The sequence below is a fragment of the Mycolicibacterium novocastrense genome (assembly GCF_001499835.1).
In the GTDB taxonomy this organism is placed as follows: Bacteria; Actinomycetota; Actinomycetes; order Mycobacteriales; family Mycobacteriaceae; genus Mycobacterium; species Mycobacterium novocastrense.
In genome coordinates, this window is the sequence record NZ_LQIH01000005.1 from 112247 (window position 1) to 166693 (window position 54447).

The window sequence follows — 54447 nt, forward strand, 5'->3', positions numbered from 1 at the left end:
TCGGCCGCGACGACGAGATGATCGTCTCCGGCGGCGAGAACGTCTACCCGATCGAGGTCGAGAAGACGCTGCGCCAACACTCCGATGTCAAGGAGGCGGTGGTGCTGGGTGTCGACGACGAGCAGTACGGTCAGCGCCTCGTCGCGTTCGTCGTGCTGAACGACGGTGGAAGCGCCGGCCCCGACGACCTCAAGCAGCACGTCCGCGACAACCTCGCCAACTACAAGGTGCCGCGGCAGATCACCGTCCTCGACGAACTGCCGCGCGGCAGCACCGGCAAAGTGGCGCGGAAGGACCTTCTCGACCGCGTCGACTAGCGGGCCGCTCGCGCCGGGGCCATCGCCGTACCCACCACGGACAAGGCGGGAAGTCCTGCCGCAGCGCGGATCTCGTCGAGTCCGTGCACCATGGCGTCGGTGGCTTCGTGGATGTCATTGAAGGTTCGGTCGTCGGACAGGATCGAGATGTCCACCTGGTCGACGTAGCTCCACACCGTCATGTTGAACGCGCTACCGGCCGAGAGCACGCCGATCGAGTAGATCTCGCTCACCGGGGCGCCGCCGATGTGGCCGCGTCGGCGCGGTCCCGGCACGCTCGACACCGCGACGTTCATCAGCGGATTGTGCTTGGCGCGCTGGCTCTGCCAGCGCAGTAGCGCCGGTGTCAGCGGGGGAGGCAGGTACTCCATCAGCTGGCCCTGCAGTTTGGGGCCGAGCAGTTCATAGTTCTCTTTGGCCCGCCCCGTTGCCAGCGAGGTCAGCCGGACCCGTTCGAGCGGATCATCGATGTGAACGGGAAGAGATACCGACAGCCCACCGATTTCGTTGCCGGTGATCCGGTCGGGGGACAGGTCCGTGCTGACCGGGACCGACGCCATCAACGGACGGTCCGCGCGCCCGTCGTAACGCAACAACAGTTCTCGCAGCCCACCCGCCGCAGTGGCCAGCACAAGATCGTTGAACGTCACCTCGAGCTGCTTGGCCGTCTCCTTGGTCTCGGCCAGCGACAGCGACGCGGTGGCGAACGTGCGTCCCGGCGAGACCACGTGGTTGAGGAACGTCGGCGGCGTGCGGAACATCTTCGCCAGGTCCGGTTGATCGGCGCGCTCTTTGGCGCGGCGCCGCAACTTGGTGAACCCCCGGACGGCGTCACGGGCGAGAGTGGGCAGCGCGGCGACGTTCGTGGCGTGGTCGCGCATCGCGAACTTCATCAGCTCGGAGCGACCCGGGCTGTCACAGACGGCGTAGTCCTCGTGCTCGTGCTGCGTGCCGTCCGCGAGATCCATCAGCCGCGCAAGCAGATTCGCCGATGCCACACCATCGGCCAGTGTGTGGTGCACCTTGCCGATGAGCGCGAACCGGTCGTCGGCCATTCCCTCGGCGAAGTGGAACTCCCACAGCGGCCGGCTGCGGTCGAGCGGCGTGCTGGCGATCCGGCCGATGACCTCGTCGAGCTCGCGGCGACCACCCGGGCTCGGCACGTGCACACGGCGCAGGTGGTAGTCGAGATCCACCGGGCAGTCCTCGAGCCACATCGGATGGTGCAACTTCCAGGGGATGTCGACGAGCCGGTAGCGCAGCGGGTCGAGCAGGTGCAGTCGCCGGGCGATGGTTCGCCGGAAGTGATCGAAGGTGAATTCACCGTCGAACTCGGTGGCGTTGATGATCGCGACCTTCAAGGTGTGCGTGTGCAGGTTGGGGGTCTCGCTGTAGAGCAGCATGGCGTCCATGCCGTTGAGTCGCTTCATATGCCCACCCCTGCGGACCGTCGGTGTCCAAGGGCTTCATCGAACCACTCCGACGGTGATGATCGGGGGCTTTCAGTCAGCGGGAGCGCGGAACGCCTGCTCAGTTGACGGCGGGGATGACTTTGTCGGCGAAAAGCTGGGCGTACTCGACGAACCGTTCAGCGGGCAGTCCGGGGGGCCGCAGCATCATGAAATGCTCGACGGGTATCCGCTCGCGCATCGCGCGGAAGTGAGCGACGGCCTGATCCGGCGTGATGATCTGGAGGATTCCGCTGCGTTTGAAGGTATCGATATCCATCTGCTGCGTCGCGGCGTTGGCCATACCGATCGCGTTGTCCTCGTTCATCCATGCGCCGTAGCTGGAGAACACGTGGTGGTAGAAGGGGGCGAGCTCCTCGAGAGCTTCGTCGGGATCCTCGGCAACTGTGAAGAACAGCCCGGGAATACGGATGGCTGCGGTGGCCGGATCTCTCCCGCGGAGTCGCAGTTTGACGAGATAGGAGTCGCAGACCTCTTCATTTCCGAGGTAGCCGTCGGCGTGAACGGCGACCCGCTCGAGGGCCCGGTCCGTGAATCCGCCGATGTAGAGAGGAATTTGTCCGCGCGGTGGCGCGGGCATGATTCGCGCGTCCTTGACGGTGTAGTGCTTTCCGGCGAAGTCCACCGTCTCGCCGGCCCACAGCGCGCGAACGATGTGCAGGAACTCGTCGAAACGAGTTCCACGCCGGTTGAACGATTCTCCGTACATCTCGTATTCGCGGCGCCGGTAACCGATCGCGAGCGCTGTCTCGAGCCGGCCGTCGGAAAGGATGTCGAGAACAGCGCACTCTTCGGCGAAGCGCACGGGGTGATAGAGAGGCCCGATCGCGACGGCCGCGCCGATACGAAGCGTCGATGTTCGTGCCGCCATTGCTGCCAAAACCAGATTCGGCGTCGGGAGATAACCGTCGTCGGCACCGTGATGCTCGGGTAACCATGCGCCGCGAAACCCGACGGTCTCAGTCCAGGCAACTATGTCGAGCGTTTCCCGATACACGTCGACCGAGGGGCGCCGCCACTGCTCGGGATTCCGCATGTCGTACAGATAACCGAAGGTGAGCGCCACGGGTCTTACCTACCGCGCGTCATCCGACGCTACCGGCCAATGATCGAGCCATGTCGGCGGCGGTGGCGACCGACTGCAGCACCATGGACCCGAATGCGTCGGCGACCTCGCGGTCGCCGTCCGGAGACGTCGCGTTGCGCGCATAGGTTCGTTCCAACACGATGCCGATCTTGAAGTTGGCCAACACCAGGTAGTAGTCGAGGTTGTCGGTCGGCAGGCCGCTGATGTTCTCGTAGTGCTCCAAGAGTTCACTGCGCGGCGGCATGCCCTCCATCGGCAGGTAGAAATCGGTTTTCGGCTCGTCACCGTCGTAGCCGAGGACCGCCCAGGCGAGGTCCAGCAAGGGGTCGCCGATCGTGGTCATCTCCCAGTCCACCAACGCGGCCAATCGTGCCGGTGCACCGTGGGCGAACATCACGTTGGCGAACTGGTAGTCGCCGTGCATGATGCCTGGCGTGAAGTGTTCGGGCCGGTTGGCTCGGAGCCAATCGGCGGCGATGTCCAACCCCGGCAGCTCACGAACCTGAAAACCCGAGAGAAACGACAACCAACGGTCGACCTGACGTTCGTGGAAGCTCTCTGGCCGGCCGAAACCCTGGAGACCCTGCGCCCGCCAGTCCACCCGTGCCAATTTCGCGGCGCCTTCGACCAGCTGGAACGCGAGTCCGCGTCGAGCCTCCAGATCGGTGTCGAAGGGCGCCGCCCAGCCCCTGTCCATCGGGCTCCACCCGTCGATCTCGGCCATGACATAGAACGGCTTGCCCAGCACTTCACCCGTCTCGTCCGCAGCGATCAATTCTGCGTGGGGGACGTCGGTACCCGACAGGGCGCGCACCAGGCGGATCTCGCGCAGCAGGTCGGCCAGTCGCCGCTCATCAGCGCGATCACCCGGCATCCTCATGACCATCCGGCTCCCGCCGCGTTGGATCACGTACAGCGCGTTCTGGGACCCACCTGAAAGATGCTGCAGCACAGGCAGTTCACCGCTTCCGGTCACTTCCTGTTCGTCGAGCCATCGGCTCAGGCGGTGGACGTCGATGCTATTGTTCACGAAAGCGCTCCTGTTTATGTCCGGACTCGATTCAAGCAGTGGCTTTGGGACCGCGAGGATTCCAGAACGACAGACGCCAACTGGACATGTCCAGGCAGTCGGACATGACGATTCTTCCGGCCGCCACGCCCTCCTGGATCTTGTTCAGGATGGCATCGACATCGCCTTCCATCTCGTAGATGATCGCGTACCGATGCTCGGGTGCTGTTCCGCCCTCCATGTGATAAATGTCGGCGTCCTTGAGGTCGTAGCGTTGCGCCGACAGCATCCCGGGAATGGCGAGCAGGTCCGGAATGTGGACGTTGTCGTACCAGTCGTTGAACTCGTCGTCCCTGCCCTCCAACGGGTTTGAGAAGACGATCTGGATAAATCTGTCGGACATGTTGCTCCTGTTCTGATCTCAGGTGTTCTGTTCCATCGCGGCGATCCATTCTTCGTAGTCGGCTGCCTTCGCGGACAACAGTTCCTGGCCGAGGGTTGAGTCCAATATGAGGAAGCGCTCCGCGTCGATCGCATTGACCAAGCGGTCAGCCACCTGCGCAGGAGTCGCGGCATTCTGCACTATCGGGTGGTCGGCCGGTATTCCGTCACCCAGCAGCATCGGCGTCAGCATCGGGCCCGGGCAGAAGCATGAGACCTTGATCCCTTTCGGTCGGTACGTGGCGGCCAGCCACTCCGAAAATCCCAAAGCCGCTTTCTTGGTAACCGAGTAGGCCGGCTTGTCGGGGTGTAGCGCCAAAGCGACGATCGACGCAGTCTGAAGAAGATAACCCTCGCCGCGCGCGAGCATCGCCGGCAGCACTTCCCGAACGGCGTACACGTGCGACATCACATGCAGGCGCCAGCTCACGTCCCACAACTCGTCATCGGCGATGCGGCCGTGCTGAGCAGGACCGGTGTAACCGGCGTTGCTGAACCAGATGTCGACATCGCCGTGGGTTCGGCGAGCCAGGTCTGCAACGGCGCGGACGTTCTCCTCCACCGTGATGTCGCACGCCAGACCTACGGTGTCGACCGCTTTGCAAACACGCTCGACACCCTCCGGATTCTTGTCGGTGACAACAACTTTCGCGCCCTCATCGGCGAATCTGTGCGCGCACGCCTCACCGATTCCGCTACCGGCTCCGGTGATGACGACGACTTTGTCGCGCAGCTGCATCTATAAGGCCCGCTCCGAAGACGCCATGGCGGGGCGCAACTCGCTGACCGACTTGACGCTGATGTCCCAATCGCCGACCTGAGCACGCAGCGCGCCCACCGTCGCCTGTTCACGGGGGACGTGCGCGAACGGATCGTACCGGAAGTGCCGCATGGCGTTGAGGTGTGTGATCTTGTTTATCTCCTCGTCGGGGACGTCGACAAGTGACTTCATCAGCACCTCCGGCGCCTGCGGCCACGTGGTGTCCGAGTGCGGGTAATCGCACTCCCAGGTGATGTTGTCGATGTTCAGGTGATGGCGGTTTTCGATGCCCACGAAATCGTCGATGAAGCAGAAGATCACGTGCTCCTTGAAGATCTCGGATGGCAGGCGATCACCGAGGTCCATGCCGCTCCAGTGCTGTGTGTGCTTGTAGATGTAGTCCACCCGCTCGCAGAAGTACGGCAGCCACCCTGTGCCCCCTTCGGACAGGGCAATACGAAGCGAGGGGAATTTCCGGAAGACCGGGCTCCACAGCAGATCCGCTGCGGCGGAGAACAATCCGATCGGAGAGAGGGTATAGATGAGCTCGATGGGCGCATCCGGAGAAGTCATGGGTGGCGCAGAATTCGACCCGAGGTGGATGCACACGACGGTGCCCTCGTCGGCGCAGGCCTCCCAGAACGGATCCCAGTGCTCGTCGTAGATGCTCGGCAGGCCCAGGTCATAGGGGCTGGAAGAAAAGGTCACGGCGTGGCACCCACGTGCAGCGAGGCGCCGCACTTCGGCGGCAGTACCCTCCGGGTCCCACATCATGGGTAGTCCCAGAGGGATGATCCGGCCGGGGTGTGTGCCTGCCCAGTCTTCGACGTGCCAATCGTTGTAAGCGCGCACCATCGCCGCGGCCTGGTCCTTGTCCGCGGTCTCCATGAACAGCTGGCCGCAGAATCGGGGGAAGGATGGAAAGCACATCGAACCGAGAACGCCGTTGGCGTTCATGTCCTTTACCCGAGCGTCGATGTCGTAGCAGCCCAGCCGGATCTCTTCGATCGATGTGGGTTCCATGCCGAATTCGCTCGGTGGACGCCCCGCTACGGCGTTGAGCGCGGGGTTGAGAATCTCCTGGTTCTCATAGGTCCAGGCCATCGTACCGTCGTCACGACGGATGAACCGGGGTGCCTTGTCTTCATATTTCTTGGCGACCCGCCCCTCGAACATGTGGGCCGGTTCGATCACATGGTCGTCCACGCTCACCAGAATCAGATCATCGACGTTCATTTTCTTCCTTTTCTTCGGTGACGGTTCGCCGCGACGGTTGTGCACAACGGATCAACCCATCAGGTCGAGCATCAATCGCTCACTGAATTCCGACTCCTCGGCCCACGCCACATTGGCCGCCATGGCCCGCGTCCACACGGACACCGCACGGGCTGAGTCATGATCAGCAGCCGCGCTGACGAACTGTGAGAAAAGGCCCTGAGTCCGGCGATTGGATTTCGTGACCCAGGGAAGGCCCGTTACGTCGGCCGTGATGCTCGGTTCGACGGCAACGCGAACCCAGTGCAGAATCTCGGCGATCACGGTGAGTGCGGGATTCTTGACGGCAGAGAATGCGATCTTCTCTGCCTCTCGATAAGTGGTGACGAACCTTGCGGTGTCTTCGACGGATTCGGCGAGGTCGGTGTTGATGCCGTTGAGAACGGTGAGTTGTCTCGCTCCGATCCGCGATGCGACCAGACCCATGATGGAGGGTTCGATCAGCCGAAGTCCCCGGTGGAAGTCGGCCAGGGTGGTGCCGCGCGCTTCGAGCACGATCCCGGCCAATTTGGCGGCGACACGTGTGGTGGGAGTCCGGATGGCAGCCCCGGCCCGGTCGCCCGTGCGCAGATCCAGAAGGAACTCCATCTCCAGAATCCGTAAGGCCTCCCGCAGTGTGGGTCTGGATATGTCGAATTCGGCGGCCAACTCGGCCAACGGCGGCAGGCGGTCCCCCTCACCCAGCCGGCCCTCGGCGATACGCGCTCGGATCTCGGTGGCCACCACAGACGCCCGGCGGGGTGCCGATTCGCCACTGTCGTGCCCGGCCTGGGCCCGCCACAGCGGTGTGACATCGATCGGTTGCCGGCTGACGTTCCGGCTTACCAGCATCCGATTGGTGGTGTAAAGGTAGTCGCTCCAAGTATTTTGGGCGAGCGCCCCGTCCCTGCGCCTGGCCGCGTCCAGGAAGGCGCTGTGGCTGACCACCACGCGCCGAGCTATCTGCTCGGCCGAAGAGTTGTCGGTGCTGCCGATGGAGGAGTAGACCTGCCCGGCGTAGATGTCCCGGAAGACGCCGGCGATGACCGCAAGGGTGCGGTTTCCGGACAGCTCGATGACGGCCTGGTCGAAGGCCGACATCGCGGTGACGAAGGCGAGCGGACTGTCGGCCGCCCGTTCCGCATCGTGGAGTTCGACCAGCGTTTCGATGTCTTCGAATCCGGCTTGGGCAGCGAGTAATTCCGCTGCCGGCGGTTCGACGACCGTGCGCACCTCTTCCAGATGAGCGAGGGTGGTCTTGCGCAGTTGCAGAAGAAGCGCCACGTATCGGGCCACCGCGTCCAGGCCGGGCCGCCGGACCACCGCGCCACCGCCGCGGCCGCGCCTGATCTCGACGAGCTGCTGGGACTCCAGGATCCGCAGCGCCTCGCGCAGTGTCTCGCGGGAAATCTGCAGTTGCGCGGTCAGGTCTGCTTCGGGTGGGAGCTGCTGATCGGCGGCGAGCTGGCCGCTGAGGATCTGGCGCCGAAGGTCGTCGGCGAGCAGATGCGAAACCTTCCTGGTGTTGCGCCTCGGCAGGGCGCGCCACACCGGGTCGCCACCGTCCATGGGCACAGGTGTGACGGCTTCGCGGGTCTGCGTATCGCGGTTTTCGGTCATACCGCAGTCAATACCATCGCGCCGCATTGTGGATACAGGCCGCTTGCCACCAATGCGACCTGAGCCTCGGGAACCTGCCGGGCCCCGCCCTGACCTCGCAGTTGCAGCACCGCCTCATTCAAGAGGCCGATTCCGTGGAGTCGGCCTTCGGCAAGCTGGCCGCCCGCTGTGTTCAGGGGGAAGTCGCCACCTGGCGCCAGGCGTTTTCCATCGCCTACCCAGTCGCCGAATTCCCCTCGAGCGCAGGCGCCGAGCGTTTCGATCCACGCCACGGTCACCGGTGTGAAGCCATCGTAGAGTTGCGCGACGTCGACATCATCGATCGTCACCGATGACCTGCGCCATAGCCGCTGAGCGCAATCGGGCATACCTCCGTAGAGGAAGTCGACATCGAAGACCCAGTCCGCGCCGCGTCCGGTGGCGTAGCTCATCGCGTCGACCAGCACCGCGGGTTGGCGTAGATCCTTCGCACGCTCGGCGGTGGTGATGACGGTGGCCACCGCGCCGTTCACGGGGTAATCGCAGTCGAGTACGCGCAGCGGGTCGACGATCATCCGTGAGGACAGATAGTCGTCCAGGGTGACTTCGTCCCGCAGCACGGCACGGGGGTTGAGTGCAGACCACCTTCGTGCGTTGACCGCGATGCGGCCGAAATCTTCTTCCGGGCGTTCGTACTCATCCATCCAGCGGCGCTTCTTCAGCGCGAGATTCACCAGGATGCCGCCGAGGTAGCCGTAGGGGGTGAGGAACTGATCTCGCCCGGTGATCTCGGCCGGCCCGCTGACCACACCTCCCTGGTGGCCGGCGGCGCGGGTCAGGCACCGGAAGGTGAGTACGGTTTCACACACCCCGGAGGCCACGGCCATGACGCCCGCGAGGGCGCCAGCCATTCCCGACGGGTTCGATGCCATGATGTCGGCGAAAGCGGCCAGGTCTGGCACCCCGAGCAGTCGCGCCATATCCTGGGCGCCAGGCGATTCCGGCCCGAACTTGTACTCGAAGATGCCATCGATGTCTGTTGCGTTCAGCCCGGCATCCGCCAACGCATCGGCGGTCGCCGCGAGCGCGAGCGAGTTCGGGTGGGGCTCGCCCTTGCGGCTCAGTTCGGAGTAGCCGACGCCGACGATTGCGACGGGACGGGTCAATGAACTCATCAGGCGGCCTCGGAGAGTCGGAACTGCGGAAGCGTGAGCGAACCCCGGTTCGCGTACACGACCTCGACCCGCATGCCGCAGGAAAGCGCAGTGCCATCGGGAACACCGACCAGATTGGTCAGGATGCGCAGGCCGGGTTGTTCGTCGAGTTCGACGAGCACGACAACATACGGCAGAGCGTCGATGAAGCCGGCGTGCAGCGGCCGGTCGACCACCGCGTAGGAGTAAATGAAACCGCGGCCGGAAACTTCGGCTGGCTCGAAATCCTGTGCCTGGCAACGGGAGCAGCATACTTCAGGCGGATACTGCAATGTGCGGCACGAGCCGCAGCGCTGAAGTACCAGTCGATGCTCTGCGGCGGCGTTCCAGAAGAACCCGCTGACATCGTCGGGCGCCGGCACCGGCCGAGGATCGGCCGACGTTTGGGCGTCCTTCTCAGTCACCGATCTCCTCCGCTCGCGGTGTCGTAACTACTAAAGCTAAAAAATACGACAGAGTCAACTATTTAGCACGCTCCGCCACGGCGGCGGCTACAGCACCCGCACCTGGCCTTCAATGGCCGGAACCGTCTCAGGGAGTCGGTAGGTAGAGATCCCGTTGCGGTACATCACGTTTTCGCGGGCGTGCTCGGGTAAGTGCTTGACGAGCCAGCGGGGGTCGTCGAACGTCCAGTGCGGGTAGTCCGAACTGTAGAGAAGGATCTTGTCGCACTCCATCCACTCGAATGCGCGAAGCAACTCCGTCTTGTCCTCGGGATAGTCGAGCGGTTGGGTCGTGAACTTGATGTGATCCTTGACGTATTCGGACGGCCTGCGCTTGATGTCGACCCAGGGCTTGCGCGCCTCGTAGATGGCGTCCATCCGCCACATCAGCGGCAGGATCCAGGTGAAGGCGTGCTCGATGAAGACAACGCGCAATGCGGGAAATCGGTCGAACACTCCGTCGAAGATGAGGCTCATCACCTGGTTCGCAGCCAGTAATGAGTAGGTGACCATAAAGTCGTGGTTGTAGCTGGGTATCCCGACTGGTGGCATCGGAAGTTCCTCGTGATGGCTGCGGCCAAGGTGGCAGCTGACGGTGATGTCGTGTCGGGTTGCCGCTGCCCAGATCGGGTCGTATTTCGGATCGCCCCATGACGGCCGGGGTTCGGCATTGATGAGGACCTGGGCCATGTAAGGGTGAGGGGCCCACCGCTCGATCTCGCGGACACACGCCTCGGGTTCCTCGATTGCGAGGCAAATAGATCCACGCCATCGTTGGTGCCAGTTGTTGCGATCGTCGAGCCAGTGGTTGGCTTGCCAGCTGTTGTGGGCGGAGCAGATCGCGGCGGTCGCCTCCGGCAGTCGGCAACTGCCGTGTATCGGCTCCAATATCGCGATGTCGGCACCGGCCTCGAGGATCAATTGTTTGAAGGCCAGTTGAGGATCGCTGCCGGCAAACTCGCCATCTGCCGGAAAGGTGTCTACGCGCATAGCGCGGGCATGGGCGTAATCCGGTGCGTCGTAATAGATCTGTTCACCCACGGGTCGGCTGAGAAAGTACTTGCTGCGCCACGGCTCGGGGATGTACTGCGTCAGATCCCCGCTCCTGGGAACGGGATGCACGTCGGAGTCGACACAGCGAACAGCGATCCGCTCGGCGGGTGCCGTGCGTTCACCTGTGTGGATAGTGGGCATCATCTCTTCTTCGTCACTCGAAATACGCAGCAGTCAACAACTCGGAAGATCGTTGTTCTACTGGAGCGCCCGTTGTCGACCAAGCTTCGAATCTGGGTCGGCCGACATCTCATCGAGAACGATGGCCTGTTCCGGACACGACTGCGCTGCCTCGCGCACTCGTTCCTCCTGGTCGGCCGGTACGACTTCAGCGACCGCGGAAGAGCTACCGTCCACTTCGCTGAGTTCGAACATGTCGGGCGCGATCATCGCGCAGAGCGTATGCCCCTGGCAGCGGGTCGAATCGACGTGGACCTTCACGAAAATCTCCCTCCGAGAGCTCCGGGCCGTGATCGCGTCATACCCAGCGGGCAGCGATCACCGACGCACGGCCACTCGATCAGCTAACCGCAGACAGCCGACCTAGTCAACTATTTTTCATGTTAGGGTCGCATCGCTACTGGCGAGGGTTCGTTCCGCGCACCGTGCGGAGCCACGAAGGCGGGAGGGTTCGATGCCGACTGAGCACACGACGAGCACGGGGACGGTGGCCCCGCCGAGACCGACAGCCGATCGGCAGCTGCTCATCGACGGCCGATTGGTGGAAGCGGACAGTGGGCAGGTGTTCGCGTCCGTGAACCCGGCAAACGGCCAGGTCTTCGGCCACGCGCCTGACGCATCTGTCGCTGATGCGGAACGCGCCGTCGCAGCCGCGCGACGGGCATTCGACCACACTGAATGGTCTACCGACACCGCGCTGCGCACCCGTTGCCTCGAACAGCTGCACACCGCCTTGCTGGATCACGCTGGCGAGCTCAGGGAGCTGACCATGGCCGAGGTGGGCGCCACCCGGATGCTGACCGAGGGTCCGCAGCTCGACAACCCGATAGCTTTGGTCGCCTACTACGCCGATCTGCTCAAGAGCTACTCGTTCGTCCAAGACCTCGGCGTGGTCGAGAGCCGGGGACAGCAGCATCACCGCTGGGTCGAAAGGGAGGCAGTCGGCGTCGTCGCCGCGATCATCGCCTACAACTATCCCAACCAACTCGCGCTGGCCAAGTTGGCTCCGGCACTCGCGGCGGGTTGCACAGTGGTCCTCAAAGGTGCGCCGGACACGCCGCTGGTCACGTTGGCCATCGGTGAGTTGATCGCCGAGCACACCGAAATTCCGGCGGGAGTCGTGAACGTCCTCTCCGGTGCGGATCCGCATGTCGGCGCTTTGCTGACGACGAGTCCCCAGGTGGACGCGGTCACCTTCACCGGGTCCACCGCGACCGGCCGACGGATAATGGCGGCCTGCAGCGAGACCCTCAAGAATGTGTTCCTCGAACTCGGCGGAAAGTCGGCGATGATCGTCCTCGACGACGCCGATTTCGCGAGCGCTGCCATGATGGCCACGTTCATGATCACCTCGCACGCCGGCCAAGGGTGCGCACTGATGAGCCGAGTACTGGTGCCGCGCAAGGCCAAAGACGACTTCGTCGAACTTCTGGCCCAGAACTTCGCCGTGGTGACATACGGCGACCCGCTGGACCCGAACAACTACATGGGTCCGCTGATCAGCGAGCGTCAGCGTGACAAGGTCCATCACATGGTGCGCAGGGCGGTGTCTGCAGGCGCGAGGCTGGTCGTGGGAGGGAACAAGGTCGATCCCGGATTCTTCTACGAGCCGACACTTCTGACGGATGTGGACCCAGACAGCGAGATCGCCCAAGAGGAGGTCTTCGGGCCGGTCCTGGTGGTCATGGACTATGACGACGACGACGACGCGGTGCGGATCGCGAACAATTCCATCTACGGATTGTCCGGCGGTGTGTTCGGCAGCCACGACCGTGCCGTCGGTGTGGCGCGCCGGATCCGCACCGGAACGCTGAGCATCAACGGCGGGGACTACTCGGGGCCCGACTGCCCATTCGGCGGCTACAAACAGTCGGGCATCGGCCGCGAAATGGGGGTTGCAGGTCTCGAGGAGTTCTTGCAACGCAAGACTTTCGCGGCGGCAGTCCAGTGAAACCGCTCGACGGCATCCGAGTCCTCGAGGTGGCCATGTACGGGTTCGTCCCGACGGCTGGTGCGGTATTGGCCGAATGGGGCGCCGAAGTCACGAAAGTGGAGCACGCGGTGACGGGTGACCCTCAGCGCGGGTTACGCCAGATCGGTGCGTTGGTGGTCGAGGGGGAGCCCAACCCCAATGTCGACAACGCCAATCGCGGTAAGCGGAGCATCGGTTTGGACCTCTCGATACCTGAAGGGCGCGAGGTGCTTTTCGAGCTCACGCGACGGTCGGATGTGTTCCTGACGAGCTTCCTGCCCTGCGCTCGAACGAAGTTCGGCATCGACGTCGACGACGTCCGTGAGATCAATCCGACAATCATCTACGCTCGGGGGAGTGCTTTCGGTCCTCGTGGGCCCGAGGCCGACAAGGGCGGTTACGACATGACGGCGTTCTGGTGCCGCGCGGGTGCCGCTGCAACGGTCACGCCGCCGGAGATCGACGGCATGATCAGCCTGCCCGGTCCTGCCTACGGCGACACGATCTCGGGGACGAATTTGGCGGGCGGGGTCGCGGCGGCGTTACTGAAGCGCGAGCGTACGGGTGAGCCCTCGGTGGTCGACGTCTCCCTGTTGGGCAGCGGAGCATGGGCAATGGGGCACACGATAACGCTGACCAACCATCTGGGTCAGCGGCTCGTGGCCCAACCCGCGAACGCCAACAGGTCGCCCAACAATCCATTGGTAGGGCTGTATCCGACGGCCGACAATCGATTCATCTCGTTCGTGATGATGCAGCCGACGAAGTTCTGGTCCGACGTGTGCCGGCACATGGATCTGCCGGAGCTCGCCGACGACCCGCGATTCAGCGATGTCGAGTCGATCGCCGCCCATGCACCAGAGGCCGCGGAGATTCTGTCCAAGACCATGGCCAGCCGCACGCTGGCCGAGTGGTCCGAGCGGTTCTCGACCCTGGCCGGACCGTGGGCGCCCGTACAGGACACCCTCCAGGTCGCACGCGATGTCCAGATCCGGTCCAACGAATACCTGGTGCAGGCGGGCCAACTGGAGTTGGTGGCCAATCCGGTGCAGTTCGATGTGACTGCGCCTCAGGTCGAGCCCGCCCCGGGGTTCGCGGAGCAGACCGATGAGATCCTCGCCGAACTCGGGTTGGACTGGGAGCAGATCATCGATCTGAAGACGCTGGGTGCCGTGACCTGACGTCCAGAACGTCGAATTCGATCGGTACCTTCGCACGTCTGCCAAAATAGTTGACTCGGTCGTCTGTCTGAGGTTAGCTAGGCGCGGCACCGGTCGCCCGGTGGCCTACAGACCCTCAATGTTGCGGGAGGGAGAGCACCGATGCCGCATCCGATCGCGCGTCCCCTGGTAGGCGTGGCAACTATCGCTGCGGTGGCAGGAATTGCGGTGCTGGTCGCGCAGTTGTTCCGTGGCGGATTCACCGAAGCTGTACCGGTCACAGTGGTTTCGCCCCGGGCGGGGCTGATGATGTACCCCGACGCCAAAGTGCAGATGCGCGGAATCCAAGTCGGCAAGGTCGCATCCATCGAGTCCTTGCCATCCGGCAGGGCCGCAATACATCTCGCGATCGAGCCCGGACAACTGGAGATGATCCCCGCAGATGTAGAGGTCAACATTGCATCGACAACGGTGTTCGGCGCCAAGTTTGTCGAGCTCGTCCCGCCGGCCGGATCCTGGTCGCAGAGCCTCACCGCCGGCCAGACGCTGGAGGCCGGAGATGTCACAGTCGAAATCAACACGATCTTTCAACGGCTCTCATCGGTGCTGGCGAAGATCGACCCTGCCAAGCTCAATGAGACTCTCGGAGCGATCTCGTCGGCCGTGAACGGCCGGGGCGACCGCTTCGGTAGAACTCTTGAAGGCTTCGATTCGGTTCTCGCGGAGGTCAATCGGAGTCAGTCCAGTCTGGAGCACGACATAGCCGTCGCTCCGGAGGTCCTGGCCGCCTACGCCGACAGTGGGACCTTCATCACCGAAACCCTCGACAACGCGGCCCATGTGAGCGAGTCGATAGTGACAGAAGAGCACAACCTCGATGCCTTCCTGGTGAGTATGAGCGGTCTCGCGGATATCGGAAACGACGTCCTTGGTGGTAACCGTCAGGCACTCACCGACGTGATGCATCTGTTGATCCCCACAACCGATCTCACCAAGCAATACCACGAAGCATTGACGTGCTCATTGCAAGGGGTTCTGCCGCTTGCCAATTCCGCGCCAGAGTCCGTACCCGGTATCACGATATCGACCGCTTTCACCCTCGGTGTCGATCGCTATCGCTACCCGGCGGACCTGCCCAAGGTGGCGGCGAAGGGCGGACCGCGATGCGCTGATGTGGGTATGCCCAACCTGCCGTTCGAGTCCAGGCCGCCGTTCGTGGTGGCCGACGTCGGCAGTAACCCCTGGAAGTACGGGAACCAGGGCTTGCTGCTGAATGCCGACGGGCTCAAGCAGTTCCTCTTCGGTCCCCTCGACGGGCCGCCGCGCAACTCGGCGCAGATCGGGCAGCCGGGGTGAGGGGCCAGCGGCGCACTGGTGTCAAATTCGGCATCTTCGCATTGATCATGGCGCTGTTGACCGCGGGCCTGTTCGTCACCTTCAGTGAACACCGATCCGGCTCGGCAACAACCTTTTCCGCAGTATTCGTCGACGCCTCCGAGATCACCAGCGGTGACAGCGTGCGGGTGGCCGGCATCCGGGTCGGCACGGTGCGCGATGTAACTTTGCAGCCGGATAAGACGGTCGAGGTCACGTTCGATGTGGATCGTGGCGTGGTGTTGACGACCGGCACGAAGGTGGCGGTTCGGTACTTGAACCTCGTCGGAGACCGCTACTTGTCCCTCGTCGACGGGCCGGGGTCCACGCGGATCCTGCCGGCAGGGTCCCGGATACCGTCCGATCTCACCGTGCGGGCGCTTGACCTCGACGTGCTGCTTGGTGGATTGAAGCCTGTTGTACAAGGGCTCAATCCGCAGGACATCAACGCCTTGACGGGCTCGCTGCTTCGTATTCTGCAGGGCCAGCAAGGAACGCTCGAATCGATCTTCACCCATACGTCGTCGTTCACCACCGTCCTGGCCGACAACGGTCAGGTGGTTGAGCAGTTGATCGCCAACCTGCGGTCACTCCTGACCGTCCTGTCAAAGGAGGGCGGTAAGTTCTCCGCCACCATTGACCGCCTCGACGTGCTGGTCGGTGAATTGTCCGCCGAGCGCGACCTCATCGGTTCGGCGATCGACTCGGTTGCGAACGGAACGGCGTCGCTGGCCGGTCTGCTGGCCGACGCGCGTGCGCCGTTGAACGGAACCGTCGACGAACTCGGCCGAGTGGCACCCCTGCTCGAAAAGGACCTACCCCACCTGGAAGCGGCGCTGAAGAAGGCTCCCGGAAACTACCGCAAGTTGGTTCGCATTGCCTCGTATGGAAGCTTCATCCAGTTTTATATGTGCGGCATGACCATTCGGGTCAGCGACCTTCAGGGCCGCACGGCGGTCTTCCCCTGGTTCAAGCAGCAGACGGGGCGGTGTGCGGAGGAATAATGCTGAAATACCGAGGCTCCCACCTGCCTAGAGCGGGCTTCATCGGTGTCGTCGTCATCGTTTTGACGATTGCTGTCGGGTTGCAGCCAGAGCGGTTGGTGTCGTGGGCTACCGACGTCAGATATCAGGCGTTGTTTGCCGAGGCCGGTGGACTCGCAGTCGGCAACGACGTGACCGTTTCGGGCACCAAGGTGGGTTTGGTGCAGGAAATCGAACTTGACCGCGGTAAGGCGCGCGTCACCTTCACTGTCAATTCCGGGGTGTCTCTGGGATCACTCACCACGGCGCACATTCGCACCGGCTCCCTCTTGGGTGAGCGCAAACTGACCCTCGAGTCGGACGGTCCTGACGTCCTCGCGCCGTTGTCGACGATTCCGCTGACGAGGACGTCGTCGCCGTACTCGCTTACTGACGCGGTGGGTGACTTCACCACCAACTTCGCCCACACCGACACGCAGGCGTTGAACCAATCCCTGGACATGTTGTCGACCACGATCGATCACATCGCGCCACAGCTGGGCCCGACATTTGATGGGTTGAGCCGTCTTTCGCGGTCGCTGAACAATCGCAACGGGTTTCTCGTCGATCTTCTGAAGAATGCGAGCGACGTGAGTGGAATTCTTTCCGAACGAAGCGGCCAGATCAATGCGCTCATCCTCAATGCCAACGACCTCCTCGAGGTCTTCAACGATCGCAGACATATGATCGTCGAACTGCTCGCCAACATCTCAGCGGTCGCCAAACAGCTGACCGGCATGGTTGGAGACAATGAGCGGGAACTGGCCCCAGCCCTGGAGAAGCTCAACGCTGTCACCGCGATGCTGGAGAACAATCGCGATGACATCGCGGATGCCCTGGCGGGCTTGAAGAAATTCTCGATCACCCAGGGCGAGATCGTGGCAAGCGGAAGCATATACAACGCCTTCGTTCCCAACATTGCCATGCCGGCGATGCTTCAGCCGTTCCTGGATTACGCGTTCGGCTTCCGCAGAGGGGTTGATGCCGGCCAACCGCCGGACAATGTGGGACCACGCGCCGAATTCCCGTTCCCAGTCAACGGGATTCCCGAAATACCCCTTAGTGCGATTCCCGAGGGCCACCGGTGAACCGCCGGCGGCTGGCCGGGGTGACCGCGGTGACACTGATAGCAATAATGATCGCGGCTGGCCTGGTTGTGGTCCGGCAGGCGTTCCTCGGCCCCAAGCTGATCACAGCGATCTTCAGCACGGCAACCGGGATCTATCCGGGTGACGACGTGCGCGTGGTCGGTATCAAGGTCGGCCACGTCGATTCGATCCAGCCGAGCGGACAAACCACCAAGTTGACACTGTTCGTCGACCACGACGTTCCGGTGCCCGCGGACGCCCGCGCCGTCATCGTCGCCCCCAATCTCGTCGCCGCGCGCTACGTCCAGCTGACGCCGGCCTATGAGGATGCGGGACCCACGATGAGCGACGGGGCCCAGATCCCGCTTGAACGCACCGCAGTGCCCGTCGAGTGGAATGAAGTGAAGACGCAGCTGATGCGGCTGGCCACGGACTTGGGCCCTGCGGGGGATGTCTCGCGCACGTCGGTGGGCCGCTTCATCGAAAGTGCCGCGACGGCAATGGGCGGCAACGGTGACAAGCTTCGCCAGGCACTGGCTGAACTGGCTGGGGTCGGGCGCATCCTGGCGGAGGGCAGTGGCGACATCGTCTCCACGATCAAGAACCTTCAGATCTTCGTCAGTGCGCTGCGTGACAGCGGTGAGCAGATCGTGCTGTTCCAGGATCGGTTGGCCACGCTTTCGAGCCTGCTCGATAACAACAAATCAGCATTCGATGCGGCGCTGAGAGATCTGTCAGAGGCCATCGTCGATGTGCAGCGATTCGTCGCAGGCAGCCGCAACCAGGCCTCCGAGCAGGTCCAGCGGCTGGCAGGTGTCACGCAGAATCTCGTCGACAACCGTATGACCGTAGAGAACATCCTCCACATCGCACCCAACGGAATTGCCAACGGCTACAACATTTACAACCCAGATACCGGCGCTGTCTCGGGCGCGTTCGTGATCAACAACTTCTCGAATCCCGTTCACTTCATCTGCTCTGCGATCGGTGGCGTGGAAAACATCACCGCCCCCGAAACCGCGAAGCTGTGCGCACAATATCTCGGACCGGCACTGCGGCTGCTCAACTTCAACGGCGTGCCGATGCCGATCAACCCGTATCTGCGCAAGTCGGCAAACCCGGCGAATCTCATCTACACCGATCCCGTCTTGGCGCCGGGAGGTGCGGGGCCGAGTCCTGCTCCGCAGGAGCCACCGCCGGCAGTGTCGGCCTTCACCGGTGCCGGTGATGTCCCGCCTCCGCCCGGGTACGGGCTGGCTCCCGCGGTGGCCCCGGGTCCCGGGGCCCCCGACCATCTGCCGGCCGCTCCCTCACCCGCGTTGTTCCCCGGCGCACCGATCCCGCCGGCGCCCGGCCTGCCGCAAATGCTGCTTCCGGCAGAAGGAGGACCCCGATGAAGGGCTCCGGCTCCAAGGCGCTGCTCCGATCACTCGCCGGAATCGGCATCGCGGTCACCGTCGCGGGATGCGCCTTCCAGGGCTGGAATTCGATTCCGCTGCCGGGTGCGGTCGGTCGCGGCCCCGGCGCCGCTGTCTACCACGTGCAGGTCGCCGACGTCGGCACCATGGAGTCGAATTCGCCAGTGATGATCGACGATGTCATCGTGGGCAGCATCGGCAAGATGACGGTTCGTGACTGGCGCGCGGACGTGGAGATCTCAGTCAAGCCCGAGGTTGTCGTACCGGTGAATGCAGTCGCGACCGTCGGACAGACAAGCCTGCTCGGGTCCATGCACCTTTCGCTCAACCCGCCGATCGGTGAATCCCCCGTGGGCCGTCTCGAACCGGGGGCGACCATCCCGCTCGCAAGGTCGGCGACCTATCCCTCCACCGAGCAGACGCTGGCCGCCTTGTCGGCCGTCGTCAATGGAGGAGGGCTGGGGCAGATCGGCGACATCATCCACAACTTCAACGCGGCAATGGGCGGTCGCGAAGATGCCATCCGCGACCTGCTGTCCCAAGCCGACATCTTCGTCGCCACGTTGGACAGGCAGAGTGATGCGCTTGTCGCATCGATACGGGAACTGGATCGCCTGGCCGGACAGCTCGTTGGGCAACGTGACGTCATCAAGCATGCACTGCAGCGCATTCCGGAGGCGGTCGACGTCCTGATCCGCGAGCGGCCGAACTTCACGACGGCGCTGGACAGGCTGCGGGTGTTGAGCGACACGGCAACGACCCTCGTCGCCGACACCAAGGAAGAGATAGTCACCAACCTGCACAACCTCGAACCAACCATCAGGGCGATCGCCGACGTCGGGGGGGATCTGGCGCAAGCACTCGGATACGTGACGACCTTCCCTTACACCCAGAACCTCATCGATCGTGCCGTTCGGGGTGATTTCATGAACCTCTACGCCGTCATCGATCTCACCGTACCGCGGCTCAAGCGGACCCTGTTCCTCGGCACGCGGTGGGGAGAAGAAGGGGCGAAACTCATTCCCGCTCCTGGTGATCCGGAGTGGATGCAGTATTCGTATACACCGCTCCAACTGGGTGTGACGGAAACGCCCACCAACGCATCGAACCAGGTTCCAGCTAGTGAAAGAACGTCCCCGCCGGAGGGGGCTGCGGTCAGCGGGCCGGTGCTGCCGGTCGCGCCGCGTCGGGAATCCTCAACGCCAACGGCTGCCGGCCAACCGATCTTCGCCGGCCCGTATCCAGTCGAAGCTTCATCGATGCCAAACGGTGGTGGCTGATGCTGACCCGATTTGTCCGGAACCAGTTGATCATCTTCGTCATCGCATCGGTAGTCGGCGTCACGGTGATGGTCGTGCGGTACATGCAGGTTCCGACCCTGCTCGGCATCGGGCGGATCACCGTGACCTTGGAGTTGCCCGCCTCCGGCGGCCTCTACCGATTCGCCAATGTGACCTACCGGGGCTCCCAAATCGGGAAGGTCACCGAGCTCCGGCTTACTCGCTCCGGCGCAGAAGCCATGTTGTCCTTGGAAACCTCGCCGCGGGTTCCCGAGGATCTCGAGGCTGCGGTGCGCAACGTCTCCGCGGTCGGCGAACAGTATGTGGACCTGCGACCCAACACCGATGCCGGACCGTACCTTCGGGATGGTTCGGTGATTCCGGTGCAACGCACCAGCCTTCCACAGCCCGTCGGCCCGCTTCTCAACCGCGTCGAGAGCCTGGTGGACAGTATCCCCGAGGACAAACTCGGCGCGCTGCTCGATGAATCGTTCAAGGCCTTCAATGGCAGCGGCTATGACTTCGGCTCGCTAGTTGATTCGTTCTCGACTCTGGCCACAGACCTCAGAGGAGTTTCTGGCCAGACCCGTTCCTTGATCGACGACAGCGTTCCGCTGCTGGACGCGCAAGCCCAGTCGGCCGATTCTCTGCGCTCGTGGATTCGGAGCCTGGCCGGCGTCACGGGCCAGCTTCGTCGCAACGACCCACAGATCAGAACGTTGCTCGGCTCGGGACCCGAATTCGCCGAGGAGGTTTCGGCGCTGTTGACATCGCTGAAGCCGACCCTTCCCATACTGCTGGCGAATCTGACGACAATCGGCCAGATCCTAGTGACCTACAACCCGTCCCTCGAGCAGCTACTCGTCTTGCTTCCGCCGCACATCGCGGCCACGCAGTCGCAGAGCAGCGCGAACAATGCCACCGGAATCGCACAGGGGGACTTCGCGATGAGCATGGGTGATCCCACCCCGTGCACGGTCGGCTATCTTCCGCCGTCGGCTTGGCGTTCACCCGCTGATACCTCCGAGGCAGATACTCCGGACGGCTTGTACTGCAAGCTGCCTCAGGACTCGCCGATCGCCGTCCGTGGAGCCCGCAACTTCCCGTGTATGGGGCACCCGGGGAAGCGTGCCCCGACGGTGGAGATCTGCAACAGCGACAAGCCCTTTGAACCGCTCGCCATGCGGCAGCATCCCATTGGGCCGTACCCGATCGATCCCAATCTGGTATCCCAGGGCATTCCCGTCGACGACCGGGTGGATCTCGACGGCCGCATTCACGCCCCCGCGGGGGGAACACACATGCCGCCGCAGGCCTCGCTGCCGTCCGCCGACCCGGGCCGCAGCGCCACCCCCGCGGCGCCGAGCTCCTTTGGGGGCGGAGAATCCGCCCGTGGCCGCGTCGCCGTCACGACGTACGACCCGCGGACCGGCCGATACCTCGGCGCCGATCACCGGTTGTACGAACAAGCCGGCCTCACACCCGGTTCCTCGCCCACGTCGTGGAAGGACCTGATGCCGACATGAGTTCGGACCGCACATGTGAGCGGGAGCCGACGCGGATGTCGCCGGATTGGCATGCCGCTCGGAGTCCGGGAGCACCCGCCATTGTCATGGGCCACAGCGGCGAAACCGTCACCTATGGGCAGCTCGACGAGCGGTCGCGGCGGTTCGCCGCCGCGCTTCGTCAGTGGGGTTTGCACCCCGGTGATCACGTCGCGCTGTTGATGGGCAACGAGCGCGCGTTCCTCGAGGTCGCGTGGGCGGCGCAGCGCGCCGGCCTGTACTACACCGCCATCAACAGCCATTTGCGCCCCAACGAAGTGCAGTACGTGCTGGACGATTGTCACGCCACCGCGTTGGTGTCCAGCACCGATATGTCCGCGGTTGTGGAGCGCCTCGACGTTTCGAGGATTCCGGCGCGGGTCTCGGTCAATGGGCAATTACCCGGCTTCGTCCCCTACGACACCGTTCTCGCCGCGTCATCCGCCGGTCCGATCGAAAGCGAGTGCGAAGGGCGCGAGATGTTGTACTCGTCCGGAACGACAGGATTTCCGAAGGGTGTACGTAAACCGCTGCCAGGCACAGTGTTCGGGGACCCGGCAGCGGTGCCCGCCCAGATCGCCCTGGGCATGACCGAAGGCGGCGGAATCGGCTCGGTCTACCTGTGTCCTGCGCCGCTGTATCACTCCGCGCCGCTGGTGGGATCCATGTCCTGGCATCGTGTCGGCGGGACCGTGGTCTTGATGGAGAATTTCGATCCCCGTGAGTGCCTCGAGTTGATCGAGAGATACCGGGTCACCGAAGCGCAATTCGTTCCGACGATGTTCGTCCGCATGCTTCGACTGCCCGAGGAGGTTCGCATGCGGTATGACGTCTCGAGCCTGCGCCGCGTCCTGCACACCGGCGCGCCATGCCCGGTCAGGATCAAGCGGGAGATGCTCGAGTGGTGGGGTCCAATCATTGACGAGTATTACTCGGGCACCGAGGATCTGGGCGCAACGTACATCTCGGCACGGGAGTGGCTGAGCCATCCGGGTTCGGTTGGCCGACCCATCGACGAATGCCACATCCTCGGTCCGGACGGCCAGGAGTTGGGCCCCCGCGAAGTGGGTGTGGTGTACTTCGCGGGCGGCAGACCGTTCGAGTATCACAATGACAGCCGCAAGACCGAGTCAGTGGCCAACGACAAGGGCTGGCGGACCCTGGGTGATATCGGCTTCCTCGACGAAGAGGGCTATCTCTACCTGACCGACCGGCTGGCGCACATGATCATCTCCGGCGGTGTGAACATCTATCCGCAGGAAGCTGAGAATGTGCTGACCGCACACCCGGCCGTGGCCGACGTCGCGGTGATCGGCGTGCCCGACGACGAGATGGGCGAGGCTGTGAAAGCTGTTGTCCAGCTGGCCGACAGCTCGCGAAAGGGAACGACCTTGGAGGCGGAGCTCATCGATTACTGTCGCGCAGAGTTGGCGACTTACAAGTGTCCGCGGACCGTCGACTTCGTCGACGAACTGCCGCGTGACCCCAACGGCAAGCTCTACAAGAGGCGGCTGCGGGACCGGTATTGGGCCGGCCGCGAGTCGCGGGTGATCTGATCCAACTGTTCAAACGATGCGGGCTTCACCCTTGAATTCCGTTATGGGGCGTGCCAGCCCCTGCTCCTCGCAGATTCGCTGGAGCCGGTCGAGTGTCTCCTCCAAGCCCGCACCGCTCTTCTTGCCCGGCGTGAAGGTTGCGGGAAGATGGCGCATGCCCTGGATGGTGCCAATGGTGTCGTAGTGGACCGTCCGCTCAGGATCGCAGCGGTAATCGGGCATGCGATCCAGCACCGCGGTGAGCATCGATTTGAATACGACCCGCGCCAGGTTGGAGCCGATACACCGATGCACACCGAGTCCGAAGGCGAAGTGCCGGTTGTGCTTGCGATCGAGGAGTATTTGGTCCGGCTGCTCGAAGAGCAGGGGGTCACGGTTCGCGAACGCCCAGGATATGTAGACCCGGTCGCCCTCCTTGAAGTCGATCCCCAGCAACTCGGTATCGGTATCCATGGTGCGACCGTCCCCGGGTGCGGGTGTGTAATAGCGAAGAAACTCCTCGGTGGCCGAATCCAGCAGCGCATCCCGTTCGCTGATCAACCTCTCACGTTCGGCCGGGTTCTCCGAAAGCCACTCCAGCGAATGCGCAGTCAGCGCGGTCGTGGTGTCGAAGCCGCCGCCGATGAGCAGGTTCAACATCCCGAGCAACTCCATGTCGGGCGGTGCCCCGCCATCGATTCGCAATCGAGCCAGCGCGTCGATGATCCCGGGCCGAGGGTTGTCCCGGATCTCAGAAAGATTGTTCATCAGGTCCATGCCCATCGCCACGTACATCTCCATGACGCGTTGACGATCGGGGGAATCGGGCTTCGTGTAGACGAATGCGTGTGTGGGCTCGCTGTACATGGCCCACTTCTGGACCGGGATCCCCAGCATGGCGAGCGTCAGGACGGCCGGCACCACGTTGGCGAGGTCATCGACGAAGTCGATGCTGCCACTTTCGATCTTCTCGTCCAAACACGCGCGGACCGTCTCATCGATGAACGGCAGCCACCGCTTCACCGCAGCCGGCGACATATAGGGGTTCAGGACATTGCGGTAGGTTCGATGTTCTTGCCCGTCCATTTCGAGCATTCCACCCCGCACACCTGCCGCCTCGTCGGGCAATGGGATCGAGATGCCTTGGTATCCGCGCTTTGTGCCGTCGATGTCATGTTCGTTCGAGATATGCGGACACCGTGCGAGTTCGAAGACGGCGTCGCTGCCGCCGGCCACCCAGTAGCCGCCGTAGGTGTCATTCCACGCCACGGGGCACCTCTGGTGCATTTCCTGGGCAATGTCGTCGAATCGTTGCCGGAACTCAGGAGTGTGTCGGTCGAACTCGATACGCGGTTGTTTGCGGGTGTCCTCTCGGACAACATCTTCCAGTGTCATGGCGTGTCTCTTCTCGGTTCGTGGGTCTTCGTCGATGAACTGATCCGAATCAGGTGTTGCCGATCTCGAGTTCGAGATATTCGGCGAGCTTCTCACGAGCAGCCTCGAGCTTGGCCGGAATCCACTCGCGTGGCCACATACCCTCGCTAGGCGAATGGTCACGCAGAACTTGACGCGCCACCGTCGTCTTGTGCACCTCGGTTGGACCATCGACCAGACCCATCGCGGCGGCACCGTGGATCATTCTGAACAGCGGCATCTCGTTGCTGACGCCGAGCGCACCGTGGACCTGCATTGCCCGCCACGCGATATCGTGCAGCACACTCGGCATCGTCGCCTTCACGGCAGCGATATCCTTGCGAACTCGCTTGTAGTCGTTGTACTCATCGATCTCCCAAGCGGTGTAGAGCACGAACAATCTGAACTGCATGAGCTGAGCGTAAGAGTCGGCGATGAACCCTTGGACGAATTGCTTGTCCGACAACCGCGAGCCCGCAGTCTCACGGCTCAGTGCGCGTTCGCACATCATGTCGAGTGCCTGACGCGCCAGGCCGATCGTCCGCATGGCGTGGTGAATTCGTCCGCCGCCGAGTCTCGTCTGCGCGATTGCGAAGGCTTGACCCTCACCGCCGAGCAACGCCTCCGCCGGTACCCGGACGTTGTCGTAGTGGATCAGGGCATGAAAGCCCTCGTTGACGGGCTCGCCGTAGAGACCGACGTTGCGTTCGATCGTGACGCCCGGGGCGTCAGTGGGAATCAGGAACATCGACATCCCTTGGTAGGGACTGACATCCGGGTTCGTCACGACCATCACGATGAGAAACGATGCGGTCCTGGCGTTGGAGGAGAAGTATTTCCAGCCGTTGATCACCCAGCCGTCGCCCTCGTGGTGTCCGCGCGTTTGGAAGCGAGTGGGATCGGCTCCTGCTTGAGGCTCGGTCATCGAATAGCTCGAGAACATCTCGCCGTCCAGCAACGGCTGCAGATAGCGCTGTTTCTGCTCCTCGGTGCCGTAGTGTGCGATGATCTCGGCGTTTCCGGTGTCGGGCGCCTGGCACCCGAACACGATCGGCGCCCACAACGAGCGGCCCAGGATTTCGTTCAGTAGGGCCAGCTTGAGTTGCCCGTACCCCTGGCCACCCAGTTCAGGGCCGAGGTGAGTCGCCCACAACCCCTTGCTCCTCACCTGCGCCTTGAGCGGATCGATTGCCTTGCGCCGAGCGTCGGTGAGCGGTACGAACTCCTGACCCGGCCATACAAGGTCCAACGGCTCGACTTCCTCCCGCACGAAATCGTCGGCCCAGTCCAGCAAGCCCTGGTACTCAGGATCCGTTCTGAACTCCCACGCCATGCCGCCTCCTGTGTACGCGTACCGGTGTACGTCCCAGTCGATTGCGGTCAGCGTGATCGCCGCTCCATGCCTGTTGCCGCGAATCATGGTCGAGCGACAGATACCGACCTTTCGACAAGGTAGTAGTGTATAACAGACCGAGTCAACTATTTTTGTTGCGGGAGCGGTGGATGCCATCTCAGGCGGGGACCAAGCCCGCGGACGACAGGGGAGCGGGCTCCCCAGAGCATTCGGCCGGCCGGGTTGAGCGACACATGCTGATTGACGGCGTGCTGTCGGACGGTCGCAGCCGCCAAACATTTCCGTCGGTGAACCCGGCGACCGGTGCGATCATGGGCTTTGCGCCAGACTGCGACGTCGATGATGCACAGCGGGCCGTCGCGGCGGCCCGGCGTGCTTTCGACTCGACGAAGTGGTCCACCGACATCACGTTCCGGGTCAAATGTCTCACGCAGCTCCACGCGGCCCTGATCGGGCATCGCGAGGAACTGCGGCGGCTGACCGTTGCCGAGACGGGGGCCACCTGGCGGCTGACCGAAGGGCCATACCTCGATGCGCCGATCAACGCGGTAGGCCGTCATGCGGATACGTTGGCGGCGAATTCGAGCACCACTGCCGGCGACGGCGATGCGGGCCGGGGGACGCATTGGACCGAGAAGGGTCCGATCGGCGTGGTGTCGATCTGCACCGGCTCCAGTCACCCGATGCGCATGGCGATCGCCGCCTTGGGCCCGGCTCTGGCCGCAGGTTGCACGGTGGTGTTGAAAGGCGGCTCCGACGCTGCATTGACAACGCTTGCGCTCGGCGAGCTGATCGCGACGACGACCGAGATCCCCGCCGGGGTGGTGAATCTGCTGGCTTCCCTGAACCCAGCCGTGGACAGCACACTCGCCAGCCACCGAGATGTCGACTTGATCTCCTTCACCGGATCAGTAGCAGCGGGGCGCCGCCTCATGGTCGCAGCCAGTGGGGCTGTCAAGCGGGTGTGGATGAAGCCGGAGCGAAAGTCGACCGCGATCGTGCTCGACGATGCCGACGTCTCGACCTGTACTGAGCAGATAGCGCTGATGGCAACGTCGCATGCGGGACAAGGCTCGGCTCCGATCTCACGGGTCTTGGTGCCTGCCCACCGCTGTGACACAGCGGTGGGTGACCTGGCGAAATGCCTGGCCGCGGTGCGCTATGGCGACCCCGCCGATGTCTGCACCTGGATGGGACCGCTCATCAGTGATCGGCGTCGCGACGAGGTCGATGAGATGGTCAAGCGGGCCATCGCGTCCGGTGCAACGCTCGTCAGGGGCGGCGGAATGGTGCGGCCGGGTTACTTCTACGAACCCACGTTGCTCACCGGGGTCGACCCCGAGAGCGAAGTGCTGGCGGCGGAAGTCGGTGGTCCGGTTCTGGTTGTGGTCCCCTACGACGACGATCGAGACGCAATTCGGATCGCGAACCGTTCGATATGCGGACCGTCCGGCGTCGTCTTTGGGTCCCACGAGCGTGCGCTCGCGGTGGCGCGCCGGGTGCGGACCGGCCGGATGAGCATCAACGGCGGCAACTATCTCGGTCCCGACAGCCGCTTCGGTTACGCCGAGGAGCACGACATTCCGGCCGACGGATCCGTAGAGCTCGAGAAGTTCCTCGAGCACAAAACGTTCGCCGCTGCCGACCCAGAGGAGTATCGACGTGCCGTGGACTTTTGAGGACCGAGTTCAGCTTGCCCGCGAATTCCTCGACAGTATAGGAGATCTCGACTTCGACCGGGTCGCGCGTCATCTCGCCACCGATGCCGTGATGGTGCTGCCATTCGTCGAGGATCTTCCCGCGACGCGGGGAAGCGCCGCGATAGTCGACCAGTTGCGCACTTCGATGCCGGCGATGTTCGTGCGGATGGACTTCATCTACGACCGGTGGTACGAGGTGGCCGGCGAGCAGCTGGTGATCGCGGAGTACCACAGCGAAGCTTCACAGCGGGGGAACGGGGGCATCTACCGGAACACCTACATCACCCTATTCGGCTTTGAGACCGACAAGATCACCCTGTACAAGGAGTACCTGAATCCGCTCGGATTCGTCGGTCTCACGCCGCCGGGCCCGGCGGGCGAGGTGGCAGCGTCACGAGACGAGCGGCTCTTGCCTTGACGACGAGGACCTCGGTATCGTCTTCGATTAGGCGATCGACTAATCAGCCGGGTCAGGCGGCATCTGGCCAAGAGAAGGAGTCCGACTTGACGGTTGCGAGCCCGAGCGATGTCTATTACGACCCTTTCGACCCCGTCATCGACGCCGATCCGTATCCGGTCTATCGACGGCTGAGAGAGGAAGCGCCGTTGTACTACAACGCAGCACATGACTTCTTCGCCGTCAGCCGAGCCGACGATGTCGAGCGGGTGCTGTTGGACCACCGAACATTCATCTCGGGCCGGGGTGCGATTCTGGACTTCATACGGGCCGATATCGAGATGCCGCCGAGTATGTTCATCTTCCAAGATCCGCCGGTCCACACCAGATATCGCAAGGTGCTGCATGGTGTCTTCACCCCGCGCCGCGTAGCCGAGCTGGAGGACAAGGTTCGCGAGTATTGCGCGCGCAGCCTCGATGCGGTTATGGGCGCCAAGAAGTTCGACTTCATGGCGGACCTCGGCGCGCAGGTTCCAATGCGCACGATCGGCATGCTTCTCGGTATTCCGGAGTCTGCTCAGGAGGCGCATCGGCAGGACACCGACCGCAGCCTGCGTGCCGACCCGGGCGAACATCTCACGCCGCAGGAGGGTTTTGCCGACGGCTCAAGTTATGCCGAGTACATCGATTGGCGCGCCAAGAACCCGTCAGACGACCTGATGACCGATTTACTCAACGCCGAGCTCGAAGAAGAGGATGGCTCGACCCGCCGACTCACCCGTGACGAAGTGCTGACCTACACAACGCTTCTCGCCAGCGCCGGTGCCGAGACCACCGGGCATCTGATCAGTTGGACCGGCAAGACACTCGCTGACCATCCGGACCAACGGCGCCAATTGGTCGAGGACCGCACATTGATTCCCAGGGCCATCGAGGAAGTTCTGCGTCTCGAATCGCCCGCGCAGCAATTCGCCCGGTACGTCGCGACCGACACAGAGTTCCACGGTGGGACCGTGCCCGCTGGCAGTGTAATCCTGTTCCTGATCGGGTCTGCCAACCATGATGATCGACGGTTCCCCGACGGGGATCGCTTCGATATCCACCGCGAGTACATCAAGCACTTGTCGTTTGGCATCGGCGCGCACTATTGCCTGGGTTCGGCCCTGGCGCGGTTGGAAGGTCGCATCGCCCTCGAGGAGATCCTCGACCGCTTCCCGGAGTGGGAGATCGACGTCGACAATGCCCGTATGGCGAATTCACCCGCGCTGCGGGGCTGGGATTCGTTGCCCGCGTTCGTCTGACTCTCAAAGTGGTGAGGGTGGTGTCATGACCATTCGGGTGGTGCAGTGGACCACCGGTCAGGTGGCTCAAGCCGCGGTTCGAGCGGTACTGGCGCAACCGGGACTCGAGCTCGTCGGATGCTACGCATGGAGCGAAGGCAAGGTCGGCAAGGATGTCGGTCAACTGTGCGGTATCCCACCGCTCGGGATCTCGGCGACAAGCGATATCGACACGATCCTCGCACTGAAACCCGATGTCGTGCTTTATATGCCGATGGCCCCGAATCTCGATGAGATGGCCCTCCTGCTCGAGGCAGGTGTCAACGTGATCTCGACGGCGGGATTCATCACGGGTCATTCCTTCGGCGAGCATGAGCGGCAGCGCTTGCACGATGCGGCGGTGCGGGGTGGCGTGTCGCTGTACGGGTCAGGGATCAATCCCGGGCTGGCCAGCGTGATCGCGCTCGTCTCCGCGGCCGCGTGCCGCGAAGTGGACCGAATCACCATCCACGAAGCGGTCGACTGCACACCCTACGAGTCCCCGGAGACGTGGCTGGCGCTTGGATTCGGTTCGCCACCGGACACACCGGGGCTGATTGACATGATGCGACAGCGGATCTCGGCCTTCGAAGACGCCATCGAGATGATGGCCGGCGCGCTACATGTCGAGCTCGACGAGGTGCGGTTCACGCCGCAGCTCGGTGTCGCCACAAAGCATCTCGACCTCGGCTATATGGAGATCAGCGAGGGCACGGTGTGCGGTATGAAGGCGATGTTCCAGGGTATGAAGGCCGACCGGCCACTCCTCGAGATGGATTTACTGTGGCGTCTCGGCGATGCGATGGAACCCGATTGGCCGATCGAGCACGGCTACGTGATGGAGATCTCCGGCGTGCCCAATATCCGGGTTCGTTACGAGCCGGTCTTCGGCGGCGCCGAGGAGGAGTACGTCGCCGCCCCGACCGCCAATCCCGCGGTGAACGCAATCCCGGCCGTCGTGGCGGCGAACCCGGGCCTGGTCACTGCGGGTGAATTACCTTTGATCACCGCGAATTCGATTCGCAGAAGTGGGGGATGACCTTTCCCGCGAAGAGCTCCATGCTCGCGCGGATCTGGTGTACCGCCATGCCAGGTAGTGCCATCGCGGCAACTAGGTGCGTCAGCCGCGCTCCAGCTCGGTAGGTCTCGATCTTCTCGATCACGTCGTGCGGTGAGCCGACGAGCATGTCTTCACCGAAGAAATCCATCGACTGCCGTTTCACGATCTCCTCGGCGGAGGGCAACGCCGGCAAGTCGGCGTCCGCAATGCCCTTGGCCTCGGCTGTCCACTTGAGATAACTCGCCGCCATGTAGCGCAGAGGTTCAGCGGCGATCTCCCAGGCCTGTTCACGCGTGCGCGCGACATAGGTCGGCACGGTGGCGGCCACGTGGAAGTCACGTGGATTGCGGCCGTGGGCACGTAGCGCGTCGTCGTAGAGGGCGGCCGATCCGGGACCACCACTGAGGAAGTGCATTCCCATCGCCGCCGCCCGCTCGATCGCCTTCGGCGCAGTGCCCCCCACCCACATCGGCGGGTGCGGCTGTTGCAGTGCAGGCGGAGTGATCCGAATGTCGTTCAGATTGCTGTATTTGCCGTCGATGGTGACGTTCTCGCCGGACAGGAGCCGCCGCACTATGGGCAGGCTTTCTCGCATGCGACTTGCACGCTCGCGGGCCGGGATACCCTGGTCATCGAATTCGCCTGGCCGATAACCGAGGCCGACTCCGAGGTCGAAACGACCGCCGGAGATGATGTCGAGTGTTGCGGTGTCCTCGGCGACCTGAACCGGATTGTGCAGGGGGAGTAACAGTAGGAACGTCCCGATGCGGATCCGGTCGGTGCGCGCGGCGATGGCGGCGCCGATCGGAAAGAGTGACGGTGAGTAACCGTCGTCGACGAAGTGGTGCTCGGTGAGCCAGGCTTCGTCGAAGCCCATCCGCTCCGATTCCACCACGAGGTCGAGGTGCGAGCGGTAGAACTCGTCCCAGGGCACAGAATCTGGGTTCCTGAACGGCCACAGCAGGCCGAACTGCAAAGTCATCGGCGGCCTCGACGTCGCGCAGATCGCCGCTTCCCCTCGAATTCGCCGATCAGCCTCTCCATTACGCGTGCCGCCTGTTCGTGCCCGAGGCTGAGGCCATAGGACCGCTCCTCACCCATGAACCTGCCGACACCGTCCATGAACAACATCACCGCTTCGGGCGGCCAGGCCTGCGTGTCGATATCGTAGCGGGCCAGAACCTCCGACAGCCCCTCGAATTGGATCCGGCGGAACCGCACCGAGAACTCCTTCATCTCCGCCTTGACCGCCTGACGGTGGTTTCCGAGCGCGAGGAATTCGAGATTCAGCGTCGTGTTGGACTGCTCGCGGATCAGGTCCCAGAGCGCCCAGAGCGGCTGATCAGAAACGAGCGCCTCGGCTTGGCGGCCGAGCATCCGGGCCGCGCTGCGCCGGAAGACCTCGATGAAGAGGTTGTCCATCGGGCCGAAGTAGTAGTACACGAGGCCGGGATTGACGTCCGCTTCCGCTGCGACCCGGCGGGACGTCACCGCGGCATAACCCTCTGCGAGCATGAGTCGCTCTACGGCATCGAGTAGTGCCGTCCGGGAGTCGGGTTCCTGGGCATCGGTGGGTCTTTTCGGTGCCATTCGAGCAAGGTAACCCACCGTATGCCCGGTCATGTCATTCGCGCGCCGGGATCGCCCGGCGCGAGGCCCATCCCGAGCAGCCACCGGGCATGCCGGTCCATCATCACGTCGTATTCGCCGTGCACGGCGTGCGTGGATATCATCGCGATGTCCTGCGACATCCTGCGTAGATGGTTGTCGGCTCGGTAGCCGCTGGATCCGTTGCCGTCGACGAGTTCGCGTAGGGCTTCCCGGACCGTGCGCAGAATCGTCACCCCGTGCAGCCCATTCATCGCCTCCTCTTCGAGTGTCTGAGGGACCCCGCGCCGAGCGACCTCGAGGGCCTCGTTGATGGCAGCATCCCGGACCAGGTGCATCATCCGCGCTGTCTGGAACGCGTTCACCCATCGAATGCGTGCCATAGGGCGTTCGTTGCGGGGCGCGCTGTTGATCCCGGACGCCGTGTTCATGCGCTCCCGCGTCATCTCGACAGCAGCGTCGAGCGCGCCGACGTAGAGCGATGAAATGGCAGTTGTCATGACGGAGAAGGGAAGTCGCATGACCTCCTCCTCGTGGAAAGTGCCTTCATGGTCGGCCGCCGACATCATCTTGGCGAAGGGGAGCGCCCATGTGTCGGGGATGACGACATCCTTGGCGAGGATCGTGACGCTGCCGGTGGCCGCCATGGCTGCCACGTCCCAGTCGTCGACGAGTTCAAGCTCGTCTCGCGGCACGATCACCCACGACATGTCGTCGTCGACGATGACGGGAACAAGCGCATGGGAGGCGTGCAGGATTCCTGTCGCGTAACCCCAGCGACCATTCACTCGCAACTTGCCGTCGGCCCGCTCGGCAGTGCCGGGAGAGGAGAGGATTGCCGCACAACGCACTGAGGCACGGTCGGCGAACAATAGTTCCTGGACTTCACGCGGATACCGGCACAGGAACCAGTTGTGGAAGTTGTAGAAGCCCGTGACCCACGCCGTCGAGATGTCCGCGGTGGCAATGAGCTCGATCACCTTGTTGAGTTCGTGAGGTCCGAGGCCGCAGCCGCCCCAGAGTTTCGGCACCACCACCGAGAACAGGCCGGCCGCCTCCATGTCATCGACGAGCTGGTCATCCAGGCGCCGGTCGATCTCCATCTGACGGGCGAGGGCGCGGATCCGGGGGACGAATTCTCGTGCCGTGTCCACCACTACCGCCGTGCCCGAGCCACCGGGGGTAGAAACTCGATCCACGACCGTCATAACATCTCCTCATGTTAGTCGAATGCCTAATCTGGACAGTACCGAGACAACTGGACTCGGGGCAAGCGAACGTTGATCGGGGATGTGGATGGCAACGCTGACAGGCAAAGTCGCTGTCGTGACGGGCGCCAGCCGCGGCATCGGAAAGGGCATCGCCCTTGCGCTCGGAGAACAGGGTGCCACCGTCTACGTCACCGGACGTACTTGCGCCCCGCATATGCACGAGCTTCCCGGCACCGTCGGTGAAACCGCCGCCGAAATCGACCGACGGGGAGGACACGGGGTGGCGGTGGCAGTCGATCACGCCGACGACGCCCAGGTTTCCGCATTGTTCGACAGGGTGCAGCGCGAACACTCTCGGCTCGACATCCTCGTCAACAACGCCTTCGCACTGCCCGAGGACCTGACCGATGGGAAGCCGTTCTGGGAAAAGCCGCTCGATTACTGGGGCATGGTCGACGTGGGCGTCCGGTCGAACTACGTCGCAGCCCGGCACGCGGCCCAGATCATGGTGCCGACAGGGACTGGACTGATCGTGGCGATTTCGGGGTACACCGGCATCTCCTACACCTATGGCGTCGTGTTCGGAATGTGTAAGACGGCGGTCGACCGCATGGCACACGACATGGCCGTCGAGCTCGAACCGCACAATGTCGCATCTGTCTCGCTCTGGCAGGGCCTCACGTATACCGAGCGCGCACAACGGAATCTAGCGGCCAAACCCGCGATGAGGAATGCGGCGGCGACGAACCCCGCGGGGGGCTGCTCGCCCGAGTTCCCCGGCCGTGTGATCGCTGCAATGGCAACCGATCCGCAGGTGATGAGGCATTCCGGCGGAACGTTCATCACCGCGGAGCTCGCGGCGGCTTACGGCGTCACCGATGTGGACGGCAAGGCCATTCCATCGATGCGGTCCGAGCGGGGTTCACCCATCTGGCAACCGATTTCAACAGTGAGCCCTTGAGAATGCGGCATCGTGCGGCTGTCGGCTCTGGCCGCACCATCACCGAAGGACCGCGCCTCCGTCGACGTTGATGGTCTGGCCATTCAGCCAGGCGCCTTCATCGGACATCAAGAAGGCGACCAAAGCGGCGATGTCGTCGACCTCCCCGACCCGGGTGCTGCGCATACCCTTGAGCGCGGCCGCCTGAAGTTGTGGCCACTCGGGCAACGACCGGATCACCTCTGTTGCGGTCAGCCCGGGAGCAATTGCATTACAGCGTATTCCGTGCCTTCCCCACCGGGATGCGATGTGGCGGGTCAGCGCACACACGCCAGCCTTCGCGGTGGCATAGGCCGGCCGGGTCGGCTCGCCTTGGAACGCAGCCGCCGATGCCATGTTGACGATAGCCCCGCCACCGCGCGCCAGGAGATGGGGAATGCTGTGCTTGAGCGTCAGCAGGTAGCCGCGCAGGGTCACCGTCATTGTCCGTTCCCAGACGGCCAACTCGATATCGACGGCGTCGGTGTCGCCGGGCAGCAGGGTCATATCGGAGCCGACATTGAACAGCAAGTCCACACCGCTGAATTTAGTGACGCTGGTGTCGATGAGCTCGGCGACGGAGCCGGGCTCCGCCAGGTCGAACCAAACCGCCGTGGCCACCCCGCCATCGGCGGTGATCTCTTGAGCCGCAGTCGCCGCGCCGTCGAGGTTGACGTCACCGATTACGACCGAACAACCCTCCGTGGCCAGACGTCTGGCGGTTGCGGCGCCTATTCCGGTTGCGCCCCCGGCGACCAGGGCAACCTTGCCATCGAGTCCAGCGAGACTCATTGGGGCTCTCGCCGGTTCAACCGTTCCCGCACTCGCTCGACATCCTCGAGCACGTCGGCGATCGTCTGCTTCAATCGCTTGTTCTCCTCCTCGGTGGCTATCCGCTGATGGTCGCGTGGCAAAAGGCCATGAACGAACAACCGGACGCAATACCGGGTGTGCCGGTCGACGGCCTTCTTGTCCAGCACCACACCGCGAGCGCTCGCGTTGGCAGGACCGCCGGGGATGAGGTCGATGAAGGCTTCTGCGGCCAGACCGGCGTCCTGGACCGATATCCCGTCCGGGCCCAGCCGTCGCCGGAACAGTTCGGCGAGATAGGCGAGCGTCGGCTCGGTACCCTTCTGCACGTTGAACGCCGCGATCTCGGGCATCTGCGCGGATACGGCGTTGGTCAGGCGCAGCAGCCGCAGGCCGCCCGGTCGCAGGACGTTGGCCACCAGGATTCGTCCGATCTCGAGAAGAGTCTCCTCGAGATCGTCGGTCTCGACAGCCTGCAACTGTTCGACCGGCACAATCCAGTCCTCGATCGCCCGGGTGAGTGCCGCCTTGAACAAGGTCGTCTTGTCCTCGTAGCGGGCGTAAACGGTGCGCTTGGCCATCCCGGCCGCGGTCGAGATCGCCTCGATGCTGGTGCGCTCGAAACCGTTCTCCAAGAAGAGGTCCAGTGCGGTATCGAGTAACTGCTCGTTGCTCAGTGTCGGCCGACCGGGTCGGCGCCTCGTCGCCATGCTTCCCGAAGAAGCCGGCGGCGGGGACGCGCCTGCGCGTTCGATCACACATAGATCTTCCATGCCAGGTCTCCCGGAGTTCCAGCGGGCTCATGATATTTGTGACGCTGATGGTGACTTTTTATCACATAATTCGCCGAAAGCTTGTCTAAAAGAAACGATCAGGGTAACAATCGATTTCTGTCATCCCTCACGGCGGCGGACCGCCCTGACGAACTGGAGAGACCATGAAGGTAGGCATGCATCTGGGCTATCAGAATCTCCACGGCGTGCCCGACGTCGAGAGCTTCATGAAGGAGTCGAAGCTCGCCGTGGAAGCCGAGGCGATGGGCTTCGACTATGTCGGTCCGGTGGAGCACCACTTCACCGACTACGGCGCGTGTCCGGATCCCTTTCAGCTGCTGTCGTGGGTTGCGGCCCAGACCAAGAAGATCAATCTGGTCACCGCCGCGGTGATCCTGCCCTGGAACAACCCGCTGCGCGTCGTCGAGCAGGCGATCGAGCTCGACATCCTGTCCGGAGGCCGCCTCATACTGGGCATGGGCCGTGGTGCCGCCCGACGCGAATTCCGGTCCTTCGGTGTCGAACTCGCCGACTCCCGGGAGATGTTCGACGAAGCGGCGGTCATCATCATGGAGGGCGTCGAGACAGGTATCGTCGAAGCAGACACAAAGTGGTATCAGATCCCTCGCACAGAGATCCGTCCCGGGCCCTTCAAATCCTTCAAAGACCGGACCATCATGGTGACGATGTCGCCGAGCTCGGTCGACGTCGCCGCCAGATTCGGGCTCAAGGCGTTGCGCTTCTCCCAGGGTGACTGGCGCAACGCCATCCCCGAAATCACCCAGTATCGAACGAATTTCGAGGCGTTACACAACAAGACCGCACCGCCGTTCATCATCTCCGATTTCGTGTGCTGCTTCACCGACAAACAGCGGGTCGCCGATTACACCGACAACTACTTCGCCAGGATGTTCTCCACCGTGGCCAACCACTACGAGTTCATGAGTGATCACTTCAAGGACCTGCCCTCGTATGCCGCCTGGACCGCCATGGGTGAGGCCGCCGCCGCGGCCGGCGGCCCGGACAAGGCTTACCGTGACTACATCGCGGGCAACATGATCGGTACCCCGGAGGAGCTCGTCGAACATCACCGCGTCCGCAAGGAGATGGTCGGTGACTACGAGATGCTCGCCAACTTCAGCTGGGGTGGAATGCCGTATGAGCTTGTCTACGAACAGCTGAAGTTGTTCGCAGATAAGGTGTTGCCAGACCTGAAGGGCTGAGTGGATGGTGGCCGGTGGACCGGGCACATGAAAGGACGGGTTGATGAAGGCCATCGTGTGTCGTGGGTACGGCGAGCCCGAGGACCTTGTGCTCGATGAGCTACCCGATCTCACACCCGGGCCTGGTCAGATCGTCATCAGGGTGCGCGCGGCCGCGGTCAACTACCCCGACGTCCTGTTGATCGGCGGCAATTACCAGGTCAAAGTGCCGCCACCGTTCAGCCCGGGCAGCGAAATGGCCGGAGATGTCGTCGCGGTCGGCGACGGCGTGGACGTGCGCGTGGGCGCCCGGGTATGCGCGACCACCTTCGTCGGCGCCTTCGCCGAGCAGGCTGTGGTCGACGCCCGAACGCTGACACCGATTCCTGACGACATCGACTACGCCGAGGCCGCCGCCTTCGGCGTCACTTATCGAACCGCCTACTACACGTTGCGCACGATCGCGCCGGTGCAGCCGGGTGATTGGGTGGTCGTGCTCGGGGCCGCGGGCGGTGTCGGGCTCGCCGCGGTGGACATCGCCAAGCTCATGGGGGGAAGGGTTCTGGCCGCGGCGTCCGGCGAAGAGAAGCTCGATCTCTGTCGCCTGCGCGGCGCCGAGGCATGCGTGGACTACGACCGCGAAGATCTGCGAGAGCGGATCAAGGAGATCACCGGCAAGGCGGGCGCCCAGATCGTCGTGGATCCCGTCGGCGGACCCTATTCGCTGCCCGCGCTTCGTGGCCTCGGACGTCACGGTGTCTTCGTCACGTTGGGCTACGCTGCCGGACCCATTCCCGCCATCCCCCTCAATTTGGTTCTACTCAAGGGGATTACGGTGCGCGGCATGGAGATTCGGACCTTTGCCTCCGACTATCCGAATGAGGTCGTCCGCGATGACGAGGAGCTACACCGACACTATGTCGCGGGCAGGCTTCGTCCCTACATCGGTGCGCGGTTCGCGCTGAGTGACGCGGCGCTCGCGTTGCGCTACGTGGCCGACCGCAAGGCGCTGGGCAAGGTCATCATCGATATGTGAACAAGCACGGGGTCACTGCCCGGGACCGTTGGGCCACTTGGTCATGCAGCCGGCGTCGATCGGGATGCTGGTCCCCGTCATGTGTTTGGAGGCGTCTGAAGCCAGGAACAGCACCAACTCGGCAACGTCTTCGGGTTCCAACCACGGTGTGGGAAGCGCGTGGTAGAACTCCGAGGCAGCCTGGAAATCGTCTTTGGTGACGGTGCCTTCGATGTCTGGACGAAAGACCTGGTAGATCCCATCGGCGTTCATCAGATGGGTGTTGCAGTTGGTCGGATGCACGATATTGACTCGAATTCCGTTCGGCGCCAGATGCAACGCCATCTGTTGGGTGTAGCCGACGAGCGCCTGCTTCGACCAGCTGTAGCCGGCTCCGCCGGGCCCCATGATGGTCCGGGGGTCCACGTTGGCCGTCATGGTGTTCGGGATCAGCGCAGCGGTGGAGCCGGTGATGACGATCGACGCACCGGTTCCGGCCGCGATCAGGTGTGGAACCGCGACCGCCACGGTGTTCATCACTCCGATGAGATCGACGTCGACGGCATCCTGGAAGTCCATCGGCTGCGGGTCGCCCATGGCCAGCGGCAGGATGCCGGCATTGGCCATCACCGTGGTGAGCCGGCCCAGCTGGGCCACACCCTGACCCAGTGCGTCAGCGAGCTGTTGACGGTGGCGAACGTCGGCCTTGGCCGTCACGCAGGTGCGGCCTTCCTTCTCGACAAGACGTCTGGTCTCTTCGAGGTCCTCCCAGCTAGCCATCGGATAGGGGTTCGACTCGATGTCTTCACAGATGTCGATCGCGATGATGTCGGCGCCATCGCGCGCCTGCAGCACGGCGTGTGCACGACCTTGCCCGCGGCCCGCGCCGGTGATGAACGAGACCTTTCCCGACATGCGTCCTGTCATGGTTCCTCCGTGGTGGTGTGAACGTTCAGAGCGTCCGGAAAAGGCCGCCGTCGACAAGCACCTGTGCGCCGTTGATGTAACCGGCGGCATCGCTGGCGAGAAAGACGCACAAACCTACGAGATCCTGTGGCACACCGATTCGCTTCATTGGGTTGATCGCTGCGGCAGCGGCCTGGCCCTCGGGGCCCCACGCCCTGGACATGTCGGTGTCGAAGGCACCGGGCATCACGAGGTTCGCCCGCACCTTCGGTGCCCAGGCTCCGGCCAGGGCGAGGGTGAGCGCATTCAACCCCGCCTTTGCCATGGCGTAGGGGAGGTCGGCGGTGTCGGGGCGCAGGGTTCCGGCCGATGTGACGTTGATGATGGAACCACCGTGGGTCTCGGCCATGCGGGCGCCGAAAAGCGCCGACAGGCGGAACGGACCACGGGCGTTGACGGCCTGAACTTTGTCGTACAGTTCTTGAGTCACCGTCGAGAGATTGTCATAAACCGGTGACATGCCAGCGTTGTTCACCAGCACGTCACAGCGGCCGAAGGCGTCGTAGACGGATTCGAAGAGGCTCTCGGCGTCGTCCCACCTACCGACATGGCAGGCGACGGGGAGTGCTCGTCGTCCCGTACTGGCTTCGATCTCCTTGGCGGCAAGCCGGCAGTTGTCGAGTTTGCGGCTGGCGATGACGACGTCGGCACCCGCGTTCGCGAAACCCTCGGCGACGGCTCGTCCGATGCCGGTGCTGCCGCCGGTGATCACCGCGACCTTGCCGGACATATCCAGCAACTCCGCTGTCGACTTCTCTGTCACAGGACTCCCGTGTGGCTCGCTCGGACATGAGGTTCTGCTGATGCCGCGTCGCGGCCTATCAGGCCCTGGAAGCGGTGCGGCGCCCAGAACAGCTAACCGAGTATATGCGACCGAGTCAACTATTTTGTGCGGCCTGTGTAGAGTGGCAGTGCGATTTGCGAACAGCCCTATCATTGGTTAGTCATATGTCTAATAGGGAGCATCGGCATGGTCGAGGATCCGGACTCGAGTGTTGACCTCAGATACCGGCTCGACGTCGCCGCTCGCACACCTGTGGACGCGGTTGAACGTGTCGGCGGTTGGCTGTTCGACCGGGCCAGGGCGGGCTGGGATGTCACCGTGTTCGTCGCCGAACCCGGCGACCCCCGGCCGCTGTGGATCCTCGGCGTCGAAATGGGTGATCTGGAAAAGGCGTTGGAGCTTCCGCATCGGTTGCCGGCGGCCCTCAGTGTTGCGGCCGAGTTGTACACGATCGACCCACGGTTGCGGGATGTCGTGCGTACCACCCTCAGCCGTCGCACGCCCGAGATCACGGTATGGGGAGGTTCTTCCCCGGAGCTGGGCCGGAAAACCGTCGCCGCGTGCCACGCTCTCGGCGCCGCTGCAAGAACGCACAAGGCCCACGCGTTAGCCGCCGCACACGTTCGAACCGCTGCGGTTGATTCCACCGAGATCCTCGGTTTGGTGAGACGCAACCCGAGAGTGGCCGAAGACCACCTCTGTGAACAATCGGCGAGCCGAGTCGTCGGTCCGGTCGCATGCGCTTTTCTGGCGGGTGGGGGAAGGGAGGGCGCCTAATCCAGAGCCGACAGCGCTGCGCGGGTATCGAGATCGACGAACGCCGCCGAATACCGTTGCGCCAGAGCCAGACAGATGTCCGCGCCCTGCCAGGCGTCACCCCCGGAGAGGGTGGCCATCCAGATGGCCAGCCCGTGCGCGACCGACGCACGGTAGCGCAGCCACACCTCCTCGGCCGACGGAAGTTCGTCGGCGGGCAGAGTAAGTGCGGCCCGGTACTCGGCGAGCAGATCCCGCTCGGCTTTTCTGCGATCCTCGATCGTCAACGCACCCTGCACGAAGTAGCCCAGATCCAGCGACCAGTTACCGCGTCGGGCCATCTGCCAGTCCAGGAACCCCACGTCGTCATCGGGCAGCACGTAGGTGTTGCCGATGTGCGGATCACCGTGCAGCAGGGTCTCGGGTGACTTCGAAGTTCCGGTGAGGGTGCCGATGTAACGGGCCCAGATGTCGACGAAAAGCTCTGTGCCGCTCATCTCGACGATCTCCGAAGAGACCGTCTTGCCCAGTCGCTCACGAGCGATGTCCAGCGGGGCGTGCTCGAGGCCTTCGAAAGCGACGAACGGCTCGAGCCAGTCGAGTGCCGGGTTCGCGGTCAGCCGCTCACCCCAGAACTGGCTGTGCATGCGCGCCAGCCCGCGCACTCCGTTGGCGACCTGCTCGACCGTCATCGGCCGGGTGGAGTCGCGCGGGTCGGCGCCGCGCGCGACCACATCCTCCATGATCATCACGAAGTTCGATCCGGGTTCGTCGATCAGCGCTGCGTAGACGCTCGGATGGTCCAGCGGCAGTGAGACCCCCGAACTGAACAGCCGCGGCTCGTGGAACAGGCCGCTGGTGAGTGCGACGAGTTCGGCGTGGTCGGGGTCGACTGCCTTGGCGAACACCGTCGCCGGACCCGACCCCGCCGAATACCTCAGTGCCAGCCGCGCCCGGCGGTTGGTGCCGTCGTCGCGCAGCGCGACGCTGACGGTGTCGACGGTGGCGCCCGGGAAGTGCTTCCCGAGCACCGCCGTCATCCACCCCGGCGTGATCTCCTCCCAACTGCGCGGAAGCGACAGCTCGGCGGCGGTCATCTGCCGGGCCCCGCTACTTGAGGCAGCTGCCGCCGTCGACCGGCAGCGTCACGCCGGTGATGTAGCGGCTCTCGTCGGAGGCCAGGAACAGCACCGCGTTGGCGATGTCCTCGGGCTCCACCCAGCCGATCGGCAGCGTGTGCATCATCTGCGCGACGACCTTCATGTCGTCGGGGCCCGGGTTCTCCAGGTCGGGACGGAACAGCTTCATCGTCCCCTCGTTCATGTACAGCGGCGTGTTGACGTTGGTCGGATGCACGGAGTTGACCCGGATGTTCTGTGCGCCGAGCTCGACCGCGAACGTCCGCATCAGGCCCACCACACCGTGTTTCGCCGCGACGTAATGGCCCGTGTGCGGGTAGGCCTTCAGGCCGCCGACCGAACTGGTGAGAATGATCGAACCGCCGCGGCCACCGGCCAGGATGTGCGGGACACCGGCCTTGACGCTCTTCCAGACGCCGCCGAGGTTGACGTCGATCATGTCGGTCCAGTCGCCTTCGCTGGTCTTGTCCAGCGTCGCGCCGCCGTTGCCGATGCCGGCGTTGGCGACGATGATGTCCAGCCGGCCGAGCTGTTCGACTCCGGTGTCGACCGCGGCCTTGAGCGCGTCGAAGTCGCGGACGTCGACCTCGGCGGTGTAGATGCGGCGGTTGAGGCCCTTCACCAGATCAGCGGTTTCCGCAAGGTCTTCGGGCGTCGACAGTGGAATCTGCACGCTGTCGATCTGCTTGCAGATGTCGACGGCGATGATGTCGGCGCCTTCCTGGGCCAGCCGTACGGCATGTGCGCGGCCCTGGCCGCGGGCGGCGCCGGTGATGAAAGCGACCTTGCCTTCAACGCGTCCGGTCATCGGTTACCTCAATTCGTTGTGGTTACAGGGGTCTCGGTGCTATTTCGAGTTCACGAAGGTGGGCATGGATTCCCAGCCGCGGACCGCGGTGGTCTGCGACGGGCGCGCGTTGGGCCAGTCGACCTCCCAGGTCGGGAATCTCTTGAGGATTTCCTCGAGCGCGATCCGGCCCTCCAGTCGGGCGAGCGCGTTGCCCATGCAGAAGTGGGTTCCGGCGCCGAAAGTCATGTGTGAGTGCAGCTCTCGGTGGATATCGAAGACGTCGCCGTCCGGCGGGAAGCGGCGATGGTCGCGGTTGGCCGCACCGACCAGCATCAGCATGGCCGATCCCTCGGGGACCGTCCGGCCGTAGTACTCCACATCACGGGTCACGTAACGGGCGATCTGCAGCGCGGGCGGTTCCCAGCGCAGGATCTCTTCGATCGCCTGCGGAATGAGGCTCGGGTCTGCGGCCAACTCGGCGCGCTGGTCGGGGTAATCGGCGAGTGTCTTTCCGGCCCAACCGATCAAGCGCGTCGTGGTCTCGCTGCCCGCCGTGGCGATGACCGTCAGGTACATCAACAGTTCTTCCCGGCGTAGTCGGCGACGGGTGCCGGTTTCGTCTTCGAACTCGGCGTTCAGCAGATCCGTCATGATGTCGTCGGAGGGATGTTCGGTGCGGTAGTCGATGAACTCGGCGAACACCTCACCGCTTGCCAGTAGATCGACCGAGTCGCTCTGCAACGTCGCTTCACCGTGTTCGGTGACGCGGCGCTGGTCGGCTTCGGGAATGCCCAACAGCATTCCAATGACCCGCATCGGCATCTGCGCGCCGAGATCGGTGACGAAGTCGAATTTGTCCGTGCCGGTCAACGGGTCCAGGCAACGGGCGGTGAACTCGCGGATCTGAGGCTCCAGCGCCTGCACTTTGCGCGGGGTGAACACCCGGGACAGCAGGTTGCGGTGGATGTTGTGGATCGGCGGGTCTTCGAAAATCAGTGTGCCCGGGGGGATTTCCATGCCCGACTTGATGATCTCGAGCAACGCACCGCGACCAGAGATGAAGGTCTGGTGGTCGATGACGGCCTTGTTGACGTCCTCGAAACGGCTCAACGCGTAGAAGTCGTGCTTGTCGTTGTAGTACAGCGGGGCCTCTTCACGCAGACGCGCGAAGACCGCATAGGGGTTCATGTTGAGGTCGACGCTGTACGGGTCGTAGTACAACTCGTCTTGCTTCGCTTCGTGCACGTCGGGATTTTCAGCGCTGATCGTCACCGGATCGCCTCTCGCCGGTCAGGTCGCATAAGACAGTGGGCTGGCATTTGTCTCACAACTCTGGCATTCGCTCCGGAGGAGTGTCAATACGGGATTCAAAACGGAATATTTAAGCTCTTCGCTGGGAAGAATCCGATTCTCCACAGAGCGTGTCGGGCGCCCGCGGGCAAAGCGCTGGGAGCCGAGAACGCGATTCTCGCGCCGGACGTGAGAACGAAGTTCTCCGCCTATTGGGCGGCAAAACCGTGCGAGACGAAGTCCCAGACCTCGTCGGCGGTGATCGGGTGCGTTGTGCCGTCCTCGGCACCGTTGGACTGGGCCACGAACATGACGGTCTGCATCGTCATGGCCGCCATCCGCTTCGGGTTGATGCCCTCCCGCAACTGGCCCGCCTCGCCGGCCTCTTCCATCAGTTCCGTCAGCAGTGCGAGCAGTGGTGCGTGCGCGACCTTGACCTCGGCGGGGTGCGAGAGCAGCAGCCGAGGCGCGAAGTCGGTGAACAGCGGGCGCTTGGCGGTCGGGTCCGGACGCGAGGATTCGAAGAGCAACTGCACGGCGACCTTGAGTCGCTCGATCGGCTCGTCCTCGGTGGTGGTGGCGGCGCGAATCTGGTCGGCCGACCGGCTCAGTGCATCCTCGAAAAGCGCCAGCAGCAGCTCATGCTTACCGTCGAACTGCAGGTAGAAGCTGCGTAGCGACTGCCGCGAGCGGTCGACGACCTCTTGGACGGTGAAGTCGGTGCTGCCTTTTTCGATGATGATCGCCTGAGCGGCGTCCAGGAAGCGCTGCACGCGTTGCGCGGCCCGGAGCTTCGCCGTTTTGATCGACCGTTCGACCGCACGCTGCTTCCAGGCGGGCTCTTCGCTGGGGCTTGTCACCGGTGGCTCAGACGCCGGCCGGGTGGGGAGAACATGAACTGACTGTACCGGAGAACGTCTCGCCATTGCGGTCCTCGACCCCCTCGCGGCCAACGTGTCAGAGATTGTAACTTTCTCACGATGAGAATAGTATTCTCATTTTGGAGATAACAATAGTTCTACCAAAGATTTGATCCGGCGGGAGTCCCGTGCAGCTCACCTTCGATGCTGATGTCGAGGCGTTCCGCGCCGAATTCAACGCCTTCCTCGACGAACATCTTCCCTCCGATGACGTGGCGCTCGAGCGCTCGCGCTCCAGCAGCGACGTGCCGGGCTGGGCTCGAGACTGGCAGCGGCTGATGTTCGACCACGGCTGGCTGCTGCCCGGCTATCCGCCGGAATTCGGCGGACGCAACGCGACGATCCTGCAGCAGTACGTCCATCAGCAGGAACTGGCACGTCGGCGCGTGTATTTGACCTACAACCCGCAGGGCGTGGGCATCATCTCCGCGTCGTTGATCTCGTTCGGGACGCCCGAACAACAGCGCCGTTGGGCGATCCCGATCCTGCGCGCCGAGATCACCGCGTCGCTCGGGATGAGCGAGCCGGGCGCCGGCTCGGATCTCGCGTCGCTGCGGACGGCCGCGGTGCAGGACGGGGACCACTTCGTCGTCAATGGGCAGAAGGTGTGGACCTCGGGGGCGCACGACGCCGACGTCCTGCTGACTTTCGTTCGTACCGATCCGAAGGCGCCCAAGCACAAGGGCATCAGCGTGCTGATGATCCCGACGGACCTGCCGGGCGTGGTGCGGCGCCCGTTCGCGTCGCTGTGTGACGCCGACGACCTCGATTTCAACGAGGTCTTCTTCAACGACGTGCGGGTGCCCGCGGAGAATTTGATCGGACCGCTGAACGAGGGTTGGCGGGTCGCCAACGGTTCGCTCGGGCATGAGCGAAACATGTTGTGGCTCAGCTATGCGGACCGCCTGCAGGAGCTGGTCGAGGATTTCCGTCCCACCTCTGCACTCGATCGCGACCGGTACGCCGGGCTGGTGATGGACAAGCAGGCGCTGCGCCTGCTCGGTTCGGTGGCACTCGCGCGTGCCGCCCGCGGCGATGAGGATGTGCCCGCTCTGTCGGTGCTCAAACTCCTCGGCTCGGAGGCGTCGCAGTCGGCGGCCGAGTACGCGGTGGGCGCGGCGGGGGTCGACGCGTTGGCCCATCCGACGTTCTCGGGGCCCTACAGCGCACAGCATCTCGAGCTGTACCGGTGCGGCTGGTTCGAGCGGTACGTTCGCACATTCGGCGGCACGATTGCCGGCGGCACCTCAGAGATCCAACGCAACATCATCGCCCAGCGACTGCTGGGACTGCCTCGAAACTAGAAGGACTGCACCATGTACATCGAATACGAGGTCGCCGACCGCATCGCGACCATCACGTTGAACCGGCCCGAGGCCGCCAACGCCCAGAACCCGGAACTGCTCGACGAACTCGACGGGGCGTGGACCCGCGCGGCAGAGGATCCCGAGGTGTCGGTGATCGTGTTGCGCGCCAACGGGAAGCACTTCTCGGCCGGGCACGACCTGCGCGGCGGGGGACCGGTACCGGACAAGATCACGCTGGAATTCATCATCCAGCATGAAGCGAAGCGCTATCTGGAGTACACGCTGCGCTGGCGCAATGTGCCCAAGCCCTCGATCGCCGCGGTGCAGGGGCGCTGCATCTCCGGTGGGCTGCTGTTGTGCTGGCCGTGCGATCTGATCATCGCGGCCGATGACGCCCAGTTCTCCGACCCCGTGGTGCTGATGGGCATCGGCGGCGTCGAATACCACGGCCACACATGGGAACTCGGGCCGCGCAAGGCCAAGGAGATTCTGTTCACCGGCCGCGCGATGACGGCCGAGGAGGTCGCTGCCACCGGAATGGTGAACAAAGTGGTGCCTCGCGATCAGCTCGACTCGGAAACCAGGGCGATGGCCGAACAGATCGCGAAGATGTCACCGTTTGCGCTGCGCCAGGCCAAACGTGCGGTGAACCAGACGCTCGACGTGCAGGGGTTTTACGCCGCCATCCAGTCGGTGTTCGACATCCACCAGACCGGCCACGGCAACGCGCTCAGCGTCAGCGGATGGCCGGTGCTAGTGAACCTCGACGAGATGAAGGCCAGCATCCAGTAATTCTTTGTTGGCGCGAGCGTGCGTGTCTGCGCGCGACACACCGCCAGATTTCGACACTTTGCGCGCGCTCACGCGGCGCGAGCGTGACGGAGCTGTCGGTCGATCCTGCCTACGAAGTCCGCCGCCCGGTGTCGCACGTCGTCTGAGACGATCGCGATGACGGTCCAGCCGACGTCCTGCAGGGCGAGTTGGCGTCGGCGGTCATTGCGCAGCACGTCGGGATCGGTGTGCCAATCGATGCCGTCGTACTCGACCGCGACATGAGAATCCGGCCATGCGAAGTCGAGACGTCGCAGCTGTCCGTGGCCGTCGACGACCTCGTACTGCAGTTCGGGCATCGGCAAGCCACCGTCGATCATTGCCAGCCGCGCTTCACTTTCCATCGGGGATTCGGCGCGTCCGTCGGCGAGAGGAAGTAGGTCGCGCACCGCGACAATGCCGCGCCGGCCGGCCTGTTGGATTGCCGCGCGCCACAACTCAGCCCGGGTGCATGTGCCGGAGCGGAGCGCGGCATCGAGCGTTGCGAGTGCGCGGGGCCGTCGCAAAGCGCGGGCCACTTCGATCGCGGTCCATGCCGGTGACGTCGCGATCCGGTCGGCGGTGTGGACCAGCGGTGCGCCTTTCCGGCGGTGCACGACAAGACCGTCGGCCGGGCGCAGCTGGTGACCGGGCGGATTGAGCACGTGAAGTGCGGAAGGCCCTTCGGTGTCAAAGCCGAACAGGGCCGCGGCGGTCGACAGGCACACCGGTACCGTCGTGCCGCACGACAGATCCAGTCCGCGCAGCCGTAGCTCGTCCGTTGGCTCTCCGAGACAGTAGATCCCGTGCCAGATTCGCTCGAGATACTTGGCTTTCAGCACTGATTCGAATGTGTATCTCGGAATGATCGCCAGGATCTGGGCGCTGGTCGCCACGCCACCTTGCTCGTCGAACAACTGCCTCAGGGCGGTATCCATGGCGGCAATCCTCGCGCCGACGCGTCAACAGCTCGGACGCGAAGAACACCGTCTGTGGATGAAACCGCCTTTGTGCACAGTCGGTGGCGCCGAACGCGCGCAAAGTGCTGAGATTCCGCGGCGTGTCGTGTGCAGACACGCACGCTCGCGGCAAAGGGGGAGCTCGCGGAAATGAACTAGAGGTGGGCGAGGCGGGGGACCGAGCCTCTTGCCCGCAGGCCGGCTCCGGCCCTCTTGGTGAGTTCGCGTGAGCTGCCGAGCAATCCGTCCAGCACCAGGGCCCGTTTGATGTGCCGGTGCAGATCATGTTCGGCGGTGAAGCCGATGCCGCCGAGCACCTGCTGGCAGTGCTTGGCCGCAGTCATCGCCGCCTTGCCCGCGGCCGCCTTGGCCAGCATCGCCGTGAGGTCCGCGCTTTCCGTACCGGGCAGACCCAGCGTCGCCTCGGCGCCTTCGATCGCTACGAGCGTCTCGGCCAACCGGTGCCGGATGGCCTGGAACGACGCGATCGGCTTACCGAACTGGACGCGGTCCAACGCGTGCTGACGGGCCAGTGCGAGCATTCCGCGTGCGGATCCGACCAGCCACCAGCCCACCGCGCGACGCGCCTCGCCCATTCGCATCAACTCGCCGTCGGGCACCCGGCGCAACGGCAGGTCACCCAGCGTCGGCTCGGTGTTGGCCGTGCGCTCCCAAACCACCCAGCTGCCGCCGGTGTAGGGCATCGGCGGTGTACCACCGGGCAGGCCGCCGATGGTCTCCAGCAGCACATCGTTGAGAACCGAAGCGTGCGAACCGGTTTCACCCAGCAGGCGGAACACCAGCGGAATCGCCTGGTCGGGCGCGTCCGCCAGCATCTCGGCCCAGCCCAGCTCCGCCAGCGCAGCGTCCAGCTCGGCTCCCGAGGCGGACAGCATCGTCTTGCGCAGGGTGTCTTCGAGCATCGCCAGTGATTCGGCGTCCAAACCGGATTCCACTCCTCACTCCTTACCGAGATCGAGCAGGCGACGGGCGATGATGTTGCGTTGCACCTCGGCGGTGCCGCCGTAGATGCTCGCGGCCCGCGAATACAGGTACTCGGTCCGCCATACGTTGTCTTCGAGTTCGATGCGCCCCGGCAACAGGTCGCGCACGGTGTCGTAGAGCCGCTGCTCGGCGCCCGCCAGCAACACCTTGTCGATCGAGGTGTCCGCACCCAGTTTCTGTCCCTCGCCCAGCCGGTGCTGGGTCGCGCGCGAACGGCAGCGCAACGTGTGCAGCGCCAGGTATACCTCGCCGAGATCCGAATCTGAGGCAGTGCCAAGTCCTTTGACTTCGTTGACGAGGTCGTCGAACCGCGAGTACAGGTAGGCGATGCGCTGCCAGAAGCACGTGGAACGCTCGTAGGGGAGCAGGTCCATCGCCAGTTTCCAACCGTCTCCGGGGTTGCCCAGCATGCGATCCGCGGGCACCACGACGTCGTCGAAGTACACCTCGCAGAACTCATCGACGTCATGCATGGTGCGCAGCGGCCGCACCGAGACACCCGGGGAGTCGAGGTCGACGAAGAATGCGGTGATTGCCTCGTGGTTGGGCGTATTCGCGTCACCGGTGCGGGTGAGCAGGATGCAGCGGGTGGCGTACTGGGCGAAGCTGGTCCACACCTTCTGGCCGTTGACCACCCAGTTGTCGCCCTGTGGCACAGCGCGGGTGGTCAACGACGCCAGGTCGCTGCCCGAACCGGGTTCGGAAAAACCCTGACACCACGACTCTTCACCCGAGAGCAGCCGCGGCACCATCTCCGCGGCCAGTTCCGGCCGGGCGTAGTCGATCATGGTCGGCGTGAGCACGTCGAGCATCGAATACGGGCCCGGGTGGTCGAGACCGCGTCCCACGACCTCCTCGCCGACGATGGCGCGCAGGATATCGGGTCCGCCGAGCCCGCCGGCCGACTCCGGCCAGCCGTAACGCATCCAGTCGGCGTCGTACAGCGCCTTGAGCACCCGCAGGTGCTGGGCTTGATGCGCGTCGAGGGAATGGTCATCGGTGAGCGGGGTCAGTTCACCGGAATCGAATCTGGCGTCCAGCCATTCCCGCAGCCTGGCGCGGAATGTGGCGGGCTCGAAGAGGTCGTCACTCATCCAGCTTCGGGCCTCCCGATCGCGTGTGGGCGGCCGGAGTCGTGGTCACCGCTGCGCCGAATGAACGTCATGGCACGGGTTTTCAGCCGCCAGCCGTCATCGGTGCGGACGTAGGTGTCGTTGTAGTAGCCGATGCGCATGTCGTGTTTGGAGTGCTCGATGAAGCACAGCGGCTGGGTCCCCGACGCCTTGTCGGGGTCGTCCGGATCCAGATGCACCAGTGACGTGCCGGTCATGAACAGACCCTTGGGCGCGGCTTCGACGAGTTCGGGGAAGCGGTTCAGCGTGTACGTGGAGCCGAACGCGCTGTACGTCCCGTCCGGGGTGAACACCGAAGTCAGCCCCTCGATGTCGCCCTGGGTGATGGTGACGGCGTACTTGGCCAGCAGCTGCTGGATCTCGACGAGGTCGTCAGTTCGAGTCATGTCGGAAGACCTTACCGCCCTTCATTACAAAACTGACATCGCGTGTAACACTGATATCGGCGAGGGGATCCCCGGGCACCGCGACGATGTCCGCGAGGTACCCCTCGGCGATGCGGCCCAGGTCGCTTCTGTCGATCAGATCCGCGGCGACGACGGTGGCCGCGCGCAGCACGGCCGCGGGTGGCATGCCCCAGTCCACCAACGTGACGAGCTCGTCGGCGTTCTTGCCGTGGGGGATCGCCGGGGCATCGGTGCCGACGGCGATCTTCACGCCTGCCTCATAAGCGGCCTTGATGGATGTGCGCGCCTTCGGAAACATCTCGGCGGCCTTGTCCTGCAGGGCTTTCGGAGCACGGGACACATCCATGGCCTCTGCGAGGCGCCGCGTGGTCACCAGCCACCGGTCGTTGTCGACGAGCATCTGGATAGCTTCGTCGTCCATCAGGAAGCCGTGCTCGATGCAGTCGATACCGCACGCGACGGCGTGCTTGACCGCCTCGGCTCCGTGGGTGTGCGCGGCCACCTTCAGGCCACGCCGGTGCGCCTCGTCGACGATGGCCCGCAGTTCCTCATCCGAATAGTGTTGCGCGCCAGCCTCTCCGGTCAACGACATCACACCGCCGGACACGCAGACCTTGATGAGCTGCGCGCCGTGCTTGATCTGGTAGCGCACCGCCTTGCGGATCTCGTCGACGCCGTTGGCGATGCCCTCCTCGATGGTCAGCTCCAGTGCGCCGGGCATGAATGCCGCGAACATCGTCGGGTCGAGGTGGCCGCCGGTCGGGGTGATCGCGTGACCGGCCGGGATCACCCGCGGACCGTCGATCCAGCCCGCGTCGATCGCCTTGCCCAACGCGACGTCGAGCAGGTACCCGCCGGTCTTGACGAACAACCCGAGGTTGCGAACCGTGGTGAAACCGGCCCGCAATGTGCGCCGGGCATTGCCGACGGCCCGCAGCACCCGCGTCGCGGGATCGTCTTGGACCTGGGATAGGCCGGGGTTCTCGCCCCGGCCACCCATCAGGAGGTTGACCTCCATGTCCATCAGGCCGGGCAGCAGGATGGCGTCACCGAGATCGATGACCTCACCCTCGCCGTCGGCCGCACCGCCGAGGCCGACGATGCGGTCGCCGTCGATCCGAACGATGCCCGGCCGGACGATCTGTCCGGCGTCGACGTCGAGCAGACCCGCCGCTTTGAGGGTCAGCACTCCTAAACCACCGGCTCCCTGATACAGGTGATGTAGGTTGCGCCGCTGTCGAGGACGCGCGGCTGCTTCCACACCTCGATCGGGAACGACACGTTGACCAGCGACTGCATCATGTGGATGAGAGCCTTTGCGTCCTCGGGCATCCCGTCCAGCGGGAAGCGGGCGTCGCAGTACTCCATGACAGCCTCGAGGCGTTCCATGCCGGCGTCGTAGAACTCCTGCATCTCTTCCATCGTCGAGGACAGTCGCTTCTGGTAGCGCTCTTCCTCGGTGGGCAGGCACCAGTCGGTGAACCGCTCCAGGTCGGCGAATTCTTCCGGCAACTTAGGCATTGATCGCGTCCTTCTCGCTCGCGCTGGTGGAGGTCTGGCCGTTGGTGAGGCCTTTCTCCTTCTTGTAGGCGTTCACGTGATCCCACGCAGTCTTGTGCAGGTGACGCAGCAGGACCTCCTGGTCGCACAACGGGAAATCCTTGACCACACGGGTGTTGATCATCGTCTGGGTGGCCTCGAGAGTGTTGGCGTCCTGGAACGCGTACTCCTTGAACGTCACGGCCGCGAGTTCGTGAGCAAGCCGCTCGCGGGTGTTGGTGGCGGGCACGAAGTACAGGGTGCACTCGAAGATGTGCTTGTCCACGTCGGTGGGCCAGTAGTGGTAGGTCAGGTACCAGCCCGGTGCCCACAGCAGCAGTGTGAAGTTCGGGAAGAACTCGAAGGAGTCCTGACCCCAGGCGTGGTGCCGCGACGGGTTGACCGCCGGCGGCAGTTCGTCGGGCAGGATGCCCTTGATCTTGGGTCGGTCCCACGGTCCGAACAGCCCGCTGTGCAGGATGCGCTCGATGGGCTTGACCATGTTGATGTCCTTCGGCGGGCTCATGCCGCCCCACGAGGACACCATGGAATGCCTGCCCTTGATGTCGTAGGCCAGCGCCTCGAAGCCGTAGCTCGCCAGCTTCTCGGCCTCCTCCTTGACCGCCTGCTTCATGTGCAGGATCGGCGCATGGTAGAACTCGACGAACGCGTCGATGAACAGCTTCCAGTTCGAGTTCACCTCGGCGCGATACGAATAAGTCTCGGTCATCTCGTGGAACGGATAACCCTCCAGGCCCTTCGCGAAGTCGCCGAGGTAGTCGATCAGCGGCTCGGCGTCGTTGTCGAAGTTGATGAAGATGAAGCCTTCCCACACCTCGCACCGCACCGGCACCAGGCCGTAGTCGGCCTTGTCGACGTCGAAGAACTCGCCCTCCTGCTGGATGAAGGTCAGATCACCCTTGAGGTTGTAGCGCCAGGCGTGGTACTTGCAGGTGAACTGGCGGCACGTGCCCGAGACCTCTTCGCCGGGATAGTCGTTCCACACCAGCTTGTTTCCACGATGGCGGCACATGTTGTGAAACGCGCGCACCTCGTTGTCGCCGTCCTTGACGATGATCACCGACGTGCCCGCACCGGCCGAGGGCATCTCGCGCGTGAAGTAGCTGCCCTTCTTGGGAAGGCGCTCCACACGTCCGACGTTGAGCCAGCACTTGCGGAAGATGGCCTGCTGCTCGAGCTTCCACTGCTCCGGGTCGATCGAATCGGTGTAATCGACCGGTGCGGTGCCGAGTTCGGGCCAGTGCTCGGTCCAGCTACCCTCTTCTGGTTTCGGGAAAAATGCCACGGTGACTTACCTCTCTGCGAGATTTTCGGAGTCTGGTTCCACGCCGAAAGTGTTGATGGCCATGGCGAGTGCGCCATAGCAGCCGATGGTGAAGACGAGGTCCATCAGCTGACGTTCCTCGAGGTGTTCGGACAATGCGGCCCACGTCGCGTCGGAGATGGTGGCGTGGGCTTGTAGTTCGTCGACCGCATGCAGTACGGCCCGGTCGAGTTCATCTGATGCCTCGCCGCGCTGGAGGGCGTCGATGACCTCATCCGTCAGGCCTTCGTCGCGGCCCATCTCGACGTGGTGCCGCCACTCGTATTCGCAATTGGTCAGATGCGCGACGCGCAGCACCGCCAACTCCCGCAACCGCGGCGGCAGCGTCGACCCGTAGAGCAGATGGAAGTTGAACCGCAGGAAGGCGCGGGTCAGTTTCGGATGGCGGACCATCGTGGCCAGCAGGTTGCCCGCCAACTCGGGATTCCGCCGTTCGGGCGCCATGCTCGACAGGGCCTTGTCGACGGCTTCGTCCCACTCCTCTGCGGGTAGCGGTGGCACGCGCAAGGCGCCTCCTTCCTGTGTGCTCTCGACTATGAGAATCAGGTTCTCATATTTCGCCAATAGATTTCCACCTTTCGCGCCGATGGTCAATGCGGGACGTCATCGACGGTGGTCACGGGGGTGTCTCGCGGAGGCCAACTGCCCTGACAGGAGGGCATAGGGTGGCTTTCGGACATTGATTCTCGTAGGGTGAGAAGATAGTTTCCTCACATTGAGCAAGGTCCTGATAGCTAGCCTCGGAGGACGCGACGAAAGGAACGGGCATGAACAAGGACGAGATGATCTTGATCAGCGTTGATGATCACATCGTCGAACCGCCCGATATGTTCAAGAATCATCTGCCCAAGAAGTACATCGATGAGGCGCCGCGGTTGGTGCACAACCCGGACGGGTCAGACACCTGGCAGTTCCGCGACACGGTGATCCCGAACGTGGCGCTCAACGCGGTGGCGGGGCGGCCGAAGGAGGAGTACGGCCTGGAGCCGCAGGGTCTGGACGAGATCCGCCCGGGCTGTTGGCAGGTTGATGAGCGGGTCAAGGACATGAACGCCGGCGGCATCCTGGGTTCGATGTGCTTTCCGTCCTTCCCCGGTTTTGCGGGTCGGTTGTTTGCCACCGAGGATCAGGAGTTCTCGCTGGCATTGGTGAAGGCCTATAACGACTGGCACGTCGAGGAGTGGTGTGGGGCCTATCCGGCGCGGTTCATCCCGATGACGCTGCCGGTGATCTGGGA

The 54447-nt window shown here is 63.8% G+C and carries 52 protein-coding genes and 1 pseudogene (1 of these 53 running past the window's edge); 21 read left to right on the forward strand and 32 right to left on the reverse strand.

Annotation, left to right across the window (positions count from 1 at the left end; translation table 11 throughout):
* Positions 1–317, forward strand: partial view of an acyl-CoA ligase FadD12 gene (fadD12, locus tag AU072_RS06005; RefSeq protein WP_064412929.1) — the 3' end only. It extends 1291 nt beyond the left edge of the window; 317 of the gene's 1608 nt are visible here — the last part of the coding sequence; its start codon lies off the left edge, out of view; its stop codon occupies positions 315–317.
* Here fadD12 and AU072_RS06010 read toward each other — a convergent pair.
* The 11 genes from AU072_RS06010 to AU072_RS06060 all read right to left on the reverse strand — a co-directional run bounded on the left by AU072_RS06010 (position 314) and on the right by AU072_RS06060 (position 11087).
* Complete coding sequence (locus tag AU072_RS06010; protein WP_064412930.1) at positions 314–1747, reverse strand: WS/DGAT/MGAT family O-acyltransferase; 1434 nt, start codon at positions 1745–1747, stop codon at positions 314–316. The two genes, fadD12 and AU072_RS06010, sit on opposite strands and share 4 nt — an antisense overlap.
* A 100-nt stretch (positions 1748–1847) precedes the next feature.
* Positions 1848–2852, reverse strand: a complete 1005-nt coding sequence (locus AU072_RS06015) for an LLM class flavin-dependent oxidoreductase (protein ID WP_235629932.1) — start codon at positions 2850–2852, stop codon at positions 1848–1850.
* A 19-nt stretch (positions 2853–2871) separates the two neighbouring features.
* Positions 2872–3903, reverse strand: coding sequence for a phosphotransferase family protein (locus AU072_RS06020; protein WP_064412931.1), 1032 nt, complete (start codon positions 3901–3903; stop codon positions 2872–2874).
* Between the two features lie 31 nt (positions 3904–3934).
* Positions 3935–4285 carry a DUF4286 family protein gene (locus AU072_RS06025; protein WP_064412932.1) on the reverse strand — a complete coding sequence of 117 codons (351 nt, stop codon included), beginning with the start codon at positions 4283–4285 and terminating at the stop codon, positions 3935–3937.
* Positions 4286–4303: 18 nt separating this feature from the next.
* The gene (locus AU072_RS06030) at positions 4304–5062 is read right to left on the reverse strand and encodes an SDR family NAD(P)-dependent oxidoreductase (protein ID WP_064405362.1); all 759 of its coding nucleotides are present in this window, start codon (positions 5060–5062) and stop codon (positions 4304–4306) included.
* Complete coding sequence (locus AU072_RS06035) at positions 5063–6319, reverse strand: amidohydrolase family protein (protein ID WP_064405599.1); 1257 nt, start codon at positions 6317–6319, stop codon at positions 5063–5065.
* Positions 6320–6370: 51 nt separating this feature from the next.
* On the reverse strand, positions 6371–7957 hold the full coding sequence (locus tag AU072_RS06040) for a FadR/GntR family transcriptional regulator (RefSeq protein ID WP_064405360.1): 1587 nt from the start codon (positions 7955–7957) through the stop codon (positions 6371–6373).
* Positions 7954–9111 carry a thiolase C-terminal domain-containing protein gene (locus tag AU072_RS06045; RefSeq protein WP_064412933.1) on the reverse strand — a complete coding sequence of 386 codons (1158 nt, stop codon included), beginning with the start codon at positions 9109–9111 and terminating at the stop codon, positions 7954–7956. The genes AU072_RS06040 and AU072_RS06045 overlap by 4 nt, the downstream gene beginning before the upstream one ends.
* Entirely contained in the window at positions 9111–9512 is a 402-nt protein-coding gene (locus AU072_RS06050) for a Zn-ribbon domain-containing OB-fold protein (RefSeq protein WP_197415625.1), read from the reverse strand. The genes AU072_RS06045 and AU072_RS06050 overlap by 1 nt, the downstream gene beginning before the upstream one ends.
* Positions 9513–9641: 129 nt before the next feature.
* Positions 9642–10787, reverse strand: a complete 1146-nt coding sequence (locus AU072_RS06055; protein ID WP_064405597.1) for an amidohydrolase family protein — start codon at positions 10785–10787, stop codon at positions 9642–9644.
* 57 nt (positions 10788–10844) lie between these two features.
* Entirely contained in the window at positions 10845–11087 is a 243-nt protein-coding gene (locus AU072_RS06060) for a ferredoxin (protein WP_064412934.1), read from the reverse strand.
* A gap of 193 nt (positions 11088–11280) precedes the next feature.
* Between AU072_RS06060 and AU072_RS06065 the strand changes: the two genes are divergently transcribed.
* The 9 genes from AU072_RS06065 to AU072_RS06105 all read left to right on the forward strand — a co-directional run bounded on the left by AU072_RS06065 (position 11281) and on the right by AU072_RS06105 (position 23240).
* Positions 11281–12777: an aldehyde dehydrogenase family protein gene (locus tag AU072_RS06065; RefSeq protein ID WP_064412935.1), complete on the forward strand. Its 1497-nt coding sequence runs from the start codon at positions 11281–11283 to the stop codon at positions 12775–12777.
* Positions 12774–13979, forward strand: a complete 1206-nt coding sequence (locus AU072_RS06070) for a CaiB/BaiF CoA transferase family protein (protein ID WP_064405351.1) — start codon at positions 12774–12776, stop codon at positions 13977–13979. Before AU072_RS06065 ends, AU072_RS06070 begins: the two co-directional genes overlap by 4 nt.
* A 141-nt stretch (positions 13980–14120) precedes the next feature.
* Positions 14121–15314, forward strand: a complete 1194-nt coding sequence (locus tag AU072_RS06075) for an MCE family protein (protein ID WP_064412936.1) — start codon at positions 14121–14123, stop codon at positions 15312–15314.
* The gene (locus AU072_RS06080; RefSeq protein WP_082680960.1) at positions 15311–16336 is read left to right on the forward strand and encodes an MCE family protein; all 1026 of its coding nucleotides are present in this window, start codon (positions 15311–15313) and stop codon (positions 16334–16336) included. The genes AU072_RS06075 and AU072_RS06080 overlap by 4 nt, the downstream gene beginning before the upstream one ends.
* Positions 16336–17442 carry an MCE family protein gene (locus AU072_RS06085; RefSeq protein ID WP_064405347.1) on the forward strand — a complete coding sequence of 369 codons (1107 nt, stop codon included), beginning with the start codon at positions 16336–16338 and terminating at the stop codon, positions 17440–17442. The genes AU072_RS06080 and AU072_RS06085 overlap by 1 nt, the downstream gene beginning before the upstream one ends.
* Positions 17439–18839, forward strand: a complete 1401-nt coding sequence (locus AU072_RS06090) for an MCE family protein (RefSeq protein WP_082680961.1) — start codon at positions 17439–17441, stop codon at positions 18837–18839. Before AU072_RS06085 ends, AU072_RS06090 begins: the two co-directional genes overlap by 4 nt.
* A complete protein-coding gene (locus AU072_RS06095; RefSeq protein WP_064405342.1) occupies positions 18836–20140 on the forward strand; it encodes an MCE family protein in 1305 nt (434 codons plus the stop codon). The genes AU072_RS06090 and AU072_RS06095 overlap by 4 nt, the downstream gene beginning before the upstream one ends.
* Positions 20140–21666, forward strand: coding sequence for an MCE family protein (locus tag AU072_RS06100; protein WP_064412937.1), 1527 nt, complete (start codon positions 20140–20142; stop codon positions 21664–21666). The genes AU072_RS06095 and AU072_RS06100 overlap by 1 nt, the downstream gene beginning before the upstream one ends.
* Positions 21663–23240, forward strand: coding sequence for an acyl-CoA synthetase (locus AU072_RS06105; RefSeq protein WP_407937587.1), 1578 nt, complete (start codon positions 21663–21665; stop codon positions 23238–23240). Before AU072_RS06100 ends, AU072_RS06105 begins: the two co-directional genes overlap by 4 nt.
* 9 nt (positions 23241–23249) lie before the next feature.
* Here the strand turns inward: AU072_RS06105 and AU072_RS06110 are convergent, their stop codons facing one another.
* Both AU072_RS06110 and AU072_RS06115 read right to left on the reverse strand, forming a co-directional pair.
* Positions 23250–24614, reverse strand: a complete 1365-nt coding sequence (locus tag AU072_RS06110) for a cytochrome P450 (RefSeq protein WP_064412939.1) — start codon at positions 24612–24614, stop codon at positions 23250–23252.
* 49 nt (positions 24615–24663) lie between these two features.
* Positions 24664–25965 (reverse strand): acyl-CoA dehydrogenase family protein, encoded by a 1302-nt coding sequence (locus AU072_RS06115; protein ID WP_064412973.1) that lies wholly within the window; start codon positions 25963–25965, stop codon positions 24664–24666.
* Positions 25966–26135: 170 nt separating this feature from the next.
* Between AU072_RS06115 and AU072_RS06120 the strand changes: the two genes are divergently transcribed.
* The 4 genes from AU072_RS06120 (at position 26136) to AU072_RS06135 (ending at position 30441) form a co-directional block, all read left to right on the forward strand.
* On the forward strand, positions 26136–27665 hold the full coding sequence (locus tag AU072_RS06120) for an aldehyde dehydrogenase family protein (RefSeq protein ID WP_064412940.1): 1530 nt from the start codon (positions 26136–26138) through the stop codon (positions 27663–27665).
* The gene (locus tag AU072_RS06125; RefSeq protein ID WP_064412941.1) at positions 27649–28104 is read left to right on the forward strand and encodes a nuclear transport factor 2 family protein; all 456 of its coding nucleotides are present in this window, start codon (positions 27649–27651) and stop codon (positions 28102–28104) included. The genes AU072_RS06120 and AU072_RS06125 overlap by 17 nt, the downstream gene beginning before the upstream one ends.
* Before the next feature lie 86 nt (positions 28105–28190).
* Positions 28191–29384, forward strand: coding sequence for a cytochrome P450 (locus tag AU072_RS06130; protein WP_064412942.1), 1194 nt, complete (start codon positions 28191–28193; stop codon positions 29382–29384).
* 25 nt (positions 29385–29409) lie between these two features.
* Positions 29410–30441: an NAD(P)H-dependent amine dehydrogenase family protein gene (locus AU072_RS06135; protein WP_064412943.1), complete on the forward strand. Its 1032-nt coding sequence runs from the start codon at positions 29410–29412 to the stop codon at positions 30439–30441.
* On the opposite strand, the gene AU072_RS06140 is transcribed toward AU072_RS06135, so the two are convergent.
* The 3 genes from AU072_RS06140 to AU072_RS06150 are packed head-to-tail and all read right to left on the reverse strand — an operon-like array spanning position 30407 to position 33278.
* Positions 30407–31444 (reverse strand): LLM class flavin-dependent oxidoreductase, encoded by a 1038-nt coding sequence (locus tag AU072_RS06140; RefSeq protein ID WP_064412944.1) that lies wholly within the window; start codon positions 31442–31444, stop codon positions 30407–30409. The two genes, AU072_RS06135 and AU072_RS06140, sit on opposite strands and share 35 nt — an antisense overlap.
* Positions 31441–32052, reverse strand: a complete 612-nt coding sequence (locus AU072_RS06145) for a TetR/AcrR family transcriptional regulator (protein WP_064405325.1) — start codon at positions 32050–32052, stop codon at positions 31441–31443. Before AU072_RS06145 ends, AU072_RS06140 begins: the two co-directional genes overlap by 4 nt.
* Before the next feature lie 29 nt (positions 32053–32081).
* Positions 32082–33278: an acyl-CoA dehydrogenase family protein gene (locus tag AU072_RS06150; RefSeq protein WP_082680963.1), complete on the reverse strand. Its 1197-nt coding sequence runs from the start codon at positions 33276–33278 to the stop codon at positions 32082–32084.
* A gap of 88 nt (positions 33279–33366) precedes the next feature.
* On the opposite strand from AU072_RS06150, the gene AU072_RS06155 reads away from it, so the two are divergent.
* Complete coding sequence (locus AU072_RS06155; RefSeq protein ID WP_064412974.1) at positions 33367–34242, forward strand: SDR family NAD(P)-dependent oxidoreductase; 876 nt, start codon at positions 33367–33369, stop codon at positions 34240–34242.
* Positions 34243–34281: 39 nt separating this feature from the next.
* Here AU072_RS06155 and AU072_RS06160 read toward each other — a convergent pair whose 3' ends face one another.
* Positions 34282–35052 (reverse strand): SDR family NAD(P)-dependent oxidoreductase, encoded by a 771-nt coding sequence (locus AU072_RS06160; RefSeq protein WP_064412945.1) that lies wholly within the window; start codon positions 35050–35052, stop codon positions 34282–34284.
* Entirely contained in the window at positions 35049–35828 is a 780-nt protein-coding gene (locus AU072_RS06165) for a TetR/AcrR family transcriptional regulator (RefSeq protein ID WP_235629933.1), read from the reverse strand. The genes AU072_RS06160 and AU072_RS06165 overlap by 4 nt, the downstream gene beginning before the upstream one ends.
* Positions 35829–36007: 179 nt before the next feature.
* On the opposite strand from AU072_RS06165, the gene AU072_RS06170 reads away from it, so the two are divergent.
* On the forward strand, positions 36008–37066 hold the full coding sequence (locus AU072_RS06170) for an LLM class flavin-dependent oxidoreductase (protein WP_064412947.1): 1059 nt from the start codon (positions 36008–36010) through the stop codon (positions 37064–37066).
* Positions 37067–37109: 43 nt separating this feature from the next.
* On the forward strand, positions 37110–38081 hold the full coding sequence (locus AU072_RS06175) for an NADPH:quinone oxidoreductase family protein (protein ID WP_064412948.1): 972 nt from the start codon (positions 37110–37112) through the stop codon (positions 38079–38081).
* 12 nt (positions 38082–38093) lie between these two features.
* On the opposite strand, the gene AU072_RS06180 is transcribed toward AU072_RS06175, so the two are convergent.
* Entirely contained in the window at positions 38094–38987 is an 894-nt protein-coding gene (locus AU072_RS06180) for a mycofactocin-coupled SDR family oxidoreductase (protein WP_064412949.1), read from the reverse strand.
* Between the two features lie 25 nt (positions 38988–39012).
* Positions 39013–39756, reverse strand: a complete 744-nt coding sequence (locus AU072_RS06185) for an SDR family NAD(P)-dependent oxidoreductase (RefSeq protein ID WP_064412950.1) — start codon at positions 39754–39756, stop codon at positions 39013–39015.
* 240 nt (positions 39757–39996) lie between these two features.
* Between AU072_RS06185 and AU072_RS06190 the strand changes: the two genes are divergently transcribed.
* Positions 39997–40587 (forward strand): hypothetical protein, encoded by a 591-nt coding sequence (locus AU072_RS06190; RefSeq protein WP_174523794.1) that lies wholly within the window; start codon positions 39997–39999, stop codon positions 40585–40587.
* Here AU072_RS06190 and AU072_RS06195 read toward each other — a convergent pair.
* From AU072_RS06195 to AU072_RS06210, 4 genes are all read right to left on the reverse strand, one after another.
* Positions 40584–41663 carry a phosphotransferase gene (locus tag AU072_RS06195; protein WP_064412951.1) on the reverse strand — a complete coding sequence of 360 codons (1080 nt, stop codon included), beginning with the start codon at positions 41661–41663 and terminating at the stop codon, positions 40584–40586. The two genes, AU072_RS06190 and AU072_RS06195, sit on opposite strands and share 4 nt — an antisense overlap.
* Positions 41664–41676: 13 nt before the next feature.
* Positions 41677–42513: a mycofactocin-coupled SDR family oxidoreductase gene (locus AU072_RS06200; RefSeq protein WP_064346531.1), complete on the reverse strand. Its 837-nt coding sequence runs from the start codon at positions 42511–42513 to the stop codon at positions 41677–41679.
* 39 nt (positions 42514–42552) lie between these two features.
* Positions 42553–43683, reverse strand: a complete 1131-nt coding sequence (locus tag AU072_RS06205) for a cytochrome P450 (protein WP_235629938.1) — start codon at positions 43681–43683, stop codon at positions 42553–42555.
* 311 nt (positions 43684–43994) lie between these two features.
* On the reverse strand, positions 43995–44711 hold the full coding sequence (locus AU072_RS06210) for a TetR/AcrR family transcriptional regulator (protein ID WP_082680964.1): 717 nt from the start codon (positions 44709–44711) through the stop codon (positions 43995–43997).
* 122 nt (positions 44712–44833) lie between these two features.
* On the opposite strand from AU072_RS06210, the gene AU072_RS06215 reads away from it, so the two are divergent.
* Together AU072_RS06215 and AU072_RS06220 are read left to right on the forward strand one after the other, a co-directional pair.
* Complete coding sequence (locus AU072_RS06215) at positions 44834–46009, forward strand: acyl-CoA dehydrogenase family protein (RefSeq protein ID WP_064412953.1); 1176 nt, start codon at positions 44834–44836, stop codon at positions 46007–46009.
* Between the two features lie 12 nt (positions 46010–46021).
* Positions 46022–46804 (forward strand): enoyl-CoA hydratase, encoded by a 783-nt coding sequence (locus AU072_RS06220; protein WP_064412954.1) that lies wholly within the window; start codon positions 46022–46024, stop codon positions 46802–46804.
* 68 nt (positions 46805–46872) lie between these two features.
* Here AU072_RS06220 and AU072_RS06225 read toward each other — a convergent pair whose 3' ends face one another.
* From AU072_RS06225 to AU072_RS06260, 8 genes are all read right to left on the reverse strand, one after another.
* Positions 46873–47760 carry a type IV toxin-antitoxin system AbiEi family antitoxin gene (locus AU072_RS06225; protein WP_064412955.1) on the reverse strand — a complete coding sequence of 296 codons (888 nt, stop codon included), beginning with the start codon at positions 47758–47760 and terminating at the stop codon, positions 46873–46875.
* A gap of 176 nt (positions 47761–47936) precedes the next feature.
* Positions 47937–48704 (reverse strand): acyl-CoA dehydrogenase family protein, encoded by a 768-nt coding sequence (locus AU072_RS06230; protein WP_064346555.1) that lies wholly within the window; start codon positions 48702–48704, stop codon positions 47937–47939.
* 36 nt (positions 48705–48740) lie between these two features.
* On the reverse strand, positions 48741–49880 hold the full coding sequence (locus AU072_RS06235; protein WP_064412956.1) for an acyl-CoA dehydrogenase family protein: 1140 nt from the start codon (positions 49878–49880) through the stop codon (positions 48741–48743).
* Positions 49877–50305 (reverse strand): nuclear transport factor 2 family protein, encoded by a 429-nt coding sequence (locus tag AU072_RS06240; RefSeq protein WP_064346538.1) that lies wholly within the window; start codon positions 50303–50305, stop codon positions 49877–49879. The genes AU072_RS06235 and AU072_RS06240 overlap by 4 nt, the downstream gene beginning before the upstream one ends.
* On the reverse strand, positions 50292–51515 hold the full coding sequence (locus tag AU072_RS06245; protein ID WP_064412957.1) for a metal-dependent hydrolase family protein: 1224 nt from the start codon (positions 51513–51515) through the stop codon (positions 50292–50294). The genes AU072_RS06240 and AU072_RS06245 overlap by 14 nt, the downstream gene beginning before the upstream one ends.
* Before the next feature lie 2 nt (positions 51516–51517).
* Positions 51518–51847, reverse strand: coding sequence for a hypothetical protein (locus tag AU072_RS06250; protein WP_064412958.1), 330 nt, complete (start codon positions 51845–51847; stop codon positions 51518–51520).
* Positions 51840–53171, reverse strand: a complete 1332-nt coding sequence (locus AU072_RS06255) for an aromatic ring-hydroxylating oxygenase subunit alpha (protein ID WP_064346541.1) — start codon at positions 53169–53171, stop codon at positions 51840–51842. The genes AU072_RS06250 and AU072_RS06255 overlap by 8 nt, the downstream gene beginning before the upstream one ends.
* A gap of 6 nt (positions 53172–53177) precedes the next feature.
* Positions 53178–53717 (reverse strand): carboxymuconolactone decarboxylase family protein, encoded by a 540-nt coding sequence (locus tag AU072_RS06260; protein ID WP_064412975.1) that lies wholly within the window; start codon positions 53715–53717, stop codon positions 53178–53180.
* Positions 53718–53977: 260 nt separating this feature from the next.
* Between AU072_RS06260 and AU072_RS06265 the strand changes: the two are divergent.
* Positions 53978–54447, forward strand: a pseudogene (locus AU072_RS06265) (amidohydrolase family protein); the annotation flags it as partial.

Excerpts from the sequence above, each read along its gene's own strand:
- AU072_RS06010 (WP_064412930.1), bottom strand. The coding sequence starts at position 1,747 with ATGAAGCGACTCAACGGCATGGACGCCATGCTGCTCTACAGCGAGACC.
- AU072_RS06025 (WP_064412932.1), bottom strand. The coding sequence starts at position 4,285 with ATGTCCGACAGATTTATCCAGATCGTCTTCTCAAACCCGTTGGAGGGC.
- AU072_RS06030 (WP_064405362.1), bottom strand. The coding sequence starts at position 5,062 with ATGCAGCTGCGCGACAAAGTCGTCGTCATCACCGGAGCCGGTAGCGGA.
- AU072_RS06035 (WP_064405599.1), bottom strand. The coding sequence starts at position 6,319 with ATGAACGTCGATGATCTGATTCTGGTGAGCGTGGACGACCATGTGATC.
- AU072_RS06040 (WP_064405360.1), bottom strand. The coding sequence starts at position 7,957 with ATGACCGAAAACCGCGATACGCAGACCCGCGAAGCCGTCACACCTGTG.
- AU072_RS06045 (WP_064412933.1), bottom strand. The coding sequence starts at position 9,111 with ATGAGTTCATTGACCCGTCCCGTCGCAATCGTCGGCGTCGGCTACTCC.
- AU072_RS06055 (WP_064405597.1), bottom strand. The coding sequence starts at position 10,787 with ATGCCCACTATCCACACAGGTGAACGCACGGCACCCGCCGAGCGGATC.
- AU072_RS06065 (WP_064412935.1), top strand. The coding sequence starts at position 11,281 with ATGCCGACTGAGCACACGACGAGCACGGGGACGGTGGCCCCGCCGAGA.
- AU072_RS06075 (WP_064412936.1), top strand. The coding sequence starts at position 14,121 with ATGCCGCATCCGATCGCGCGTCCCCTGGTAGGCGTGGCAACTATCGCT.
- AU072_RS06085 (WP_064405347.1), top strand. The coding sequence starts at position 16,336 with ATGCTGAAATACCGAGGCTCCCACCTGCCTAGAGCGGGCTTCATCGGT.
- AU072_RS06095 (WP_064405342.1), top strand. The coding sequence starts at position 18,836 with ATGAAGGGCTCCGGCTCCAAGGCGCTGCTCCGATCACTCGCCGGAATC.
- AU072_RS06100 (WP_064412937.1), top strand. The coding sequence starts at position 20,140 with ATGCTGACCCGATTTGTCCGGAACCAGTTGATCATCTTCGTCATCGCA.
- AU072_RS06105 (WP_407937587.1), top strand. The coding sequence starts at position 21,663 with ATGAGTTCGGACCGCACATGTGAGCGGGAGCCGACGCGGATGTCGCCG.
- AU072_RS06110 (WP_064412939.1), bottom strand. The coding sequence starts at position 24,614 with ATGACACTGGAAGATGTTGTCCGAGAGGACACCCGCAAACAACCGCGT.
- AU072_RS06115 (WP_064412973.1), bottom strand. The coding sequence starts at position 25,965 with ATGGCGTGGGAGTTCAGAACGGATCCTGAGTACCAGGGCTTGCTGGAC.
- AU072_RS06120 (WP_064412940.1), top strand. The coding sequence starts at position 26,136 with ATGCCATCTCAGGCGGGGACCAAGCCCGCGGACGACAGGGGAGCGGGC.
- AU072_RS06135 (WP_064412943.1), top strand. The coding sequence starts at position 29,410 with ATGACCATTCGGGTGGTGCAGTGGACCACCGGTCAGGTGGCTCAAGCC.
- AU072_RS06140 (WP_064412944.1), bottom strand. The coding sequence starts at position 31,444 with ATGACTTTGCAGTTCGGCCTGCTGTGGCCGTTCAGGAACCCAGATTCT.
- AU072_RS06145 (WP_064405325.1), bottom strand. The coding sequence starts at position 32,052 with ATGGCACCGAAAAGACCCACCGATGCCCAGGAACCCGACTCCCGGACG.
- AU072_RS06150 (WP_082680963.1), bottom strand. The coding sequence starts at position 33,278 with ATGACGGTCGTGGATCGAGTTTCTACCCCCGGTGGCTCGGGCACGGCG.
- AU072_RS06155 (WP_064412974.1), top strand. The coding sequence starts at position 33,367 with ATGGCAACGCTGACAGGCAAAGTCGCTGTCGTGACGGGCGCCAGCCGC.
- AU072_RS06160 (WP_064412945.1), bottom strand. The coding sequence starts at position 35,052 with ATGAGTCTCGCTGGACTCGATGGCAAGGTTGCCCTGGTCGCCGGGGGC.
- AU072_RS06170 (WP_064412947.1), top strand. The coding sequence starts at position 36,008 with ATGAAGGTAGGCATGCATCTGGGCTATCAGAATCTCCACGGCGTGCCC.
- AU072_RS06175 (WP_064412948.1), top strand. The coding sequence starts at position 37,110 with ATGAAGGCCATCGTGTGTCGTGGGTACGGCGAGCCCGAGGACCTTGTG.
- AU072_RS06180 (WP_064412949.1), bottom strand. The coding sequence starts at position 38,987 with ATGACAGGACGCATGTCGGGAAAGGTCTCGTTCATCACCGGCGCGGGC.
- AU072_RS06185 (WP_064412950.1), bottom strand. The coding sequence starts at position 39,756 with ATGTCCGGCAAGGTCGCGGTGATCACCGGCGGCAGCACCGGCATCGGA.
- AU072_RS06190 (WP_174523794.1), top strand. The coding sequence starts at position 39,997 with ATGGTCGAGGATCCGGACTCGAGTGTTGACCTCAGATACCGGCTCGAC.
- AU072_RS06195 (WP_064412951.1), bottom strand. The coding sequence starts at position 41,663 with ATGACCGCCGCCGAGCTGTCGCTTCCGCGCAGTTGGGAGGAGATCACG.
- AU072_RS06200 (WP_064346531.1), bottom strand. The coding sequence starts at position 42,513 with ATGACCGGACGCGTTGAAGGCAAGGTCGCTTTCATCACCGGCGCCGCC.
- AU072_RS06205 (WP_235629938.1), bottom strand. The coding sequence starts at position 43,683 with ATGAACCCCTATGCGGTCTTCGCGCGTCTGCGTGAAGAGGCCCCGCTG.
- AU072_RS06210 (WP_082680964.1), bottom strand. The coding sequence starts at position 44,711 with ATGGCGAGACGTTCTCCGGTACAGTCAGTTCATGTTCTCCCCACCCGG.
- AU072_RS06220 (WP_064412954.1), top strand. The coding sequence starts at position 46,022 with ATGTACATCGAATACGAGGTCGCCGACCGCATCGCGACCATCACGTTG.
- AU072_RS06225 (WP_064412955.1), bottom strand. The coding sequence starts at position 47,760 with ATGGATACCGCCCTGAGGCAGTTGTTCGACGAGCAAGGTGGCGTGGCG.
- AU072_RS06230 (WP_064346555.1), bottom strand. The coding sequence starts at position 48,704 with ATGCTCGAAGACACCCTGCGCAAGACGATGCTGTCCGCCTCGGGAGCC.
- AU072_RS06235 (WP_064412956.1), bottom strand. The coding sequence starts at position 49,880 with ATGAGTGACGACCTCTTCGAGCCCGCCACATTCCGCGCCAGGCTGCGG.
- AU072_RS06240 (WP_064346538.1), bottom strand. The coding sequence starts at position 50,305 with ATGACTCGAACTGACGACCTCGTCGAGATCCAGCAGCTGCTGGCCAAG.
- AU072_RS06250 (WP_064412958.1), bottom strand. The coding sequence starts at position 51,847 with ATGCCTAAGTTGCCGGAAGAATTCGCCGACCTGGAGCGGTTCACCGAC.